A 43,617-nucleotide genomic window follows, 5' to 3' on the forward strand; every position below is an offset into this window, starting at 1 on the left:
CGACTCCCCGTCCGGCCGGCTCTTCGAGGTGACGAAGGACGGCTACCTGTGCTGGGAGTACGTCGTCCCGCACTTCGCCGGATACCGGGAGGACGAGGTCCGCGGCCTCTTCCCGTCCGAACCCAACGCCGTCTTCCGCGCCTACCGCTACGCGGCCGCCGACATCCCGTGGCTGGGGGCCGGCTCGTGACCCCGACCACCGCCCCCGCACCGGCCGCCGCGTCCGGCACCGCCCCGGTCGACGCCCGCGTCCCGGCCCGCAGACTCCTGCCGCTCGCCGCGCAACACGTCCTCGCGATGATCGCCGCGCCCGTCTCCACCGTCTTCCTCACCGCCGGCACCCTGGGCCTCGCACCCGGCACGACGGCCTCGCTGCTCAGCGCCGTCCTCATCCTGTGCGGGGCGGGCGCGCTGCTCCAGTCCCTGGGCGTGTGGCGGATCGGCGCCCGGCTGCCGTTCGTCATGCTGCCCGGCGGCGCCGCCACCGCGCTCTTCCTCCAGATCGCCCAGGACCACGGCACGCCCACCGCCGCCGGCTCCGTCCTCCTCGCGGCGGCGCTGCTCATCGCCGTGCTCCCGCTCTACGCGCGCGTGGTCCGGCTCTTCCCGCCGCTCGTCATGGGCGTCACCGTGCTCCTCATCGGCATTGCGATGATCCGGGTCGCCGCCCGGCTCGTCACCGGACCCGACGGCGAGGGAGAACCCCGCGCCGTCCTCCTCGCGGGCCTCACCGTCGCCGCCACCGTCGGCGCGTACGTCCTGCTGCGCGGGGTCTGGCGGCAGACCGCGATCCTCACCGGCATGGCGGCCGGCGTCCTGCTCGCCGTCGCCACCGGCCTCGGCGCCTTCACGCCCGCGCCCGGCAGCGGCTTCTCGCTGCCCGCCCTCCTCCCGTACGGCACACCGCGGTTCGACGTCCTGGCCGCGCTGCCGCTGCTCGTCTTCAGCCTCACCACCCTGGCCGAGATCACCGGCCAGACCGTGCTGAACAGCGAGACCGTCGGCCGGACCCCCGACCCCGGCAGGGACGTCCCCCGCGTCGCCCGCGCCGACGCCCTCGTCTCCCTCGTGGGCGGCCTCTTCGGCACGTCCCTGATGGTGACCAGCGCCGAGAACATCGGCATCGGCCGGCTCACCGGGGTCCGCAGCCGCTTCGTCACCGCCGCGGCCGGGGCGCTCCTGATCGGCGTCGGCCTGGCGACCCCCGTCTCCCGCGCCCTCGCCGGCATCCCGGAGGCGGTCGTGGGCGGCTCCTCGCTCGTCGTCTACGCGGTGATCGCCGTGATGGGCGTCGAGATGCTCCGCCGCGCCGATCTCTCCGGCACGGGCTCCATGGCCGCCGCCCTGGCCCTCGCGGCCGGCCTGCTGCCGCTCCTGACCCCCGGCCTGTACGACGGCTTCCCCGGCTGGGCCCGCACGGTCCTGGGCAGCGGCGTCGTCGCCGGCACGCTGACCGCCGTCCTGCTGACCGCGCTCCTCGGCCGGTCCGGCCGACGGGACGGGGACCCGGAACCGGACGGCGCGAGGACCGGGGCCCCGGGGCCGCGCGCCCCCGGGTGACGGGAGGGCCCGCGCGCGGCCGGCGTCCGTCCCGTGGTCGCCCGGCCCGGGCGGTACGCCTCCCGCGCGGGATCATCCGTCGACGGCCGCCCGCTGCCGCTTGCCGAGCTCGTACATCAGCTGCTCGTTCGTCCTGACCTTGAAGCGGGTGCGCAGGGCAGCCACGTAGGTCGTGTAGGTGCGCGGGCTGATCTCCAGCGTCCGGGCGATGGCCTCGCGGGTGCCGCCCTCGGAGAGCATCCGGAGGATGTCGCGCTCGATCAGCTCGCGGTCGCTGGGGCCGTCCGCCGGCGCCGGGAACCAGGGGTCCGCCGCCTCCCAGTGCAGCTCGTACTCCTCCCGCAGCCACGCGAGCAGCGCCGGGTCCCGGACGGCGATGGCGGGTTCGTCCTTCCCCTCGCCCGCCCGGCGGTCCGAGATCAGCGCCACCGTGTCGGTGATGACCATGCGGGGGAACCTGCGCGAGGAGGTCCTGCTCTCGGCGGCTCCGGTCCCGGCCGTCCTCCGGGCGTACTCGGTCTCGGGAGCCCGGGTCCGGGCGCTCGTCGGGTAGAGGCTGCGGTAGCGGACGCCTCCCCGCTCCAGGAGGGTGACGTCGCGGACGGTCGACGTCGCCAGCCGCTCCGGGTGCCTCGGCCGCGTCTGGGACGACCAGACGGCGGTGGAGGCCTCGATCGCGTTGTGGAGGAGGTGGTGGACGGCCGTCGGGCCCTCGACGATCTCGATCGCGTCGGTGTCGGGCCGGACTTCGGCGCCCGCCCGGTCCAGCGCGCCCAGGACCGACGGGATCCGCCGGATGCGCCGGATGCGGCGTTCGACTTCGTCAAGTTCCCGGCGGATCAGCTCCCGTTCGACGTGGGGGAGCGGCCTCGTGCTGGGCCGGTCGGTGAGGGGCTCGGTGAAGACGACCCCGGCCCTCCGCAGGTTCGCCAGTCGCGGATCGTCCGCCTCCAGGCCGTCGTCCCCGCGCCGGAGCTGCCGGTAAAGCCGCACGTCGTCCTCGGAAAGGCCGAAGCCGTCGGCCTCGTGGGCCGCTTCGCCGCGTTCGTCCACAGTCTCCCCCTGCCCATCCGCGCAATGCGCCGATGGGCATCCTCGATTCCTTGCGAGCGCCGAACCGGTAAGGAAGCCTAACTCTCCGTGAGTTGACCGGGCGCGCGGGAAGAACCCGCGGAGCAGCGCGGGAAACCCCGCTTCGCGCACGAGGAGAGACCCGGGATGCCCCTGAAGGAGCCGCGCCGTCCGGACGCGCACGGGCGGCGGGCGGCCGACAGGTGGACCGCCCTGCGCGAGCAGGTGCACCTGTGGGCGGCGACGCGCCGGGCCGGACGCCTCATCAACCGCGATCTGGGCCTCGTGGGCGCCGGCGACATGGAGGCGGTGATCAGGGCGGTCGAGGAGAAGCGGGGCAAGAGGATCACCATGGTCCGGGTCCCGCTCCCCCCGGAGGTGTCCGCCTTCTGCGTCCGCGGCCACGACCGGGAGTACGTCGTCGTCGACTCGCGGGCCGGTGAGCTGACCCGGGCGCACGCCACCCTGCACGAGCTCTTCCACCTCTGGGAGGAGCACCCCGCCGAGGACGGCGGCCACGACCTGGAGATGGACGAGTCCACGGTCCGCCTGCTCCTGCCCGGCATCAGGCCCGAGGCCGCACTGAGGATCCTGACCAGGTCCCACTACACCAAGAAGGCCGAACTGGGCGCGGAGACGTTCGCGACGCTCATGCTGCAACGGCTGCACCTCTCCGGGGCGCGCGGCGACGAACCGGTCTCGTCGACCCTCGCGCACAGGAGCGCCGGTGTCTGAGGGGACGACCACGGCGGTCTACTTCTGCGTGGCGGCGATCAACCTGCTCATCAGCGCGGGGAAGGGCATGGCCCTCCTGCGGGAGCGGACGGCCACCCTGGCCCTGATCACCCTCAGCTTCTCCGTGTCGGTCCCGGTGTACGCGGCGGCCAGCCCGGCCGGCTACCGCGTCCTCGGCGAGCTCACCGGGCGCCCCAGCGCCGCGACCCTCCCGGTCTACGCGGGAATCGTCGTCTGCTACGCGATCACGCACGTCCTCACGGTGCTCTGGACCGTGACCTCCTCGCCCGGCGAGCGCGCCGGGGTGAACCGGCGCGCGCGGGCGTGGGCCGGAGCGTACGCGGGCGTGATCGCGGCCATGGTGGTCACCTTCCGGGCGGCCGACCTGGACGGGCGCCCGGCGGACCCCCTGCGCTTCAACACCGACTTCGCCGAGGGGCAGCCGTTCGTCCTCGCCTTCCTCGCCCTGTTCCTGAGCGCGCTGTCCTGCGCCACGCTCGGCACCGCCCGGCTGGCCCGGCGCACGGTCCCGCGAGACCCGGAGCTCCGGCACGCGGTCCGGTACTTCAGCGTGTCGATGGTGATCTGCTTCGGGTACGTGGTGTGCAACGTCCCGGCCGTCCTCCTCGCGAGCCTGGGCGGTCACGCCCTCGACGAGGTGGGCGTCCTGGGATCGCTCTTCGGCACCGTCGGGGCGCTCCTCACGAGCTACGGGATGACCGGGGCCGCCGTGAGCGCGTGGCTGCGGGAACGGCGGGACGTCAAGACCCTCGAACCGCTGTGGCGGCTCGCGGTGAAGGACGTGGACGAAAGGCTCGCGCTCGACCCGCGCGGCACCGGCCTGCGCCTCACCCACGTGCGCTTCACGCTGCACCGCCGGGTGGTCGAGATCCTCGACGGGATGCGCGTGCTGCGGGCCTGGTCGTCGGCCGACGCGGCCGGGACCGCCGAACGGCACGTGGAAGCGGGGGACCCGTCCCTCCCCGCGGCGGAGCGGCAGGCCGTCGTGACGGCGGTCGTCCTGCTCGACGCCGCCCTGCGCCTCCGCGAGGCACGGCTCCGCGCGGCCCGTTCGGGGCAGGCCCGCCCGGTCCCGCCGGACGCCCCGGCCGCTCCGCTTCCCGGAGAGGACACGGCCGCGTCCGACGAGCGGCGCCGACTCCTGCTCGTCGCCGCCCACTTGGACCACCCCCTCGCCGTCGCGGCGCTGCGGGAGCTGCGCGCCGGGGACGCCGACCCGCGGGGGGCCTCCGGTGACCGCGCGGTAATGTCCTGACCGGCCGGTGCGGAGCACGCCGTCGCGGACGGCGTTCGACACCGGCCCGTACGGAACACGGTGTCGCCGACGGGGCTCGACACCGGCCGGTACGGAGCACGGCGTCACCTACAGCGTTCGATCACCCGGCCGTCGGGCCGGGACGGGGGGTTCATGTGAAGCGGGCCGTCGTCATGGGCGGAAGCTACGCCGGGCTTTTCGCCGCCCGCGTGCTGAGCGACCACGCCGAGGACGTCGTGGTGGTGGAACCCGACGTCATGGGCCCCGACGGCCTCGGGCGGCGGGTCCCGCAGCGGCACCAGCTCCACGCCCTGCTGTCCATGGGGCACACGCAGCTGGAGCGCTGGTTCCCCGGGATCACCGACGACCTGGTGAAGGGCGGCGCGCTCCTGGGCGAGGGCGAGGACGTGCGGTTCTACCTGGACGGGCGCCTGAAGGCCCCGGTGCCCGGGGCGCGCATGCTCGGCGCCACCCGGCCGTTCCTGGAGAACCACCTGCGCCGCCGGGTCGAAGGGCTCGCGCACGTGCGGTTCGTCCGGGCGCGGGCCACCGACCTCGTGCTCCGGAACGGCCGCGTGGCCGGAGTGACCACCGCGGCGCCCGAGAGCGGCGACGCGGCCGGCGACGGCTCCGGCGACGGGTCCGGGGAGACGATCGACGCCGACTTCGCGGTCGACGCGATGGGCCGCAACAGCCCCCTGGAGGACTGGCTCGTCCGGCACGGCTGGGACAGGGCGCCCGTCGACAGCATGAGGATCGACCTCGGATACGCCACCGCCCTGTTCCACCGCGGGGACGAGCTGGGCGGTACGGTCGTCGCCCACTCCAGCCCGGGGCCCGCGAGCGGCTACCTGCCCACGGTGACGGAGCCCGGCGCCCTGGCCGCGGTGGAGGGCGACCGCTGGTCGGTCGTCCTGGCCGGCTACGCCGACCACCGCCCCGGGCCCGACCCCGAGGAGTTCCTCCGGCGGATGCGCCGCTGCGTCGACCCGATCCGGACGGTGGCGGACGCCTCCACGATGATCGGCGGGGTCAGGACGTACCGCTTCGTCGAGAGCCGCCGCCGCACGCACTCCCGCCTCGACCGGTTCCCCGGCGGACTCGTCGTCGTGGGAGACGCGCTGGCCAGCGTCAACCCGGTCTACGGCCAGGGCCTGACGCTGTCGGCCCTCGCGGCCAACGCCCTCGGCGCCCACCTGCGTTCGACTCCCTCCCCGCAGCTCCCGGCCCGGAACTACTTCCGCCTCGCCGAAGCCGTCGTGGAGGGGGCCTGGCAGCTCTCCACGGCGGCCGACCTCGCGCAGCCCCACGTCACCGGCCCGTACCCCCGGGGCCACCGCGCGCGCAAGTGGGTCGCCGACAGGCTCACCGAGGCGTCCGTGCTCGATTCCGCCGTGAACGCGCGGTACATGGGAGTCGTGAACATGGAGCTGCCGCCGAAGGCCCTGACCGACGTCCGGTTCCTCGCGCGCGCCGCCCGCGTGCTGATCAGCGGCTGACGGGAGGGAAGCGGACATGTGGGAACGCGTCCTCGACCGCGCGGGCATCCGGGAGCCGGAGGCCCGCCGGGGATACACGGCACAGCGCCGGGCGGTGCGCCGGTTCGCACCGGCCGAGTACACGGCGGCCCGGCTGCTGCTGCCGGCGCCGCTCCAGCCCGACGTCGTCGTCCTGGTCGCCTTCATGCACGAGACCGACGACCGGATCGACCGCGGCGACCTGCCCGAGCGGGAAGGGGCGCTCCGGCGGTGGCGGGCGCTCACGGACGAGGCCCTGGCCACCGGCGCGTCCCCGCACCCGGTCCTCCAGGCCCTCGCCCGGGCGGTCGACCGGCATCCGGTGCTGCGCGCCCGCGTGCGGGCGTTCCTCGACGGGGCCGCCCTGGAGGTGGCCTGGGAGCGGTTCGGCACGGAGGCCGAGGTCGAGCGGTACGTCGAGGGGTACTCGCTGCCCGCCCTGATGCTCTCCATGGGCCTGCTCGTGCCCGACGGCGAGGCCGCGTCGGCCGGGTTCGAGCGCGCCTGCCTGGCGCTCATCACGGCCATGCAGCGGCTCGACTTCCTGGAGGACCTCGCGCAGGACGTCCGGGAGGGGAGGGTCGGCGTCTCTGACCAGGCCCTCGCCCGGCACGGCCTGACGGTCCGGGACCTCCACGCGGAGGCGGCGCGCACGGACCGGGTCGCGGAGCTCGTCGCCGGTCAGACGGACGTCGCCGTCGCCTTCCTGGCGGCGGCACGGCCGCTCGTCGGCCTCGCGGCCGGGGCCCACCGCCCCTTCCTGCGGGCCGTCCTGGGGGTGCAGGAACTGCGCGCGGCGGCGGTGCGGAAGGCCGGGGCGTCGCTCGTGGTCCGCCCGAGCGGGCCCTCGCCGCTCGGGTGCGGTGCCGTACTGCTTCGGGAGCTGGTGCGCCGGGGTCCTCTTCCGGCCGTGGTCCGGCGCGGGCCGCGCGGCTGAGACCCGGCCGTCACGGCTGCCGCAGCAGTCCCCGGATCTTGCCCATGAGGCGGGTGCGGGAGGGCGGGGCGAGGGCGCGGACCTGGTCGGCGATCTCCCGGAGCTCCCGCTCCTCCGGGTCGGTCGCGGGTTCCGGCAAAGAGGACCGTTCCCACAGGGGCTGTTCCTGCGGGGCCCGTTCGGACGGGTCCTGTTCCGGCGGGTCCTGTTCCGACCGGTCCTGTTCCGGCGGGTCCTGTTCCGGCGGCGCGGGCGTGAGGACCGCCGCGAGGGCCTCCTGGAGCCGGCCGGCGAGCCTGATGTCCGCGACGTCGATGCTGCTGCGCATCGCGAGGTGGCTGACGCGCTCCCCGCGGAGGGTGCTCAGCGTGAGGAGGCTCGCGCAGACCGGGCGCAGCGCCCGCGCGAGGGCCCGCCGGCCGTTGGTGCTCAGGAACCCCGGGTCCACGTCGAAGAACTCCTCCAGCGAGGCCGTCACGGCCCTGCCGGCCTCCCGGCTGCCCGAGAGGAGGGCGGAGACCATGCCCCGGGACAGGCCGAGCGCGTCCGCGATGTGGATCTGCTTGTAGGGCTTCCCGTCCGGCGCGCGCCGGGTGTCGAGGAGGAAGGCCAGCCGGTCCGTGAAGCCCGGGTTCAGCGCCTCGTCCGGCACCGGCTCGCCCCGCAGGAGGGCGAGGACGACCTCCTCCGGGATGCCGGTCCGGTGGGCGACCGAGTCCAGCTCCAGGTCCTCGTGGGTCATCGCCATGGCGGGGAGCAGATCGTTGATCGCCGTGATCAGCGCCGCGAGGTCGTCCGGCGGTGGTTCGACGGCGTTCATACGGGGCGGTCTCCGGTCTCCGGTCTTCGGTGGGAGGAGGTGGTGGTGCGAGGTGGTGGTGCGGAGGGGCGGGTGCGGGCGGGTGCAGGTTAACCGTCCGTCGCCGCCCGCGTCACGGTCGCCCGCCGTCCGGGGGGCCGGCTTCGGCCATGAAGTTCACAATTGTTGACACGGTGGGTCGGGTGCAGCAAGATCGGTGAACGTGCCGGTCCCCCGGGGGAATTCGGCGGGCCGACCGCGTACGGCGGTGCGCGAGCCGGCACGCGGAACCCCCGGGGGGACGGGTACGAGGAGGGCCGTCCGCACGGGGACGCGGCGCCGCCGCTCCACGGTCGTCGCGACCGGCCGGACCACCGGCACGGAAACCAACCCGAACCGCAGGGGGTGCTTCGAGGCGGGCGCGTCGCGACCGCGCCGGCCTCGGGAACGGCTCTCGGCCGCAGCCTCGGACGGCGGTGCTCCCGATCGTGGCCCGGTCCGCCCGGCTCCCCCGCCCGCCAGAGGGAGCTCTGCCATGTCTCGCGCACCGGACGCCCCCTCCGCCCGTCGGCCGGACCCCGGCACCGTCGCCGTCGTCGCGCCGCACGGCGACGACGACGGCCACCTCCGCGAGTACTCCCGTCTCGGCTGGGACTGCGTCGCCGTGGTACTGCCGGACCACGAGCGCCCCGCCGCCCACCGCGACCACGTCCTGGACGTCCCCGGATACTCCGTCACCGTCGCGCACAACGGAATGCGGCACACGGTGAAGAGGCTCGCGGGCAGGGACGTCGACCTGGTGGTCGCCGGGAGCGGCTCGGGAGTGGGGCTCGCCGACCGCCTCTCCCGCCTCCTCGGCCTCCCCGGGAACGACCCCGGCACGACGTTCGTCAGGACCAACCGGGCGATCCAGGCGGCCGCGCTGGGTGATTCGGGGATCGCGTCGGCCGCGTCGATGTACTCCACCGACGTGCGGGACGCCCTGCGGTGGACCGACATGGTCCGCTTACCGTCCTACGTCGTCGCGGCGGCCGACAGCTCGGTGACGGCACGGCCCGTCGTCTGCGCCACGCCGGACGAGGTCGCCGCCGCCTGGCACCGGGTGGGCCGGGCCGCCCTGCACCAGGCCGGGTCGGGCGAGGTGATGGTCCAGCAGCGCGTCCCCGGCCCGCAGTACCTCGTCCAGACCATCAGCGGCCCCACGCCCGGTGAGCACCTGGTGTCCGCCGTCTGGGCCGAGATCCGGACGGACGCGCGCGTGCACGACCGCTCCGAACTCCTGGACCACCGCGGGCCGCTCTTCCGCGCGCTGTCGCTCCACGCCCTGCGGGTCCTGCCCGTGCTCGGCATCGCCCACGGCGCCGCCCGGCTCCGGGTGGCGTGGTGCGAACGGCGCGGTCCGGTCCTGCTGTCGGCGCGCGCCTTCGCCCAGCCGTCCCCGGCCGACGACTACTCCCCTTCGGTCAGCCACATCGCCGCGGCGGCCCGCGCGGCGACGACCGACGGCCTGGGCAGGGCGTCGGCGAGCCGGGAACGGGCCGTGATGCGGGTCTCCCTCGCGGCCCCCGCCGACGGCTGCGTGCTCGACGCCGCCCTGCTGCGGACCATCTCGACCCTGCCCACCCTGGCCCACATCATCCGGTTCGCGCGGCCCGGCAGCCCCCTGCGCAAGACCCTCGACCGGGCCTCGTCCCCGGGCGAACTCGTGCTGACCGGCGCCGCTCGCGCGGTCGAGGAGGACTACCGGCTGATCCGCTCCATCGAGCGGGTCGGCCTCTACGCGGGGCGGTGCGGGTGAGGGGAGGGGCGCCGACACCGGCGCCGGGTCCGCCCGGGAGGAGGAAGGCGCCCCTCCTGACCCCGGAGCGGAAGACCCCTCCCGCCCCCGGAGCGGAAGACCCCTCCCGCCCCCGGAGCGGAAGACCCCTCCCGCCCCCGGGATACACTGCCCCGCTCCACCCCCGACCGGAGGTCGCCCGAGTGTTTCCCGGACGGATGTCCGCCGCTGTCCTGTCGGTTCCGGTGCTTCTCGCCCTGTCCGGCTGCTCTTCCTGGATCTGCACCGACACGACCGCGCCGCGCGGCGAGGCCGCTGCCAAGGTGCGGGTCCGGGACGTGTACGGCCAGTCCTCCGGCGTCACCGCCGAAGTCGTCGACTGGCGCCTCGAACCCCACCCGCAGGTGCCCCACGAAGGCGACCGGGTCCGCTTCCGCTTCCGCTTCGACGGCGCCGACGAGTACTCGGGCCCCGCGCTGGACGTCTGCGCGGTGGACGAGGACCGCGTGGTCCTCGGATGCCAGGAGGTCCACTCGTACCAGGCGTTCGGGCCGGGCCGCGTCCCCGTGGGGGACGACTGGCTCGCCGTCGAACACCCCGAGCGGGTCACCGAAGTGCTCCTGATCCCCAACGACCGGTCCCACACCGGCCGCAGCTGCGAGCACGACCCCAAGGACGGCGGCGGGACGCACCCCCCGGAGTCGCCCCGCCGGGGCGACCGGCTCTGACCTCCGCCCGGCCGCTCGTCCCGGCGGCCCCCCTCAGGACGTGCGGTCCGCGGCCAGCGCTGCCGCGAGCCCCGGGATGCCGAGCGCCTTCTCCTGCGCGGGCGTGGCCTGGTGGAGGCTGTTGCTCAGCTGGTAGGGGTCCGCGTCCAGGTCGTAGTACTCGCGGAACTTGACCCGGCCCGTCCCGCTGACGTTGCCCGCGGCGTCCGTGTGGAGCTCGTAGTACTCCGTGTACTGGCGGTCCTTGGCGACGTACGACGACCAGGTGTTCTGCCCCTCCGTGCCCGTGCCCTGCTTCCACCACTCGATCAGCAGGTGGTCGCGGGAGTACCCGCCGAGCAGCGAGCGCCCGTCGTGCGGCGTGTCCGGCGTGATCCCGGCCGCGTCGAGCACGGTCGGCGCGATGTCGATGTTCGCCACGATCCGGTTGTCGGTCGTGCCCCCGCCGAGGCCGCCACCGGGCCAGGAGAGGTAGAACGGCACCTCGTGGGCGGGCCGGTACGGCACGCCCTTGCCCCCGAGCCCGTGGTCGGCCCAGTTGAAGCCGTTGTCGCCGATGTAGATCACCAGCGTGTTGTCCAACTGGCCCAGCGCCGCCAGCTTGTCGCGGAACGCCCCCACCGCGTCGTCCACCGAGCGCAGCGTCCGCAGCTGCTTCGCCCGCGTCAGCCGGCCGTCCGCGAGCGTCTGCGTCGCGTTGCGCACGTACGCCGGCTTGTCGCTGCGGTCCGCCTCGGGCACGGACGGACGCCCGTCCCAGGCCGGCACGTCGGTGCCGGCGTACTTGGGCTCGGGGGTGTTGGGCCCGTGGGAGGCGTACGGGGTGACGTACGCGAACCAGGGCCGGTCGTCCGTGCGGGATTTGTCGATGAACGCCAGCGTGCGGTTCTTCACCACGGTGGTCGTGTAGCCGGGCACGGTCTGCACGGTTCCGTCCACGTTGAACGTCCCGTCCACGTACGACGGCCTGAGCAGTGCGAACTCCTCGAAGTGCGGCGGAGCCTCGGACAGGTCCCAGGAGTTGAGGTACTTGCCGAACAGCCCCGTCCGGTATCCCGCCTGCTTCAAGTACCGCTGCAGCGTCGTGTGCTGGTCCAGCGAACGCGAGGCTCCGTTGTTCCGCACCCCGTGGTTGTGCGCGTACCGCCCGGAGAACACCGACGAGCGCGACGGTGCGCACAGCGGCGTGGTGGCGTGCCCGTTGGTGAACCGCACCCCCTGCCCCGCCAGCCAGGCGACGGTCTTCGGCGTCGCCCACTCGGTCTGCTTGGGCTGGTCGTCGGTGACGATCAGCAGCACGTTGGGCCGCGCGGCGGCGGCCCGGGCGGGTGCGGCGGCGAACACGGGAACGGTGGCGCCGGCGGCGACGGCCGCGGCGCCGGCCAGCACCCCCCGACGACTGGGACCGGACGCATTGGTCGTGGCCATGACAATATCCTCTCGGCTGTGTGCGGAGCGGCGAAGGCAGCGGACAGGACGCTACGGCCGCGCCCGCCCGCGATCCATGCACGCGAAACCAAGAGTTCGTTGCCGCGTTGTTGCCGAAGTGCTTCGCCCCGTGCCGTCGGGACCGGTGCCGGACGTGATCCCGGCGACACTCACCCGCCGACGCGTACGGCGCCACGTCCCGCTGCCACACTCGGGACGACCCACCCGATGATCACGTGCCACGCGGCCCGGCCCCGACAAGGTGGACATGCTCCCGTCCGAAGCGCCCATGCGCCAGGAACCCCCTCCGCGAGCCGGACGGCGGCGCGCACGCGCCGTCCCGGGAACCGCGCTCGCCTTGTTCCTCTCCCTCACCGGCATCACACTGAGCGCGACCCGAAGACGGGGAAGTGCGGGGGCGTCGCCACCGGCATCGCGCAGACCCAGGAGAACCACGGCTTCAGCGCGAAGACCCTCACCACCCAGTACCGCGCCGGCATCCGCGGTCCTCGACTCCTGCCTCGACGGCCGGACCCGCACCGGCGACGGCGACGGGACCACACCGTCCACCGCCTGGCGCGACCTGTTCTGGGCGCCCTCGGTCACCGGCGGCGGCCAGGCGCGCACCGTCCCCACCCTCGGCGAGGCCCGCGGCAAGGTGGTCCTGATGGGCTTCCGGGCGCCCAGGGGCGGCATCTACGACGGCTACGGCACCGCGCAGCCCTTCCCGGCCGGCGGCTCCAGCGAGGAGTACGTCCAGGACGCGTACGAGGTGCCCACCATCAGCGACACCGCCGGCAAGTGGGAGAAGGTCCGCGCGCACCTGCGCCGGACCAACGGCACCTGGGACTCCTCCCGCCCCGGCGAGAACGGCCGGTCCACCGCCGACGAGTACGTCGTCGAGGGGACGAGCCACGGGATCGCGTTCCTGTTCCCCGGGGTGTGGAACTTCGAGTTCTGCGTGACCGCCGTCAACGGCGCGCTGGAATCGGGGAAGTCCTCCTGCGTCGTCGCCCGCGGCCCGCGGGCAGCTGACCTCCTGCCGCCGGGCCGGGGTCCGGTCGACGAGCAGACCGGTCACAGCGGCGACGTGGGCACGGGGGGCGGCACGAGCCCGAAATGGGTCCACGCGGCGGGCGTCGCGACCCGCCCCCGGGGCGTCCGGGCCAGCAGCCCCTCCCGGACCAGGAACGGCTCGGCGACCTCCTCCACCGTGTTCCGCTCCTCCCCCACGGCGACCGCGAGGGTGGCCAGGCCCACCGGTCCGCCGCCGAACAGCTTCAGCAGGGCGCGCAGCACGGCCCGGTCCAAGCGGTCCAGGCCACGGCCGTCGACCTCGTAGAGCCCCAGGGCCGCGGACGCGATCTCACCGGTGACCACGCCGTCCGCGGTGACCTGGGCGTAGTCCCGCACCCGGCGCAGCAGCCGGTTGGCGATGCGGGGGGTCCCGCGGGAGCGACCGGCGATCTCGGCGGCGCCCGCGGGCTCGATCTCCACCTCGAGCAGCCGGGCGGAGCGGTGGACGACGCGCTCCAGTTCGGACGGGTCGTAGAACTCCATGTGGGCGGTGAAGCCGAAGCGGTCGCGCAGCGGCGGGACCAGCAGGCCGGCCCGGACGGTGGCGCCGACGAGGGTGAACGGCGGCAGTTCGAGGGGCATGGCGGTCGCTTCGTGGCCGGTGCCGACGACGATGTCGACGCGGAAGTCCTCCATCGCCAGGTAGAGCATCTCCTCGGCGGGCCGGGACATGCGGTGGATCTCGTCGAGGAAGAGGACCTCGCCCCCGGTGAGCGAGGCCAGGACCGCCGCCAGGGCCCCGGGGTGCTGGATGGCGGGGCCGGAGGTGAGGCGCAGCGGGGCATCCATCTCCGCGGCGATGATCATCGCCAGGGTGGTCTTGCCGAGCCCCGGGGCACCGGAGAACAGCACGTGTTCGGCGGTGGCGCTCCGCTGCCGCGCGGCCCGGAGGAGGAGGTCGAGCTGCTCGCGGACCCGTTCCTGACCGATGAACCCGTCCAGGGCCTTGGGGCGCAACGCCGCCTCGGTGGCCCGGTCCTCGCCGTCGGCGGGGGCCGCGACCAACTGCTGGACCGGCTCTGCCGCAGCGGGCCGGCCGGCGGCGGTCCCGCCCGGGGCCGGCGTCCCGTCCCGGAGCGCGGCGCCGCCGGGGAGCAGGGCGCCGTCCCGGGACACCGGCGCTCGCCCCGCTCCGGGATGAGGGGGCGGCAGGCTGGTCTTCACGGCCCGGCCGGGGTGCCGTCGAGGAGGACACGGGGGACCGGAGCGCTCGGGGCCGACGAGGCCGGCCCGGTGGAGCGCCGACCGGCCGCGGCCGAGCCGAACGGCACGGTGTCGGGTGGGGCCGCTCGGTTCGCCGTATCGGTCCGGGGCTCCGCCGCCGGGGCCTCCGGCTTCGCCACGATGTCCAGTTTCTCCCTGATCTTCTCCTCGATCTCGTCGGCCGGGCCGGGGTGGTCCTTCAGGAAGGTGCGGGCGTTCTCCTTGCCCTGGCCGAGCCGGTCGCCCTCGTAGGTGTACCAGGCACCGGACTTGTGCACGAAGCCGTGCTGCACGCCCATGTCGATCAGCTCGCCCTCGCGGCTGATGCCCCGGCCGTAGAGGATGTCGAACTCCGCCTGCCTGAACGGCGGGGCGACCTTGTTCTTGACGACCTTGACGCGGGTGCGGTTGCCGACCGCGTCCGTGCCGTCCTTGAGGGTCTCGATGCGGCGGATGTCGAGGCGCACCGAGGCGTAGAACTTCAGGGCGCGGCCACCGGTCGTGGTCTCCGGCGAGCCGAACATCACGCCGATCTTCTCGCGGAGCTGGTTGATGAAGACCATCGTGGTTCCGGAGTGGCCCAGCGCGCCGGCGATCTTCCGGAGCGCCTGGCTCATCAGACGGGCCTGGAGACCCACGTGCGGGTCGCCCATCTCGCCCTCGATCTCCGCGCGCGGGACGAGCGCGGCGACGGAGTCGATGACGATGAGGCCCAGGGCGCCGGAGTGGATGAGGGTGTCGGCGATCTGCAGGGCCTGTTCGCCGTTGTCGGGCTGGCAGACCAGCAGGGCATCGGTGTCGACGCCGAGCCGCCCGGCGTACTCGAGGTCGAAGCCGTACTCGGCGTCGATGAACGCCGCGGTCCCGCCCGCCTTCTGCGCGTTGGCCATGGCGTGCAGGGCCAGGGTCGTCTTGCCGGAGGACTCCGGGCCGTAGATCTCCACCACGCGGCCGCGCGGCAGGCCGCCGACGCCGAGGGCGAGATCCAGGGCGATCGAGCCGGTGGGGACGACCTCGGTCGGGGCCCCCGGCTCATCACCCAGGCGCATCACCGAGCCCGCGCCGAACCGTTTTTCGATCTGGGCGAGGGCGAGTTCGAGCGCTTCCTCGCGGTCCTGTTCCTTCATGGGGTCCGCCTCGGGTGGGTGCGGTTTGCGGTGTGTGGTGTGCGGTCGCGGCCGGCGCACGGGTGCGTCGGCCCGTCAGAAGGGATCCGCCTCCTCGCGGGGGGCATGTCGTCCGGCCTCGGCGGGGACCGGCCGCTCGCCGTCGGGCCGGGGGAACGGGTCCCCGGCGGGAGAACGGGGGCCGCTGCGGGAACCGGCGGGGACGCCGGTGTGCGGGGGCCTGGTGATCGTCGCGGCGGTGAACCGCAGCGACGGGCCGATCTCGTCGGCCTCCAGCTCGACGACGGTCCGCCTCTCGCCCTCCCGGGTCTCGTACGTCCGCTGGCGCAGTCGCCCCTGGACGATGACGCGGGTGCCGCGGGTCAGGGACTCGGCGGCGTGCTCCGCCTCCTGCCGCCAGACCGAGCAGCGCAGGAACAGCGTCTCGGCGTCCCGCCATTCGTTGCTCTGCCGGTCGAAGGTGCGGGGCGTGGACGCGACGGTGAAGTGTGCGACCGCGTCGCCGGACGGGGTGAGGCGCAGCTCGGGGTCGTCGGTCAGGTTGCCGACGACGGTGATGACGGTTTCACCGGCCATGGCAGTTCTCCTCTCGTGCGACGGGTGATTCCTCACCCGTACCTGTTCGAGTTCGGCGGGCGGTCTCATACCGGTGGTGGCGGTGCCCGGAGGGGAGGCCGCGCCGCTCCGGCCGGGTGCGAGGGGCGAGCTGGGCGGCGCGGACCTCCAGGGGGCGCGGTGGCGAGAGGCAGCAGGGGGGCGCGGTGGCGAGGGGGCAGGGCGCCGGTACGGCGGCCTTTTCCCGAGACGGGGCGATCACCGGGTTCACCTCGCCTCGCTCTCCTGCCCCGGCCCGGGCTCGGCGAGCCCGGCCGCGAGGAGCCGTGCCTGGTGGGCAGGGGCCCTCCTCAGCGGGATCCCGAGCCGGGGGACGGTGCAGGGACGGCCCGCGGCGGCCCCGCACCAGGGGCAGGGCACGCGGAGGGAGCGGACGCGAGGGTCGCGCTTCGAGCCGGTGAGGCGGGAGGGCGGACCGCCCGGGACGGCGGGTGTGCGCCGGACCCGCCGTCCTGAGGCGATCGCGGTCACCAGCTCGAGGAGTTCCGCGCGATAACGGCGAGGATCGTCGGGGTCGCTGTCCGGGAGGGGCAGCGGGTTGCGGGCGAGCCGCTCCTCCCGGATCGTGCGCACTTCGGCGCGGATGTCGGAGGCGGCGATACGGGACTGCTGCATGCCCAGCCGGGACACGGCCGCCCGCACATCGGCGACGTCCAGGTCGGCGAGCAGCAGGTGCCAGGCGTCCGTCGTGGTGTCCTCCAGGTGCATCGACGGGCACATCGCCGCTACCAGGGCGACGAGTTGGGCCGTCTCGGCCGGCAGCATTCGCTCTTCCCTTTCGTGGAGGGACGTGCCGGCTGACGCCGGTGCGCCGCTTCCCGCGGTGTCCACCGGCCGCCGGTACACGTACAGGACGGCCCCGCAGGCGCACCGCAGCCGCTCGCCGTCCTCGAACGTCCAGCGGCCGCAGTCGAGGTGACCGGCTCGGGAGACCAGGAACCACACCGTGCCGAGCGCGTCCCGGCCGGGGTGGGCGACGACGGCGGTCACGGATCCTCGCCACCCTCGAGGGGGAGCAGACGGTGCAGGTCGAGCGTGCCGGTGTGCAAGGCGCGGGAGATCCGTTCCCGTCCGCCGGGCAGGGGGTGCAGGCTGAACGACCGCGGTTCGGAGGCCGACAGCACGCCCAGCCCCGGGATCGCCTCGCCGGTGGACGGGTCGACGACCGGATCGAGGCAGGTCAGCCGCGCGAGGAACTGCCGCTGCCAGCTGGAGCGCACCCGGACCAGCGTCTCCACCTCGCCGGGGTGGTTGTCGGCCACCCAGGCGGTGAAGGCCTCTTCGTCGGCGACCACGACCGCCGGCCTGGGGTCGACGAGGGTGAGCGTGGCGACCGGTGTGTCGTCCGGCAGGGTCACCCGGACCGACTTCAGGTTCAGCTCGGCGCGGGCCGCGCGCAGCCCGTCGAGGACCTCGTGGCGCTCGGTCCGGTACTCGGCGTCGACGGCGTCGAGCAGCACCCGGAGCACGGCGACCCGGGTGGCGTGCTCCTTGAGGTTCATGCGGACCCGCCCTTCCGCCCGGCCCCGGCCCCGGCCCCGGCACCGGCCCCGGACTCGATGTCCTCGGCGACCCTGTTCCTCGCCGCCGCGGTGCCGTGGCGCACTATCAGCTGGCCGAGCGTGCGGGTCTCCCCGGTGTCGTCCAGGACGGCGGCGCCGAGCAGGTTGTGCCGGCGGACCTCCTCGTACAGGGCGCGCAGCTCCTCGTGGTCGGCGCCCGGCGCGGTGGCCGCCGTGACGTAGTCGGAGACGGAGACGGCGGGCTTGCCGGACTCGAGCCAGCCGAGGACGGCCTCGGCGAACTCCGGGCCCGGCTTGTGGAGCACCGTCCCGGACAGCGGCTTCGCCCGGGACTTGGAGATCACCAGGGTGTTCTCGTGGTCGAGATCGCCGACGATGTCGAATTCGTACTCGATGCCCTCCCGCTGCTCGGGCTTGAGCCCGATCTTGCGCGGCACCTTGCGGCCGCGCTCGTCGGCCTCCACGACGTACTCGGTCTTGGTGCGCATGGTGACGACGAGGTGACCGGGATAGGCGAGCAGGGCGTCGATCATCGCCCGCTCCTGGGGGCGGGCCTCCTTCCAGCCGGCGAAGCTGCCGCCCGCCCCCAGGCGCTTGGCCGCGTTGTCGACCTGCTCCAGCATCCCGCCGGTGCCGGACCAGAAGTGACTCAGGGAATCGACGATCATGACGTCGTAGCCCTCGTGGGCGGCCACCGCGAGCGCTTCGACGAGGGTGGTGGGCTGGAACGTCGTGAGCGGGAGGGTGTCGAAGGCGAACTCGTCGGCGTACTTGGCGGCGCTGCCGTGCTCGGTGTCGATCAGGGCGACCCGCTCGCCGAGCCCGGCGGCGATGACCAGGGCGGTGTAGGTCTTGCCCGACCCGGTGGGGCCGGCGAGCGCGATGCGGGCCTTGGCCTGTTCCTTGGTGGCGGTGGTGAAGGTGAGGTTCACGCCGTACTCCTGGCGTCCGCGACGACGGTTCCGGGTGGGCCCGGCGGACAGGGGACGCGGTCCTCGTCCGGCAGGACGTGCGCCCGCACGGCCGTCGCTCTTATCGAATGTGTATTCGAATTACTGTCTGCGTCCACGCTAAACGCGCAGGAGGGAAGAATCCACCCTTTTCCGCAGGGAAAATACTGGACAAAGTGAAATGTCAGAAAAGAGGCGTATAATCACTCCCCGCATGTGCGCGGGTGTCGGACGTCTCCGGTGTCGGCGGCCGGGCGCGGAGCATGTCGAAGGCGCCCGGGCCTCGTTGCGTGCGATCGGCCGCACCGCGAGGTGGGAGTCCACGCCGGCTTCGGCCGGGAGGTCCGCGGCGGCCACGGCCGGCGCGCGGAACGGTTCCGGTCCCGGGCGTTCGTGATCCTTGACGGCACCCTGCCGCCGAGCGACCGGATCGCCGCCGACACCCCGCACCGCTCGGGCGAACGCAGAGCGCCACGGCATGAACGTCCGAGTCCTGACCGCCGCCGGCAACCGCGGCACCAACCGCATCACGGCGATCGTCCGGACCTCCTCGTCCTTCACCGCGCGTCGGCGTGAGGTCGGAGAAGGCTCACTCATCCCCGGCGATCACCCTGAGTTACTATGCTCACTTCATGCCGGAGGCCGGCGGCAAGGGGCGCGGTGCCATCGACGGACTGCTCGGGGAGTGGGGGAGGGCGGCGTGCCGGTCGGAACTCCCCGGATTCTCCCCAGTGTCGCCGACGGCGATTCCCCCCGTTGCGCCCTCACGAAGATGCCCGTGGATTGCAAGGATGAAGAGATGGGTGGCCTGGGAAAGTGTTGGAAGAGGTCGTAGCGACCCGCTATGTCACACCCCTGCGTGAGGGAGGCTCGCTCCCCGGGATCGTCGAGGCCGACGACCTCGGCACGTACGTCATGAAGTTCACCGGCGCGGGACAGGGCCGCAAGACCCTGGTCGCCGAGGTGATCTGCGGGCAGCTCGCCCGCCGGCTCGGGCTGCGGGTGCCCGAGCTCGTCACGATCCAGCTCGACCCGGTCATCGGGCTCTCCGAACCCGACCAGGAGGTGCAGGAGCTGCTCAAGGCGAGCGGCGGGCTCAACCTGGGCATGGACTTCCTGCCGGGGTCGCTGGGCTTCGACCCGCTGGCGTACGAGGTGGACCCGGCCGAGGCGGGCCGGGTCGTCTGGTTCGACGCGGTGATCAACAACGTCGACCGGTCCTGGCGCAACCCGAACATGCTCGTCTGGCACGGCGACCTGTGGCTCATCGACCACGGCGCCACCATGATCTGGCACCACAACTGGCCGGGGGCCGCAGCCTCCGCCGCCAAGCCGTACGACGCCTCCGACCACGCGCTCGCCCCCTTCGCGCCCGACGTCGCCGCCGCGGCCGCCGAGCTCGCGCCGCTCGTCACCCGCGAACTCCTCGACGAGGTCGCCGCCGACGTGCCCGACGAGTGGCTCGTCGACGAGCCCGGCTTCGCGGGCCCGGACGAGGTGCGGGCCGCCTACGTCGAGGCGCTGCTGCCCCGCGCCGCCACCATCCACGAGCGGATCACGCTCGGACCGCGCACCGAGAACCGGCCCCAGCAGCCGCCCGGCTGGCTCGCCGAACGCCTCGCGCCCCGAACGCGCCCCACCGGGAAGCCCGCCGACCAGGCCGCCGGCCAAGCCACCGAGAAGCCCATCGAGAAGGACAGCACCACGTGAGCGACCGCGACGTCTTCGAGTACGCGCTGCTGCGCGTGGTGCCGCGGGTCGAGCGCGGCGAGTGCTTCAACGCGGGCGTGGTCGTCTACTGCCGCGCCCGCTCCTTCGTGGCCGCCCGCACGCACCTGGACGAGGCCAAGCTGGCGGTGCTCGACCCGGCGGCCGACGTGACCGGCGTACGGGCGGCCCTGCGCGCCGTCGAAGGGGTCTGCCTCGGCGGGGACGCGGCCGGACAGGCCGCCCGCGACGACGCCGGGCGCCGCTTCCGCTGGCTGATCGCGCCGCGCTCCACGGTCGTGCAGCCGGGGCCCGTGCACACGGGCCTCACCGCCGATCCCGAGGCCGAGGTGGAGCGGCTGCTCGAACTCCTCGTGCGCTGAGCGCCCGCGCCCGGACGCAGGGTGACCAGGTGCACCCGGTGGGCCGTTGACACCGGGTGCCAGGGCTTCTAGCGTCTCGTCTGCGGACGATACTAAGCGGTCGCTCATGTGCGGGACGCAGGAGCGGACGCCGGTCCGGCCGCCACCAGGGACGATCCAAGGGCGAGGAGAACCAAGCATGTCCACCACCGAGCAGCGCGTAGCCGTCGTCACGGGTGCCGCACGGGGCATCGGCGCGGCCACCGCGCTCCGCCTCGCGGCCGAGGGCCGCGCCGTCGCCGTACTCGACCTCGACGAGGCGGCCTGCAAGGACACCGTCGAGAAGATCACCGCCGCGGGCGGCACCGCCCTCGCGGTCGGCTGCGACGTCTCCGACGGCGCCCAGGTGGAGGCCGCCGTCGCGCGCGTCGCCGCCGAGCTCGGGGCGCCGACGATCCTCGTCAACAACGCGGGCGTGCTCCGCGACAACCTGCTCTTCAAGATGTCCGAGTCGGACTGGGACCTCGTCATGAACGTGCACCTCAAGGGTGCCTTCCTGATGGCGAAGGCCTGTCAGAAGCACATGGTGGACGCGGGCTTCGGCCGGATCGTCTCCCTCTCCTCCTCGTCGGCGCTCGGCAACCGCGGCCAGGCCAACTACTCCGCGGTCAAGGCCGGCCTGCAGGGCCTCACCAAGACCCTCGCCAAGGAGCTCGGCAAGTTCGGCGTCACCGCCAACGCCGTCGCCCCGGGCTTCATCGTCACCGAGATGACCGCGCAGACCGCCGAGCGCGTCGGCATGGGCTTCGAGGAGTTCCAGGCCGCCGCCGCCTCCATGATCCCGGTGCAGCGGGTCGGCCGCCCCGAGGACGTCGCCAACGCGATCGCCTTCTTCACGGGCGACGACGCCGGCTTCGTCTCCGGCCAGGTCATGTACGTGGCCGGCGGCCCGCTCAACTGACGACCGGCAGCGGCAGAGACAGGAGGAGACGGACATGAGCACGCAGGAACCGCCGGAGCTGTCCGGCAGGGTCGCCCTGGTCACCGGGGCGAGCCGCGGCATCGGCTACGGCATCGCCGAGGCGCTGGTCGCCCGCGGCGACCGGGTCGTCATCACCGGGCGCGGCGAGGAGGCCCTCAAGGAGGCCGTGGAGCGGCTCGGCGCGGACCGGGCGATCGGCGTCCCCGGCAAGGCCCACGACGAGGCCCACCAGGCCGCCGCCGTCGAGGCGGCGATGGACGGCTTCGGCCGGGTGGACTTCCTGGTCAACAACGCCGGGACGAATCCGGTCTTCGGCGCCATCGCGGACCTGGACCTCAATGTGGCCCGCAAGGTCTTCGAGACCAATGTGATCTCCGCGCTCGGTTTCGCACAGCGGACCTGGCACGCCTGGCAGAAGGAGAACGGCGGGGCGATCGTGAACATCGCCTCGATCGCCGGCGTATCCGCCTCGCCCTTCATTGGGGCGTACGGAATGAGCAAGGCCGCGATGGTCAATCTGACCCTTCAGCTGGCGCATGAATTCGCGCCGGTCGTGCGAGTGAACGCAATCGCCCCGGCCGTTGTCAAGACGAAATTCGCGCAGGCTCTCTACGAGGGCCGCGAGGCGGAGGCCGCCGCCTCCTATCCGCTCGGCCGGCTCGGCGTTCCGGCGGACATCGGCGGCGCGGCCGCCTTCCTCACCTCCTCCCAGTCGGAGTGGATCACCGGCCAGACGCTCGTCGTCGACGGCGGGATTTTCCTGAACGCCGGAGTCGGGTGACCGATAACCGGACACTTTCCGGAATTCGTGTCCGGATTGAGCCCGGTTCTGCATCGAATGCCTCAAGTGCCCCGTCGGGCTCGAACATTGACCTGACGGGGTGCTGCGGTATCGTCGGCCGACCCATGGCTGAACGAGGAGCGTGCACGTGTTCAACCGGACCAGTCTGCAGGCGGCTGCAGCCCTTGTGTCCATATCCCTGGTGACCGGATGCGGTGTCTTTTCGGACAGTGAATCCACCGGGGACCAGAGGCTCGTGGTCGGCACGACGAGTTCTCCCTCCACGCTTGATCCGGCCGCGTCCTGGGACAATGCCTGGGAGCTCTTCAGGAATGTCTTCCAGACCCTGGTGAGTTTCCCGACGGGCAGCACGACCCCGCAGTCGGACGCCGCGGACTGCAAGTTCACGGACACCGCCAGCCGGGTCTTCGAGTGCAAGCTCATCGACGGCCTCACGTTCTCCAACGGGCACAAGCTGGACGCCAAGGCCGTGCAGTACTCGATCGAGCGCATCCGCACGATCAACCACAAGGGCGGCCCCAACGGCATGCTCGGCTCCCTCGACAAGATCGAGACCGTCGGCGACCGCACGGTCGTCTTCCGGCTCAACAGGTCGGACGCCACCTTCCCGTTCGTCCTCGCCACCCCCGCCATGTCCATCGTGGACCCGGCCGACTACCCGGCCGACCGGCTCCGCTCCAAGGACGGCAAGGTCAGCGGCTCGGGTCCGTACACCCTGGACGCGTACACCGAGGGCGGATCGGCCGAGCTGACGAAGAACCCCACGTACAAGGGCTTCGCCACCCTCAAGAACGGGGGGGTGACCATCAAGTACTTCAAGGAGTCCGAGGCGATGGTCGCGGCGCTCCGCAAGAAGGAGATCGACGCCACCTACCGCGGCCTCACCGCCGAGGAGGTCGTCTCCCTCCAGGACGACAAGCCCGAGAACCAGGGTCTCCAGCTCGTCGAGTCGACCGGCACCGACATCCGCTACCTCGTCTTCAACGCCCAGGACCCCTCGGTCGCCAAGCTCCCCGTCCGCAAGGCCATCGCCCAGCTCGTCGACCGCGAAGAACTGGTCAGCAGGGTCTACCAGGGCACCGCCGAACCCCTGTACTCCATGGTGCCCAAGGGCATCGCGGCCCACACCACCAAGTTCTTCGACCGCTTCGGCACGCCCAGCGTCGAGAAGGCCACCGAGATCCTCCGCGAGGCCGGCATCGACAAGCCCGTCAAGCTGACCTTCTGGTACACCACGGACCGCTACGGCTCCTCGACGGCCGCCGAGTTCGCCGAGCTCAAGCGGCAGCTGGAGGAGTCCGGGCTCTTCGAGGTCACCCTGAACGGCAAGCCCTGGGCGGAGTTCCAGGCGGCCTACCAGAAGGGCGAGTACCCGGTCTTCGGCCGCGGCTGGTTCCCCGACTTCCCGGACCCGGACAACTTCGTCGCGCCCTTCGTGGGCAAGGAGAACGTCCTCGGCACGCCCTACCTGAGCCCCCGGATCACCAACGAGCTCCTCCCGAAGTCCCGCCGCCAGAGCGACCGCGGGACCGTCACGGACGAGTTCGTGGCGGCCCAGGAGATCCTGGTCCAGGACGTCCGCCTGCTGCCCCTGTGGCAGGGCAAGCTCTACATCGCGGCCCGCGAGGACATCGGCGGCGGCGAGCGCGCCCTCGACCCGCAGACCGTCATGCAGATGTGGGAGCTGCACCGCCGGGCCAGCTGGTAGGCGGACGCCGGCGAGGACCTGCGGGGGCCGCTGTCAGTGGCCCCCGGTAGGTTCTGGGACGTAGACAGGAACGTCCACCGGAGGTTGTTGACCGTGACCGACACCAGCATGCTGCCCGAGTCCTGGCGGGGTGTTCTCGGCGAGGAGCTGCAGAAGCCGTACTTCGCCCAGCTCACCGAGTTCGTCGAGGAGGAGCGCGCCAAGGGACCGGTCTTCCCCCCGAAGGACGAGGTGTTCGCCGCCCTCGACGCCACCCCGTACGACAAGGTGAAGGTCCTGATCCTCGGTCAGGACCCCTACCACGGCGAGGGCCAGGGCCACGGCCTCTGCTTCTCGGTCCGCCCCGGCGTGAAGACCCCGCCCTCCCTGCGGAACATCTACAAGGAGATGAACGCCGAGCTCGGCCTGCCGATCCCGGACAACGGCTACCTGATGCCGTGGGCTGAGCAGGGCGTCCTCCTGCTCAACGCCGTGCTGACCGTCCGCTCCGGCGAGGCGAACTCGCACAAGGGCAAGGGCTGGGAGAAGTTCACGGACGCGGTGATCACCGCGGTCGCCTCGCGCCCCGACCCGGCCGTCTTCGTCCTGTGGGGCAACTACGCGCAGAAGAAGCTGCCCCTCATCGACGAGGAGCGGCACGTGGTGGTGAAGGGCGCCCACCCCTCGCCCCTGTCGGCGAAGAAGTTCTTCGGGTCGCACCCCTTCACCCAGATCGACGAGGCCGTGGCGGCGCAGGGCCACGAGCCGATCGACTGGCGCATCCCGGACCTCGGCTGAGCCTCGGCCCGATCGGGGCCGGGTGCGGCTAGCGTCGGCCCTCCCAGTGGTGATCTTGTGGAGGTCGCGGTGACCGAGCAGCAGCAGGTGTCGGACGACGGGGTCATGACCAGGATCGGGCAGGCCCTGATGCTGCTCCACGGCGGCGACCGCGAGGAGGCCCGCAACCGCTTCGGACTGCTCTGGCAGCAGATCGGCCCGGACGGGGACCCCCTGCACCGCTGCACCCTCGCGCACTACATGGCGGACACCCAGGACGACCCCGACACCGAGCTGGCCTGGGACCTGCGGGCGCTGAGCGCGGCCGAGGACCTCACGGACGAGCGGCTCGCCGCGCACGACGCCTCGGCCGCGGTCCGCGCCCTGTACCCCTCGCTCCACCTCAACCTGGCCGCCGACTACGCCAAGCTCCACCGGCCCGACGCCGCGCGCGCCCACCTGGACCGGGCCCGCGCGGCGTCGGAGCACCTCGACGACGACGGCTACGGGAACGGGGTGCGGGCCGCGATCGAGCGCCTGGAGCTGCGGCTGCGGGCGGAGTGACGGCCCGCCGGCCGTCCACGGGCGGCCCCCTCGCCCCCGTGTCCCCGGCTCACCGGCCGTACGGAGCGGGACAGATCTCCGGCCGGCCGCCGCCGGGGCCCAGGGCCCCGTACCGCTCGCCCAGCGCGCAGACGTCGGACGGGGAGAGCGGGGGCCTCACCGGCGGCTCCACCGCCCGGGGCGGCCCGGTCGGGCCGGTCGAGGCGGCCGGTCCGGGCCGGTCCGGCCGGACCGGCGGACGCGGGTCTTCGCGCCGGGGCGGTACGACGCCGGGGCGCGGCGCCTCCGGGAGCGCCGGGGCCGCCGACCGCCGCTGCCGCTCGGCCGCGGGGGTCGCGCGGGGCGCGGCGGACGGCGGGGGAGCGGGGAGCGCCGCTTCGAGGGCCTCGCGGGCCGGGCCGTCGACGATCTGCGGCGCGACGTCCTTCCCGGTGCGTACGGGCTCCGCCGCGGGAGCGGGGACGGGGGCGGGCGCCGTCGGCGCGTCCACCGAGACGCAGCCGGTCAGGGCGGCCATCGCCGCCCCTAACAGGATCTTCGCTGTGGTTCGGGTTCCATGCACCCGCGTCACTCTGCTGCTCCGGCGGCGGTCTCCGCGCCCCTACCGGCGGGGAATGCCCCGCACGGGTGAGCCGTCGCGCACCCGGCCTTGACCCCGCCGGCCGGACGGACGGCGGGACGACGGGGCGGCAGGGCGGGGGCGGACGCCGGTCGAGCCGCCCGGGTCGGCCGCCGGCCGCGCGGTCCGGGTCAGTCGCCGGTCGCGCCGTCGATCCGCTCCCGGAGCAGGTCCGCGTGGCCGTTGTGGCGGGCGTACTCCTCGATCATGTGGAGGTAGATCCAGCGGAGGTTGAACTCCTCCCCGCTGCGGCGCTTGCCGACGCCCAGGTCGTCCAGGCCGCGGGTCGCCGCCAGGGTGCGGGCATGGGCGATCTCGGCCTGCCAGGTGGCGTAGGCCTCCTCGTAGGTGTCCCCCTCCTCGGCGTGGATGTCCCGGTCGAGGTCCTCCTCCGTCGAGTAGATCCAGGGGGCCTCCTCACCGGCCAGGGTGTGGCGGAACCAGCCGCGCTCGACCTCGGCCATGTGCCGGACGAGACCGAGCAGGTTGAGGTCCGACGGCGGAGCGGAAGGGGTGCGCAGCTGGGCGTCGTCGAGCCCCTCGCACTTCCTCGCGAGGGTCGCGCGGTGGAAGTCGAGCCACTGCTCCAGCGCTTCGCGCTCGCCCGAGGTGGTGGACGGCGGGACGCGCGGGACTGTTTCGGTCTGTTCGGTCGTCATGCCGGCATCGTTCCCCATGATCGCAGGACGACGCCAGCGAATTCACGCCCGCGCGGACCGGGGCCGGTCCCCGGGCGTGCCGCGCGGCAACTCGTCGATCCCGGTCCGCAGTTCCACGAGGTCCGGCACGGCCGAGTGGAAGGAGCCTGCCGCGCCGTCGTCGTCGGGGCCGGCATCGGGGGGCTCACCGCCGCCGTCGCCCTGCGCCCGGCCCTCGTTGGCGCGGCCTCCCGCCTCGGACCCGGGTTCCGCCTGCGGGGCTTCGACGGCGTCACCGACCGGCGGCCCCGGCCGTCCCGCGTAAGCTGACCGGCGCGAACGGCCCGTACGAGCGGGGCCGGCGAACGACGACAAGGGAGACCCCCGTGAAGGTTGGCTGCATCGGACTCGGCGACATCGCGCAGAAGGCCTACCTTCCCGTCCTCGCCACCCTCCCCGGGGTCGAACTGCACCTGCAGACCCGCACCCCCGCCACCCTGGAGCGGGTCGCCGACACCCTGCACCTGCCCGCCGGCCGGCGCCACACCGACCTCGACGGGCTGCTCTCCGCCGGACTCGACGCCGCCTTCGTGCACGCCTCGACCGCCGCGCACGCCGAGATCGCCGAGCGGCTCCTCGACGCCGGCGTCCCCACGTACGTCGACAAGCCCCTCGCCTACGAGTACGCCGACTCCGAGCGGATCGTGGAGCTCGCGGAGAAGCGCGCGGTCTCCCTCGCCGTCGGCTTCAACCGGCGCCTCGCCCCGGGCTACGCCCAGTGCCTGGAGCACCCGCGCGACCTGATCCTGCTCCAGAAGAACCGGATCGGCCTGCCCGAGGACCCCCGCACGCTGGTCCTCGACGACTTCATCCACGTCGTCGACACCCTGCGCTTCCTGCTGCCCGGCGAGATCGAGCACGTCGACGTGCGGGCCCGGGTCCGCGACGGCCTGATGCACCACGTGGTGCTCCAGCTCTCCGGCGACGGGTTCACCGCCATCGGCATGATGAACCGGATGAACGGCTCCACCGAGGAGGTCCTGGAGGTCTCGGGCCAGGACACCAAGCGCCAGGTCCTCAACCTCTCCGACGTCGTCGACCACAAGGGCCAGCCGACCGTCCGCCGGCGCGGCGACTGGGTGCCCGTGGCCCGGCAGCGCGGCATCGAGCAGGCGGTGCTCGCCTTCCTCGACGCGGTGCGCGAGGGCCGGGTGCTCAGCGCCCGCGACGCCCTGCTGACCCACGAGCTGTGCGAGCGCGTCGTACGGGAGTCCCTGGCGCAGGCGTCCTGACGGCCTGCCCTCCCGGGGGGCGTCGTCAGCCGGCGGACTCGCCCGCGTGCGGACTCAGGACGTCCGTGCCCACCAGGACGAACAGCAGGATGCCGAGCAGGATCCGGTAGATCACGAAGGGCATGAAGCTCTTGGTGGTGATGAACTTCATGAACCATGCGATGACGGCGTATCCCACCACGAAAGCGACGATCGTCGCGAAGATGGTCGGCCCCCAGGAGACGTGACCCTCGCCCGCGTCCTTCAGTTCGTACGCGCCCGAGGCGAGGACCGCCGGGATCGCGAGGAGGAAGGAGTAACGGGCCGCCGCCTCGCGGGTGTAGCCCATGAGCAGGCCGCCGGAGATCGTCGCGCCCGAGCGGGAGACGCCGGGGATCAGGGCCATCGCCTGGCAGACGCCGTAGATCAGGCCGTCCCGCACCCCGAGGTCCTTGAGCGTCTTGCGCTCGCGGATCGCCCGGTGGCGGCCGCCGATCTCGTCCCGGGCGGCCAGCCGGTCCGCGACGCCCAGGACGACGCCCATGACGATCAGGGTGGTGGCGATGAGCCGCAGGTCCCGGAAGGGGCCCTCGATCTGGTCCTTGAGCGTGATGCCGAGGACGCCGATCGGGATCGAGCCGACGATCACCAGCCAGCCCATCTGGGCGTCGTGGTCGGACCGCATCGACTTGTCGGTGAGGGAGCGGAACCAGGCCGAGACGATCCGCGCGATGTCCTTGCGGAAGTAGATCAGGACCGCCGTCTCCGTGCCGATCTGGGTGATCGCGGTGAACGCCGCACCCGGGTCGTGCCAGCCGGCGAACGCCGCCGTGAGGCGCAGGTGCGCGCTGGAGGAGATGGGGAGGAACTCCGTCAGCCCCTGGACGAGTCCCAGGATGAACGATTCGAACCAACTCATGGGGCCAGGGCCGTCCCGTTTTGTACGTGTGTGGTCAGAAGGTCGTGCGCAGCGTACCGTCCCGAGGTGAAGAATCCCCCGACAGAGGATGTACGCGAGGTAGCGCCCGCCGTATCTCCCGGGAGGCCTCCGGCAAACCTCAGCGGGCGCTGCCCGCCAGTTCCGGTTCGGGCGTGTCGTCCCGCGCGGGGGCCGGTGCCCGCAGGCCGTGCCGCTTGCGCCAGGCCACCACCGCGCCGCCGATCCCCGACAGGACGATGAAGCCCGCGGAGAAGAGGAAGGCCGGCGAGTCCGGCGAACCCGCCTGGGCGCCCGCCACCACGTACGCCGCCGTGTTCGGGATGGTGCCGATCCCCGTCGCGAGGAGGAACGGCACGTACTTCATCCGGGAGACCGCCGCGCAGTAGTTGGCCGCCGCGAACGGCACCCCGGGGAACAGCCGGATCGCCAGCATCGAACGGAACCCGTGCCGGCTCAACTGCCCGTCCGCCGCCGTAAGGAGGCGGCCCCGCAGCAGCGGCCGCAGGGCGTCCTGGCCCAGGTAGCGGCCGAGGGTGAACGAGATCCCGGCGCCGAGCACCGTCCCCGCGACCGCCCCCGTCAGACCGGCGGCCGAGCCGAACAGCGCGCCCGCCGCCAGGTTCAGGACCGGGCGCGGCACGAAGGCCGCCGTGCACACCCCGTACGCCAGGGCGAACAGCAGCACCGCGCCCGCGCCGCTCGTCCGTGGTGGCCAGCCCGAGGCCAGCAGGCGCTGCGGTTCGTAGAGCACCACGAGGGTGGCCGCCGTGAGCAGCAGCAGCGCGAGCAGCGAGAGCCGCGAGCGGGGAGCGAGGAGGGCCCGGGAACAGCGGACGGCGAGGGAGCCCGGCGGCCGGGGGACGGGAGCGAGCATTCGGGGAGAGTAACGGACGGGTGCGTAGGAGCGCCGTAATGTGCGTCATGTCCGTCCGGACCGGATTCCGGAGCACGCCACGACCGAGGGGCCCCTCATGACGACCGAACCCGTGTCCGGGGGAGCGCCGGCCGAGAGGTCCCCGAGGACCGGTCCCGTGCCCGGGGGAGTCCGGGCCGAGGGACCCCCGGCGACCGGTCCCGCGTCTGGGGGAGCGCCGATCCGGAGGCCCCCGGCGACCGGATCCGTATCCGGGGAAGCCCCGGCCCGGAAGCTTCCGGCGACCGGTCCCGCGCCCGGTGAAGTCCCCGACAGCGCCCTCGCCGACAACGTTCTCGAACGGCTCACCGCCGTCTACCCGGCCGCCGGGAACCCCTTCCGGGCGCAGGAGATGGTCGCGTACATGAAGGGCGTCGCGCCCTTCCTCGGGGTGCGGACGCCCGAGCGCCGGGCCCTGTCCCGGACCGTCCTCGACGGCACCCCGCGCCCCGACGAGGACGACTGCGCGGCGATCGCCCTGCGCTGCTTCGCGCTGCCCGAGCGCGAGTACCACTACTTCGCCGTCGACTACCTCCGCCGCCACGTGCGGCGCTGCTCCTCCGGCTTCCTGCCCGTCGCCCGCCGCCTCGTCACCACCGTCTCCTGGTGGGACACGGTCGACCACCTCGCCGCCCACGTCGTCGGCGGCCTGGTCGCGGCCGACCCCGCCCTCGCCCCCGAGATGGACGCGTGGATCGACGACGAGGACCTGTGGGTCGCGCGCACCGCCCTCCTCCACCAGCTCCGTTTCAAGGGGGACACCGACGCGGACCGCCTCTTCGACCACTGCCTGCGCCGCGCCGACCACCCCGACTTCTTCATCCGCAAGGCGATCGGCTGGAGCCTGCGCGAGTACGCCAGGACCGCCCCCGCCGAGGTCCGCGCCTTCGTCACCGCCCACGGCGCCCGGCTCTCGCCCCTCTCCGTCCGCGAGGCCCTCAAGAACCTCACCCCGCCCGCCGGCCTCCCCAACCACCCTCCCAGAATGGGGACATGACACGGGAGACGGAGAAGCGGACGGCACTGGTACTGGGCGCGGGCGGCATGGTCGGGGCCGCCTGGGAGACCGGAGTGCTGCGGGGACTCCTCGACGCCGGTCTCGACGTCACCGGGGCCGACCTCGTCGTCGGCAGCTCCGCCGGCGCGGTCGTCGGGGCGAGGCTCGGCGCGCTCGGCCCCGACGCGCTGTACGAGCGGGAGCTCGGCGACGAGGACGTGGAACCGGCCGCACGGCTCGGGATCCCCGTGCTCCTCCGGTACGCCGTCGCCGTCCTGCGGTCCCGCACCCCGGAGGAGTACGGACGCAGGATCGGCCGGCTGGCCCTCGGGGCCCGCACGGTGGACGGGGCGGTCCGCCGCGAGACCGTGGTCCGGCGGCTCGGACCGGCCGTGGAGTGGCCCGGCCGCCCGCTGCTCGTCACCGCCGTCGACGCCACCACCGGCGAACTCGTCGCGTACGGCGCGGACGCGGGCGTCCCGCTGGCCGACGCCGTCACCGCGAGCTGCGCCGTCCCCGGCCTCTGGCCCCCGGCCACCGTCGGCGGACGCCGTCTGATCGACGGCGGCATCCACTCCACGGCCAACGCCCACCTCGCCGCCGGGTACGAGAGGGTCGTGGTCGTCGCCCCCGACGGACGCGGCAGCAAGGTGATCCCCTCGCCGGACCGGCAGGGCGCCGACCTCGCCGCCGCGGGGGCCCGCGTCGAGGTGATCACCCCCGACGCCGCGTCCCGCGCGGCCTTCGGACGCAATGCGCTCGACCCCGCACACCGGGCCGCCGCGGCCCGCGCCGGACGCGCCCAGGCCGCCCGCCACGCGGAGGCCGTCGCCGCCGTCTGGAACGGCTGACCCGGGCTCCCCCCTCACAGAGCGGCCGGCACCCGGACCGGTCGGCACCCGCGCCAGTGGGCCGGCCCCGCCCCCGTCACAATGGGACCGTGAACGAGCACATCCCCGTCGTCCGCGAGGTCGACCAGGGCACCGCGCGCCTCATGCCCGACGTGGACCGGGAGCGGGCCTGGCTCCTGACGGTCGACGGCGCGCCCCAGTCGTACGTCGACCTCGACGACCCGGCGTACCTGGAGTTCGAGTACGCACGCCGGCTCGCCCACGTCGTCGACGGCGCGGCCGGCGAGGGCGAGCCGCTGGACGTCCTGCACCTGGGCGGCGGGGCGCTCTCGCTGCCCCGGTACGTCGCCGCCACCCGGCCCGGCTCGCGCCAGGACGTCGTGGAGGCCGACCGCGGTCTGCTCGCCCTGGTCGCGGAACACCTGCCGCTGCCCGAGGGGTCCGGGACCACCGTGCACGGCGCGGACGCCCGGCGCTGGCTGGAGGCGGCCCCCGCCGCCTCGGCCGACCTGATCGTCGGCGACGTCTTCGGCGGCTCGCGGGTGCCCGCCCACCTCACCTCCGTCGAGTACGCGCGCGAGGTCCGGCGCGTCCTGCGGCCCGGCGGCGTCTACGCCGCCAACCTGGCCGACGGCGCCCCCTTCGCCTTCCTCCGCTCCCAGCTCGCCACCTTCGCCGCCGTCCTCCCCGAACTCGCGCTCGTCGCCGAACCGTCCGTCCTGCGCGGCCGCCGCTTCGGCAACGCCGTCCTGGTCGCCTCCGACCGCGCGCTCGACACAGCCCGCCTCGCGCGCCGGGCCGCGGCGGACGCCTTCCCCGCGCGCGTGGAGCACGGGGACGCGCTCGCCCGGTTCACCGGGGACGCGGAGCCGGTCGTGGACGCCGGGGCCGTACCGTCACCCGTTCCCCCGGACGGCGCCTTCGGCATCGGCTGAGCGGGGTCCCGGCACGGCCGGGAGCTCCTTCCCGGTGGGCTCGACGGGCGGGTGCGCGGGCGCGTGCGGACGCCTGGTCAGGTTCCGCACGTCCGGCACCAGCAGGACGAGGGCGGTGACGACCACCATCAGCACTGCCGCGCCCCACAGCGCCCCGCTCCGGCCGAACGCGCCCTCCGCCGGGCCCGTGAGCGCCGTCGTCAGCGGCAGCAGGGCCGTCGAGCCGAACCAGTCGTAGGCGGAGACCCGGGACAGCTTCTCCTCCGGGATCTCCTGGTGCATCGCCGTCATCCACGAGACGCCGAAGACCTCCAGCGCCACGCCGCTCACGAACATCGCGACCGCCAGGCCGCTCGCGGACAGCGGCACCGCGAGCGCCGCCGAGGGCAGCGCGATCGGGAAGACGCACAGCGTCCCGACGAACAGCATCCGGCGCGGCTTCCACCGGGTCATCAGGACCGCGCCGACGACCGTCCCCACCCCGTACGCGGCGAGCGCGAAGCCCCAGGGGCGCGCGCCGCCCAGCTCCTCCCGGGCGACCAGCGGTCCGTACACCGCCTCGACCGCTCCGATCAGGCCCACCACCACGGAGAACTGGGCGACGATCGACCACAGCCAGGGCCGGCCGACGAACTCCTGCCAGCCCTCCCGCAGGTCGGAGAAGAGCCCGCCGCCGGGAGCGCGCTCGGGGACACCCCTCACGTCGAGGAAGGCGCGCAGCCCGCCCGCGACGGCGAAGGCGACGGCGTCGACCACCAGCACCCAGCCGGGTCCGACGAAGGCGACGAGCGCGCCGCCGAGCGCGGCGCCGCCGATGGAGGCGCCGTGCATCGCCATCCGGAAGACGGCGAACGCCCGGCTCGCCTGCTCCCCGCTGACGGTGGCCATGAGCATGCCCTCGGCCGCCGGGTTGAAGAAGGCCTGGCCGGTGCCGCAGAGCGCGGTGAGCACCATCATCTGCCAGATGCGGGCCTCGCCGGAGAGGACGAGGGCGGCGAAGACGGCCTGCGACACGCAGTTGAGGACGTTGGCGGCGACCATCACCCGGTGCCGGGGCAGCCGGTCGGCGACGGCGCCGCCGACGAGCAGGAAGAGGACGAGCGGCAGGAAGCGCGCCGTCGCCACGAGGCCCACGTCGCCCGCGTCGCCGCCGGAGTCGAAGACCGCCCAGACGGTGGCGATCAGGGCGCCGTGCGTGCCGAGGTTGGTCACGACCGTGGCGGCGGTCAGCAGGAGGTAGTTGCGCCCGGCCCACTCGGGGCGGCGGGAGCGGGGAGGGGCGGGGGAGGGGGAGACGGGGGAGTCGGCGGGTGATGTCACCCCGGGACTATCCCCGGCGTCCGGCCGAAGTGCCAAACCGATGTGCGGACGGGCCGCGGCGCCGGCCACCGGGACGCCGGGTCCCGGTGGCCGCCGCCGTCACGATTCCCCCGTCGCCGCCGTCACGAGTCCTCGGCGGTCACGATCCCCGCCGTCACGAGCCCCGGGCGTCACGAGTCCTCGGCGAGCCGGACCGTGGAGAGGATCTGCCGGATCGTGGCGTCCGGCAGCTCGTCGGCGACGCCGTCGGCCCCGTTGAGGACCCAGGTCGAGAAGTCGTTCTTCGCGTTCTTGAAGGTGAAGGCGATCGCCTTGCCGTCCGACTCGCACTTGTTGCGCTTCTTGACGCCCGTGGCCGTGGCCGTCGAGACGCTGCCGGTGAGGCCGGACTCCGTCGTGTACGGCACGGCCTTGGTGATCTTGATGGTCTCCCGCGGCATGTGCTGCGCGTAGCCGCCCCACACCCACGTGCCGGCCTCGTTGTACGCGGCCTCCCCGGTGTTCTTGGCGCCCTGGCCGCCCTTGGTGCCGGCCGACGCCAGGCTCCAGGACTCCTCGCTGCCGTTCTTGTCGGTGTCGTAGGTGCACCACTTGCCCTTGAGGTGCGTGGGCCCGGACATCGTGACGAGCGGGCTGCCGTCGCCCTTCTTCTCGTCCTCCAGGAAGCTGATCGTCCCGGGCTTCGACACCTCCCACTCCGGTGGCACGTCGAAGAGGGTGCCGTACTTCGGGTTGTGGACGACCTTCCAGCCGGGGATCGTCGGCTGCCGCGCGGCGTCGTCGCGCGGGTTGTCGAGGCCGGAGGACTGGCTCGGCCCGGGGATCGCCGACGGGTCCGCGGGGGCGGTGGCCGACGCGGACGGCTTCGGGTCGGCGGCGGTCGGCTCCCCGTCGTCCTTGCCGAACACCAGGAAGGCGGTGACGCCGGTCGCGGCGACCACGGCGGTCGCGGCGACGACCGCCACGAGCGCCGTCCTCTTCTTCCCGCCGGGACCGCCGGGGCCGCCCGGGCCGCCGGACTGCCCCGGGACCGCGTACTGCTGCGGCACGGTCGGCTGCTGGTACGGGTTCGGCTGCCCCGGCTGCGGGCCGTACCCCTGCTGCGGGTACCCCGGCGGGACCGGCGGCTGCTGGCCGTACCCCGGCTGCGGCTGCGGATGACCCGGCTGCGTCGGCGGCTGCTGCGGGTACCCGGGCTGGGCCGGCGGCTGCTGGTACGGGTTCGGCTGCTGGTACCCCGGCTGCTGGTACGGGTTCTGACTCTGGTCCTGCGGGTTCTGCTCGCCCCCGGGCGGCTGCTGTCCTGGCCACATGGCCAGTAACCATAGAGGTGCGGGGGCCGTCCGGCCATGCCCGCCCCCGGCGCGGGAGGCCGGGGGAAGACCGCGGGACGCGCGCGGGGGATGGCCAAGGCTGCTACTCACGGGTAACATCACGCTCCATGAGCGCAGACCAGATGACCGTCGGCGAGATGCTCGCCGCGACGGTTCCCATGGCCGGGACCCTGAACCTGGAGTTCCTGGAGACCACCGCCGAGCGCGCCGTCGTGCGCCTGCCGGACCAGCCCGCCTACCACAACCACGTCGGCGGCCCGCACGCCGGAGCGATGTTCACGCTCGCCGAGTCCGCCAGCGGCGCCATCGTGCTCGCCGCCTTCGGCGACCAGCTCAGCCGCGCGGTCCCGCTCGCCGTCAAGGCCGAGATCGGCTACAAGAAGCTGGCCATGGGCGTCGTCACGGCCACCGCCACCCTGGGCCGCCCCGCCGCCGAGGTCGTCGCCGAGCTCGACGCCGGACAGCGCCCGGAGTTCCCGGTGCGGATCGACATCACCCGCGAGGACGGCGCCGTGACCGGCGAGATGACCGTCGTCTGGACCCTGCGCCCGAACGCCTGAGCCGGCCCGGGACACCGCGCCTCCGCCCCCGCACCCCTTCCGGTGCGGGGGCGGACGCGTTCCCGGGACCGGGGCCGTTGCCGGAACCGTTCCCGGCACCGGGCAAGGGCCGGGACGGAACCGGCGCCCGGGACCGGCGTCCGGAACCGGACCCGGCCCGTCCTCGGCGTCGAGGTCCGTCCGCCCCGACCGGGTAGGCTTCCCCGGCGTGCCCGCCGAGGCGCACGACGGCGCCACGGCCCCCGACCACGGGCCGGGCGCGACAGGGGAGCCGAAACGGGAGGAAGCCGCGTTGCACGTCCAGGAGTGGCTGGAGACGATCCCACCGATCGCCGTGTACACCCTCGTGGGGGTGGTGATCGGCCTGGAGAGCCTGGGCATCCCGCTGCCCGGCGAGATCGTCCTCGTGAGCTCCGCGCTGCTCGCCTCGCAGCACGGCGACATCAACCCGTACGTGCTCGGCGCCTGCGCCACCGCCGGCGCGATCATCGGGGACTCGATCGGCTACGCCATCGGCCGCAAGGGCGGCAGACCGCTGCTCGCCCGGCTGGAGAGGAAGTTCCCCAAGCACTTCAGCGAGGCCAACATCGCCCTCGCGGAGAGCTCCTTCCAGAAGTGGGGCATGTGGGCGGTCTTCTTCGGCCGCTTCGTCGCCCTCCTGCGCATCTTCGCCGGACCGCTCGCGGGCGTGCTGCACATGCCGTACTGGAAGTTCCTCGTCGCCAACGTCTTCGGCGGCATCCTGTGGGCCGGCGGCACCACGGCCGTCATCTACTCGGTCGGGATCGTCGCCGAGGCCTGGCTGAAGCGCTTCTCCTGGCTCGGGCTCGTCCTCGCCGTCCTGATCGGCCTCACCTCGATGCTCGTCCTCAAGAACCGCGCCAAGAAGGCGGCCGCGGAGCGGGCCGCCGCCGAGCCGAAGCCGGAACCGGTGACGGTCCCGGCTGCGGACTGAGCGCCTCCCGTACGGCGCGGAGGGCGGCACCCCGACCGGGTGCCGCCCTCCGTCCGTTCCCGCGCACGGGGGACGGGCTCACTCCTCGAAGGCCTCCGCGTGGCCCTTGGCCAGGTGCAGGTACATCTCGGCGTTGAGCCGGATGCCCGCCAGCTCCTCCGCGGTCAGCGGGCGGCGCACCTTCGCCGGGACGCCCGCGACCAGCGAGCCCGGCGGGACCTCCATGCCCTGCGGGACGAGCGCCTGGGCGGCGACGAGCGACCCGGCGCCGATCCGGGCCCCGTTGAGGACCGTGGCGCCCATGCCGACGAGCACGTCGTCCTCGATGACGCAGCCGTGCACGGTGGCGTTGTGGCCGACGGTCACCCGGGCCCCGATCGAGACGGGGAAGCCGGGGTCGACGTGGACCGTGCAGTTGTCCTGGACGTTGGAGTCCTCGCCGATCTCGATCGGGCCGCAGTCCGCCCGCAGCACCGCGTGGTACCAGACGCTCGCGCGGGCGCCGAGGGTCACCTCGCCGAGGACCACCGAGGTCGGGGCGGTGAAGGCCGTCGGGTCGATCCGCGGCTCCTTGCCGCCCACGCCCTTGATCAACGCCTCTGTCATGGTTCTTCGCTCCTGATCGTCAGCCGTCGTGTCGCGCCCGGGGGTGCCCCCGCGCCGCAGCCTATGCCGCGCCCATGACGGACATCACAGCGCACGGCGGTGATCGGGCGCGACGGCGCCGACTACCGTGGCCGGGTGCCCAGGAACAGAAACACGTTCTCATCCCTCGCCGCCTGGCGGCGCAGGGTCGTCGCGCACGCACTCCAGGGCGGCTGGCGCTGGGCGCAGCAGGCCGGCGCCGTCACCGCCGAGCACCAGGGGAGGCTGCGCTTCCGCCGGCTCGGCGAGGGCACCCGGCTCGCCTTCCCGCAGGGCACGGTCTTCGGCGAGCGGTGGATCGAGATCGGCGCGTGCTGCATCATCGCCGAGCAGGTCACGCTGACGGCCGGGATGCTGCCGGGCCTCGACCTCGGGACGGAGACGGTCCTGACCCTCGGCGACGGGGTCGTCCTCGGCCGGGGCAGCCACGTGATAGCCGACGCGGAGGTCACGATCGGCTCGGACACGTACTGCGGCCCGTACGTCTACATCACCTCGACGAACCACAGCTACGACGACCCGGACGAGCCGGTCGGCCGCCAGTGGCCCCGCTCGGCACCGGTCTCCATCGGCCCCGGCTGCTGGCTCGGCACGGGCGCGGTGGTCCTGCCCGGCGCGCGCCTCGGCCGCAACGTGGTCGTCGCGGCCGGCGCGGTGGTGCGCGGCGAGGTCCCGGACCACTCGGTCGTGGCCGGCGCCCCGGCGAAGGTGGTCCGCAGCTGGGACCCGGAGAACGGCTGGCAGCCCCCGCTCCGCACCCCCGCCCCCGTCCCGATCCCGGAGGACGTCACCCCGGAGCAGCTCGCGGCGCTTGCGCAGTGGGAGGTCGAGCAGGCGGGCACGGCGGCGTCCTGACGGGCCTGTTCGTACGCCCCCGCCCGTACTCCGAGCGCCCGTACTCCGAGACGACGCCCCGTCCGCCCGGCGCCGGTTGTTAGCGTGACGCACATGCGCGCACCCATCGGAGACTTCACCGACGCCCGGCCCGCCCCGGACAGCCTCGACCTCCTGACCGGCCCCGTCGCCGACGCCGTCCGCGCCTGGGCGGGCTCCGTCCCGGCCGACCAGGTGCTCTACGTCGACACCGACCCGGCCGTCGCCGACACCGCCGTCTTCGTCGAGCACCACGGCGCCGACCTCCTCGACGCCTCCGCGAACTGCGTGGTCGTGGCGGCCAGGCGGGGCGGCGACACGACCCTCGCCGCCTGCGTCGTCGGCTCCGCCACCCGCGTCGACGTCAACGGGGTGGTGCGCCGTCACCTCGGCGCCCGCAAGGCCTCGTTCGCCCCGATGGACACGGCCACCGGCGAGAGCGGCATGGAGTACGGCGGCATCACCCCCGTCGGCCTCCCCGCCGCCTGGCCGCTCCTCGTGGACGCCGCCGTCGTCGACATGCCCTGGGTCCTCGTCGGCAGCGGCCGCCGCCGGGGCAAGCTCATCCTGCCGGGCAAGGCCCTCGGCCAACTGCCCGGCGCGGTCGTCCTGGAGGGCCTCGGCGTCCCCGCCGCCTGATCCCCGGCTCAGCCCAGGCGCGGGATCTCGATCGCGGGGCAGCGGTCCATCACCATGTCGAGGCCCGCCTCCCGGACGCGGGCGAAGGCGGCCTCGTCGATCACGTCGAGCTGGAACCAGACCGCCTTGGCGCCGATCGCCACGGCCTCGTCGGCGACCCCGCCCGCCAGCTCGCCGTTGACGAAGACGTCGACGACGTCGACCGGGAACGGGACGTCGGCGAGGGACGCGTAGCCCGGCTCGCCGTGGACCGTCTCCGCCTTCGGATGGACCGGGACGATCCGCTTCCCGAAGCGCTGGAGGACGGCCGCGACCCCGTAGGCCGCCCGCGCCCGGTTGTTCGAGAGGCCCACCACCGCCCAGGTGTCGCCCGTGGACGTCAGGATCCGCCGTACCGCCTCCGGGGCGGAGTACCCGGCGGTACCGGCGGTGGTGGTGCTGTCGGCGCTCATCGTCTCTGCTGCCTCTCCTCGGCGCGGTCCGTCTCCCGGGAGAACGAGCGGCGCCGGGCCGTGATTCCCACCGGGCCCCGACCGGCCGCCCGGGAGCGCCGGGCCGGCGGACCGTAGGCTGGTCGGATGCAGGAGCAGTACCGCACCCCGGCCCGCGAGGGCGTGCACGAGACCGAGATCAACCGCTCGCGCTTCCTCTGCGCGCTCGCGCCCGTCGCCGACGAGCGGGAGGCGCAGGAGTTCGTCGCCCGCGTCCGCAGGGAGCACCCGACCGCCACCCACAACTGCTTCGCCTACGTCCTCGGCGCCGACGCCTCCGTGCAGAAGGCCAGCGACGACGGCGAACCGGGCGGCACGGCCGGCGTCCCCATGCTCCAGATGCTGCTGCGCCGCGAGATGCGGTACGTCGTCGCCGTCGTCACCCGCTACTACGGCGGCGTGAAGCTCGGCGCGGGCGGTCTGATCCGGGCGTACGGAGGGGTGGTCGGCGAGGCCCTCGACGCGCTCGGCACCGTGACCCGGCAGCGTTTCCGGCTCGCCACCGTCACCGTCGACCACCAGCGGGCGGGCAAACTGGAGAACGACCTGCGGGCGACCGGCCGGGCCGTCCTGGACGTGCGGTACGCCGACGCCGTCACGATCGGGATCGGCCTCCCGGACGCCGACGTCGACGCCTTCCGCGCCTGGCTCGCCGACGCCACGGCGGGCACGGCCGACCTCGTCCTCGGCGGCGAGGCGTACGGCGACGTGTGAGGTCTGCCCCCGGGCCCGCCCCTCCGGCCCCGGCCGTGCGGCCCCGGCCGTGCGACTGCCGGACACGCGCTCCGGACGCGCTCCGGGCACGCGCTCCCGGTGCTCCCGCACCCGGACGGACGTCCCCACGTCCCCGCTCGGGATAGCGTGGTGGGCGGACACGAACGGAACCGGTGCGGACACCGGTGGGGGAGGAACGGCGCACATGCGGGGTGGGACGGCATCGTGAGGCTCCTGCACACCTCGGACTGGCACCTCGGCCGGTCCTTCCACCGCGTCGGGCTCCTCGGCGCCCAGGCCGCGTTCCTCGACCACCTCGTGGCCACCGTCCGCGAGCACCGGGTCGACGCCGTCCTCGTCGCCGGCGACGTCTACGACCGGGCCGTGCCCCCGCTGCCCGCCGTCGAGCTCTTCGACACCGCCCTGCACCGGCTCGCCGAGGCCGGGGTCCCCACCCTCATGATCTCCGGCAACCACGACTCGGCCCGCCGCCTCGGCGTCGGCGCCGGACTCATCGAACGGGCCGGCATCCACCTCCGCACCGACCCCGACGGCGTCGGCACCCCCGTCGTCCTCGCCGACGCCCACGGCGACGTCGCCCTCTACGGCCTGCCCTACCTCGAACCCGCCCTCGTCCGCGAGCGGCTCGGCGCCGGGAAGGCCGGCCACGAGGCCGTGCTCGCCGCCGCCATGGACCGGGTCCGCGCCGACCTCGCCGGACGGCCCCCCGGCACCCGCTCCGTCGTCGTCGCCCACGCCTTTGTCGCCGGCGGCGCGCCCAGCGACAGCGAGCGGGACATCACCGTCGGCGGCGTCTCCGCCGTCCCCGCCGGGATCTTCGACGGCGTCGACTACGTCGCCCTCGGCCACCTCCACGGCAGCCAGGCCCTCACCCCCCGCGTCCGCTACTCCGGCTCCCCCCTCGCGTACTCCTTCTCCGAGGCCGACCACCGCAAGACCATGTGGCTCGTCGACCTCGGCCCGGCGGGACCCGGCGGAGCGGACCTCGACGCCGAGCGCCTCGACTGCCCCGTCCCGCGCCCCCTCGCCCGGCTCCGGGGCCGGCTCGACGCCCTCCTCGCCGACCCCGCGCTCGCGCCCCACGAAGGGTCCTGGGTGGAGGCCACCCTCACCGACCCCGTACGGCCCGCCGACCCCATGAACCGGCTCGCCGAACGCTTCCCGCACACCCTCAACCTGGTCTTCGACCCCGAGCGCACCGAGGGCGACTCCGGGGCCTCCTACGCCCAGCGGCTCCGGGACCGCAGCGACCAGCAGATCGCGGAGGACTTCGTGGCCCACGTGCGCGGCGGCGCGGCGCTCGACGGAGCGGAACGGGCCGTCCTGTACGGCGCCTTCGACGACGTACGGGTCGACACGGCCGAGCGCGAGGTGGGCCGGTGAGGCTGCACCGCCTGGAGATCACCGCGTTCGGCCCCTTCGGCGCCCCGCAGACCGTCGACTTCGACGCCCTGTCCTCCGCCGGCCTCTTCCTGCTCCACGGGCCGACCGGCGCGGGCAAGACCTCCGTCCTGGACGCCGTCTGCTTCGCCCTGTACGGAAGCGTGCCCGGCGTCCGCCAGACGCCCGGCGCCTCCCTGCGCAGCGACCACGCCCCCGTCGGCACGTACACCGAGGTCCTCCTCGAACTGACCGTGGGGGAGCGGCGGCTGGAGATCACCCGCCGCCCGGCCCAGCAGCGGCCCAAGAAGCGCGGCGGCGGCTTCACCACCGAGAAGGCCCAGACCTGGCTGCGCGAGTACGACCCGGCCACCGGCGCCTGGAACGGACTCAGCCGCTCCCACCAGGAGATCGGCGAGGAGATCACCCAGCTCCTCGGCATGAGCCGCGAGCAGTTCTGCCAGGTCGTCCTCCTCCCGCAGGGCGACTTCGCCCGCTTCCTGCGCGCCGACGCCGAGGCCCGGGGCAGGCTCCTCGGCCGCCTCTTCGACACCCGCCGCTTCGCCGCCGTCGAGGAACGCCTGGCCGATCTGCGGCGCGTGGCCGAACAGCGGGTGCGGGAGGGGGACGAGCGGCTGCTCGCCCTCGCCCACCGCACGGCCCAGGCCGCCGGCGGACTCGACGCGGCCCGCACCCCGGTCGAGGGCAGGCCCGGCGAGCCCGGACTCGCCGCGTCCGTCCTCACCTGGGCCGCCGTCGCCCGCACCGAGGCGTACGAGGCCCTCGACATCGCGGACGTGCGGCTCGCCGCCGCCGAGCGCCGCCGGGCGCACGCGCGCGCCGCCCTCGACGCCGAGCACGACCTCGCCGCCCGCCAGGCCCGCCACGCCGACGCCCTCCTGCGCCGCGAGCGGATCGCCGAGCGGGCCCCCGAGCGCGACCGCCTCCGGGCCGTCCTCGACCGGAGCCTCCGGGCCGACCGGGTCGCCCCCGCCCTGGCCCTGCGCCGGGACGCCGAGCGCGAGCACGCCACCGCCCTGTCCGCCCTCACCCGCTCCCGCGCCCCGCTGCCGCCCGACCTCGCCGACGCCGGGACCGAGCAGCTCGCCGCCCTGGAGAACCGGCTGCGCGAGGAGCTCGGCGGACTCGACGCGGCCCGCCGCGCCGAGCACCGCGCCGCCGCCGTCACCGGAGAGCGGGCCGTACTGGAACGGGAGGCGCGCGCCGACGAGGACGCCCTGCGGGACGCGGCCGACTGGCTCGCCGGCTGGGAGCCGCGCCGCGCCCTGCTCACCGGGCGCGCCGAGGCCGCCCGGGACGCCGTCGCCCGCGCCGAGCACCTCGCCGGACGCCTGGAGCCCGCCCGCCGCCGGCTCTCCGCCGCCCGCCGCCGCGACGCCCTCGCCCGGGGCGCCGAGGCGGCCGAGAGCCGCCTCGCGGAGGCCCGCGAACGGCGGAACGACGCCCACGAGACCTGGCTCGACGTCAAGTCCCGGCGCCTGGAGGGCATCGCCGCCGAACTCGCGGCCGGCCTGGAGGCGGGCGCCCCCTGCCAGGTCTGCGGCTCCGCCGACCACCCGGCCCTCGCCCGCACCACCGCAGGGCACGTCGACCGCGCCGCCGAGGACGCCGCCTACGCGGCCTACGCCGCCGCGGAGGAGACCCGTACGGCCGTCGAACGCGAACTGGCCGTCACCCGCGAGTCCTGGACCGCGGCCCGCGCGGAGGTCCGCACCGGACAGGACGACGACACGGCCGACGCCGACCCCGCCGTCGAAGAACTCACCGGTCAGGTCGAGGAGTTGGCCCGGCTGCACGCCGAGGCCCACGCGCTCGCCGGACAGGCGCACGCCGCGCGCCAGGCCCTCGCGGCGGCCGAGCGCGAGCACGAGGAACGGATGGCGGCACAGCGGGAGGCCGAGCGGCGGGTCGCCGCCCGGACCTCGCGCCGCGAGGCCCTCGACCGGGAGCGGGCCGCACTCGACGAGGAGATCGCCCGGGGGCGCGGCGCGTTCGCCACCGTGGCCGAACACGCCGACCGCCTGGAGCGGCGGATCGTCCTCCTGTCCGACGCCGCCGGCACCGTGCGCTCCGCCGAACTCGCCGCCCGGCGCCTCAAGGAGGCCGACGACCGGCTCGCCGACGCCGCCTACAAGGAGGGCTTCGCCACCCCCGACGAGGCCGCCGCCGCGCTCCTGGGCGAGAGGGAGCGCCACGGCCTCCAGGAGCGCCTCGACGCCTGGCAGGCCGAGGAGGCCGTCGTCGCGGACCGGCTCGCCGAGCCGGGCACCGCGGCAGCCGCGGCGCTCGCGCCCGC

The 43,617-nt window shown here is 74.1% G+C and carries 45 protein-coding genes (1 of these 45 only partly in view); 27 read left to right on the top strand and 18 right to left on the bottom strand.

Features of this window, described 5'->3' with window-relative positions:
* On the top strand, positions 1 to 190 hold the 3' end of the coding sequence (locus tag ACWGSR_RS28085) for an aryl-sulfate sulfotransferase (protein WP_453570215.1). The gene continues 449 nt to the left of window position 1, outside the view; only the last 190 of its 639 coding nucleotides appear in the window; the start codon falls outside the window, past its left edge; the stop codon is at positions 188 to 190.
* Entirely contained in the window at positions 187 to 1,560 is a 1,374-nt protein-coding gene (locus tag ACWGSR_RS28090; protein WP_376235713.1) for a uracil-xanthine permease family protein, read from the top strand. Before ACWGSR_RS28085 ends, ACWGSR_RS28090 begins: the two co-directional genes overlap by 4 nt.
* Before the next feature lie 72 nt (positions 1,561 to 1,632).
* Here ACWGSR_RS28090 and ACWGSR_RS28095 read toward each other — a convergent pair whose 3' ends face one another.
* Positions 1,633 to 2,613: a LuxR C-terminal-related transcriptional regulator gene (locus ACWGSR_RS28095; protein WP_376235715.1), complete on the bottom strand. Its 981-nt coding sequence runs from the start codon at positions 2,611 to 2,613 to the stop codon at positions 1,633 to 1,635.
* Positions 2,614 to 2,778: 165 nt separating this feature from the next.
* Between ACWGSR_RS28095 and ACWGSR_RS28100 the strand changes: the two genes are divergently transcribed.
* The 4 genes from ACWGSR_RS28100 (at position 2,779) to ACWGSR_RS28115 (ending at position 7,096) form a co-directional block, all read left to right on the top strand.
* Positions 2,779 to 3,366, top strand: a complete 588-nt coding sequence (locus tag ACWGSR_RS28100; protein WP_376235718.1) for a hypothetical protein — start codon at positions 2,779 to 2,781, stop codon at positions 3,364 to 3,366.
* Positions 3,359 to 4,642, top strand: coding sequence for an MAB_1171c family putative transporter (locus ACWGSR_RS28105; RefSeq protein ID WP_376235721.1), 1,284 nt, complete (start codon positions 3,359 to 3,361; stop codon positions 4,640 to 4,642). Before ACWGSR_RS28100 ends, ACWGSR_RS28105 begins: the two co-directional genes overlap by 8 nt.
* 155 nt (positions 4,643 to 4,797) lie before the next feature.
* A complete protein-coding gene (locus ACWGSR_RS28110) occupies positions 4,798 to 6,141 on the top strand; it encodes an NAD(P)/FAD-dependent oxidoreductase (protein WP_453570153.1) in 1,344 nt (447 codons plus the stop codon).
* 16 nt (positions 6,142 to 6,157) lie between these two features.
* Positions 6,158 to 7,096 (top strand): phytoene/squalene synthase family protein, encoded by a 939-nt coding sequence (locus ACWGSR_RS28115; protein ID WP_453570156.1) that lies wholly within the window; start codon positions 6,158 to 6,160, stop codon positions 7,094 to 7,096.
* Between the two features lie 10 nt (positions 7,097 to 7,106).
* Here the strand turns inward: ACWGSR_RS28115 and ACWGSR_RS28120 are convergent, their stop codons facing one another.
* Positions 7,107 to 7,916 carry a hypothetical protein gene (locus tag ACWGSR_RS28120; protein ID WP_453570159.1) on the bottom strand — a complete coding sequence of 270 codons (810 nt, stop codon included), beginning with the start codon at positions 7,914 to 7,916 and terminating at the stop codon, positions 7,107 to 7,109.
* Between the two features lie 514 nt (positions 7,917 to 8,430).
* Here ACWGSR_RS28120 and ACWGSR_RS28125 point away from each other — a divergent pair.
* Positions 8,431 to 9,693 carry a hypothetical protein gene (locus tag ACWGSR_RS28125; RefSeq protein ID WP_453570161.1) on the top strand — a complete coding sequence of 421 codons (1,263 nt, stop codon included), beginning with the start codon at positions 8,431 to 8,433 and terminating at the stop codon, positions 9,691 to 9,693.
* A 197-nt stretch (positions 9,694 to 9,890) separates the two neighbouring features.
* Positions 9,891 to 10,400, top strand: a complete 510-nt coding sequence (locus ACWGSR_RS28130) for a hypothetical protein (protein WP_453570164.1) — start codon at positions 9,891 to 9,893, stop codon at positions 10,398 to 10,400.
* A gap of 33 nt (positions 10,401 to 10,433) precedes the next feature.
* Here the strand turns inward: ACWGSR_RS28130 and ACWGSR_RS28135 are convergent, their stop codons facing one another.
* From ACWGSR_RS28135 to ACWGSR_RS28170, 8 genes are all read right to left on the bottom strand, one after another.
* Entirely contained in the window at positions 10,434 to 11,828 is a 1,395-nt protein-coding gene (locus ACWGSR_RS28135) for a sulfatase family protein (RefSeq protein WP_376235736.1), read from the bottom strand.
* Positions 11,829 to 12,533: 705 nt separating this feature from the next.
* Positions 12,534 to 12,803 (bottom strand): hypothetical protein, encoded by a 270-nt coding sequence (locus ACWGSR_RS28140; RefSeq protein WP_453570168.1) that lies wholly within the window; start codon positions 12,801 to 12,803, stop codon positions 12,534 to 12,536.
* A 102-nt stretch (positions 12,804 to 12,905) separates the two neighbouring features.
* Positions 12,906 to 13,910, bottom strand: a complete 1,005-nt coding sequence (ruvB, locus tag ACWGSR_RS28145) for a Holliday junction branch migration DNA helicase RuvB (protein ID WP_376235797.1) — start codon at positions 13,908 to 13,910, stop codon at positions 12,906 to 12,908.
* Between the two features lie 155 nt (positions 13,911 to 14,065).
* Positions 14,066 to 15,235 carry a recombinase RecA gene (gene recA, locus ACWGSR_RS28150; protein ID WP_453570171.1) on the bottom strand — a complete coding sequence of 390 codons (1,170 nt, stop codon included), beginning with the start codon at positions 15,233 to 15,235 and terminating at the stop codon, positions 14,066 to 14,068.
* Positions 15,236 to 15,310: 75 nt separating this feature from the next.
* Positions 15,311 to 15,811 carry a single-stranded DNA-binding protein gene (locus ACWGSR_RS28155; protein ID WP_376235744.1) on the bottom strand — a complete coding sequence of 167 codons (501 nt, stop codon included), beginning with the start codon at positions 15,809 to 15,811 and terminating at the stop codon, positions 15,311 to 15,313.
* Between the two features lie 246 nt (positions 15,812 to 16,057).
* A complete protein-coding gene (locus ACWGSR_RS28160) occupies positions 16,058 to 16,840 on the bottom strand; it encodes a zinc finger domain-containing protein (protein ID WP_453570174.1) in 783 nt (260 codons plus the stop codon).
* Entirely contained in the window at positions 16,837 to 17,352 is a 516-nt protein-coding gene (locus tag ACWGSR_RS28165; RefSeq protein WP_376235749.1) for a hypothetical protein, read from the bottom strand. Before ACWGSR_RS28165 ends, ACWGSR_RS28160 begins: the two co-directional genes overlap by 4 nt.
* Complete coding sequence (locus ACWGSR_RS28170; protein WP_453570177.1) at positions 17,349 to 18,305, bottom strand: ATP-binding protein; 957 nt, start codon at positions 18,303 to 18,305, stop codon at positions 17,349 to 17,351. Before ACWGSR_RS28170 ends, ACWGSR_RS28165 begins: the two co-directional genes overlap by 4 nt.
* 834 nt (positions 18,306 to 19,139) lie before the next feature.
* Here ACWGSR_RS28170 and ACWGSR_RS28175 point away from each other — a divergent pair.
* The 7 genes from ACWGSR_RS28175 to ACWGSR_RS28205 all read left to right on the top strand — a co-directional run bounded on the left by ACWGSR_RS28175 (position 19,140) and on the right by ACWGSR_RS28205 (position 25,204).
* Positions 19,140 to 20,033 carry a HipA family kinase gene (locus tag ACWGSR_RS28175; protein ID WP_453570180.1) on the top strand — a complete coding sequence of 298 codons (894 nt, stop codon included), beginning with the start codon at positions 19,140 to 19,142 and terminating at the stop codon, positions 20,031 to 20,033.
* The gene (locus tag ACWGSR_RS28180) at positions 20,030 to 20,413 is read left to right on the top strand and encodes a DUF3037 domain-containing protein (RefSeq protein ID WP_453570183.1); all 384 of its coding nucleotides are present in this window, start codon (positions 20,030 to 20,032) and stop codon (positions 20,411 to 20,413) included. Before ACWGSR_RS28175 ends, ACWGSR_RS28180 begins: the two co-directional genes overlap by 4 nt.
* Before the next feature lie 178 nt (positions 20,414 to 20,591).
* Positions 20,592 to 21,353 (top strand): 3-oxoacyl-ACP reductase FabG, encoded by a 762-nt coding sequence (gene fabG, locus ACWGSR_RS28185; RefSeq protein ID WP_376235758.1) that lies wholly within the window; start codon positions 20,592 to 20,594, stop codon positions 21,351 to 21,353.
* Between the two features lie 34 nt (positions 21,354 to 21,387).
* Positions 21,388 to 22,155, top strand: a complete 768-nt coding sequence (locus ACWGSR_RS28190) for an SDR family oxidoreductase (RefSeq protein ID WP_376235760.1) — start codon at positions 21,388 to 21,390, stop codon at positions 22,153 to 22,155.
* Positions 22,156 to 22,303: 148 nt separating this feature from the next.
* Positions 22,304 to 23,884: an ABC transporter substrate-binding protein gene (locus ACWGSR_RS28195; protein WP_376235762.1), complete on the top strand. Its 1,581-nt coding sequence runs from the start codon at positions 22,304 to 22,306 to the stop codon at positions 23,882 to 23,884.
* Between the two features lie 93 nt (positions 23,885 to 23,977).
* Complete coding sequence (ung, locus tag ACWGSR_RS28200) at positions 23,978 to 24,661, top strand: uracil-DNA glycosylase (RefSeq protein WP_376235765.1); 684 nt, start codon at positions 23,978 to 23,980, stop codon at positions 24,659 to 24,661.
* 69 nt (positions 24,662 to 24,730) lie between these two features.
* A complete protein-coding gene (locus ACWGSR_RS28205) occupies positions 24,731 to 25,204 on the top strand; it encodes a hypothetical protein (protein WP_376235767.1) in 474 nt (157 codons plus the stop codon).
* A 49-nt stretch (positions 25,205 to 25,253) separates the two neighbouring features.
* On the opposite strand, the gene ACWGSR_RS28210 is transcribed toward ACWGSR_RS28205, so the two are convergent.
* The gene (locus tag ACWGSR_RS28210) at positions 25,254 to 25,721 is read right to left on the bottom strand and encodes a hypothetical protein (RefSeq protein ID WP_453570189.1); all 468 of its coding nucleotides are present in this window, start codon (positions 25,719 to 25,721) and stop codon (positions 25,254 to 25,256) included.
* 233 nt (positions 25,722 to 25,954) lie between these two features.
* The gene (locus ACWGSR_RS28215; RefSeq protein WP_453570192.1) at positions 25,955 to 26,482 is read right to left on the bottom strand and encodes a DinB family protein; all 528 of its coding nucleotides are present in this window, start codon (positions 26,480 to 26,482) and stop codon (positions 25,955 to 25,957) included.
* 135 nt (positions 26,483 to 26,617) lie between these two features.
* Here ACWGSR_RS28215 and ACWGSR_RS28220 point away from each other — a divergent pair, with 135 nt between their 5' ends.
* The gene (locus ACWGSR_RS28220) at positions 26,618 to 26,791 is read left to right on the top strand and encodes a hypothetical protein (RefSeq protein ID WP_453570195.1); all 174 of its coding nucleotides are present in this window, start codon (positions 26,618 to 26,620) and stop codon (positions 26,789 to 26,791) included.
* Positions 26,792 to 26,847: 56 nt separating this feature from the next.
* Entirely contained in the window at positions 26,848 to 27,753 is a 906-nt protein-coding gene (locus tag ACWGSR_RS28225; RefSeq protein WP_376235778.1) for a Gfo/Idh/MocA family protein, read from the top strand.
* A gap of 25 nt (positions 27,754 to 27,778) precedes the next feature.
* On the opposite strand, the gene ACWGSR_RS28230 is transcribed toward ACWGSR_RS28225, so the two are convergent.
* On the bottom strand, positions 27,779 to 28,651 hold the full coding sequence (locus ACWGSR_RS28230; RefSeq protein ID WP_376235780.1) for an undecaprenyl-diphosphate phosphatase: 873 nt from the start codon (positions 28,649 to 28,651) through the stop codon (positions 27,779 to 27,781).
* Positions 28,652 to 28,790: 139 nt separating this feature from the next.
* On the bottom strand, positions 28,791 to 29,546 hold the full coding sequence (locus ACWGSR_RS28235) for a TVP38/TMEM64 family protein (RefSeq protein ID WP_376235783.1): 756 nt from the start codon (positions 29,544 to 29,546) through the stop codon (positions 28,791 to 28,793).
* Between the two features lie 220 nt (positions 29,547 to 29,766).
* Here ACWGSR_RS28235 and ACWGSR_RS28240 point away from each other — a divergent pair, with 220 nt between their 5' ends.
* From ACWGSR_RS28240 to ACWGSR_RS28250, 3 genes are all read left to right on the top strand, one after another.
* Positions 29,767 to 30,582, top strand: coding sequence for a DNA alkylation repair protein (locus ACWGSR_RS28240; protein ID WP_453570218.1), 816 nt, complete (start codon positions 29,767 to 29,769; stop codon positions 30,580 to 30,582).
* A complete protein-coding gene (locus tag ACWGSR_RS28245; RefSeq protein WP_453570199.1) occupies positions 30,579 to 31,433 on the top strand; it encodes a patatin-like phospholipase family protein in 855 nt (284 codons plus the stop codon). Before ACWGSR_RS28240 ends, ACWGSR_RS28245 begins: the two co-directional genes overlap by 4 nt.
* A gap of 89 nt (positions 31,434 to 31,522) precedes the next feature.
* The gene (locus ACWGSR_RS28250) at positions 31,523 to 32,368 is read left to right on the top strand and encodes a spermidine synthase (RefSeq protein WP_376235788.1); all 846 of its coding nucleotides are present in this window, start codon (positions 31,523 to 31,525) and stop codon (positions 32,366 to 32,368) included.
* On the opposite strand, the gene ACWGSR_RS28255 is transcribed toward ACWGSR_RS28250, so the two are convergent.
* Both ACWGSR_RS28255 and ACWGSR_RS28260 read right to left on the bottom strand, forming a co-directional pair.
* The gene (locus ACWGSR_RS28255; protein ID WP_376328895.1) at positions 32,330 to 33,688 is read right to left on the bottom strand and encodes an MFS transporter; all 1,359 of its coding nucleotides are present in this window, start codon (positions 33,686 to 33,688) and stop codon (positions 32,330 to 32,332) included. The genes ACWGSR_RS28250 and ACWGSR_RS28255 overlap by 39 nt on opposite strands.
* 170 nt (positions 33,689 to 33,858) lie before the next feature.
* Positions 33,859 to 35,001 (bottom strand): chromosomal replication initiator protein DnaA, encoded by a 1,143-nt coding sequence (locus ACWGSR_RS28260; protein WP_376243615.1) that lies wholly within the window; start codon positions 34,999 to 35,001, stop codon positions 33,859 to 33,861.
* Positions 35,002 to 35,144: 143 nt separating this feature from the next.
* Here ACWGSR_RS28260 and ACWGSR_RS28265 point away from each other — a divergent pair, with 143 nt between their 5' ends.
* Both ACWGSR_RS28265 and ACWGSR_RS28270 read left to right on the top strand, forming a co-directional pair.
* Entirely contained in the window at positions 35,145 to 35,582 is a 438-nt protein-coding gene (locus tag ACWGSR_RS28265; protein ID WP_030214413.1) for a DUF4442 domain-containing protein, read from the top strand.
* A 292-nt stretch (positions 35,583 to 35,874) separates the two neighbouring features.
* Entirely contained in the window at positions 35,875 to 36,537 is a 663-nt protein-coding gene (locus ACWGSR_RS28270; protein ID WP_376243621.1) for a DedA family protein, read from the top strand.
* A gap of 78 nt (positions 36,538 to 36,615) precedes the next feature.
* On the opposite strand, the gene ACWGSR_RS28275 is transcribed toward ACWGSR_RS28270, so the two are convergent.
* Positions 36,616 to 37,143 carry a gamma carbonic anhydrase family protein gene (locus ACWGSR_RS28275; RefSeq protein WP_376243612.1) on the bottom strand — a complete coding sequence of 176 codons (528 nt, stop codon included), beginning with the start codon at positions 37,141 to 37,143 and terminating at the stop codon, positions 36,616 to 36,618.
* Positions 37,144 to 37,278: 135 nt separating this feature from the next.
* On the opposite strand from ACWGSR_RS28275, the gene ACWGSR_RS28280 reads away from it, so the two are divergent.
* Both ACWGSR_RS28280 and ACWGSR_RS28285 read left to right on the top strand, forming a co-directional pair.
* Positions 37,279 to 38,037 carry an acyltransferase gene (locus tag ACWGSR_RS28280; protein ID WP_376243610.1) on the top strand — a complete coding sequence of 253 codons (759 nt, stop codon included), beginning with the start codon at positions 37,279 to 37,281 and terminating at the stop codon, positions 38,035 to 38,037.
* 93 nt (positions 38,038 to 38,130) lie between these two features.
* Entirely contained in the window at positions 38,131 to 38,694 is a 564-nt protein-coding gene (locus tag ACWGSR_RS28285) for a YbaK/EbsC family protein (RefSeq protein WP_376243607.1), read from the top strand.
* An 8-nt stretch (positions 38,695 to 38,702) separates the two neighbouring features.
* On the opposite strand, the gene ACWGSR_RS28290 is transcribed toward ACWGSR_RS28285, so the two are convergent.
* Positions 38,703 to 39,146 carry a CoA-binding protein gene (locus ACWGSR_RS28290; protein WP_376243604.1) on the bottom strand — a complete coding sequence of 148 codons (444 nt, stop codon included), beginning with the start codon at positions 39,144 to 39,146 and terminating at the stop codon, positions 38,703 to 38,705.
* A gap of 126 nt (positions 39,147 to 39,272) precedes the next feature.
* On the opposite strand from ACWGSR_RS28290, the gene ACWGSR_RS28295 reads away from it, so the two are divergent.
* The 3 genes from ACWGSR_RS28295 to ACWGSR_RS28305 all read left to right on the top strand — a co-directional run.
* Complete coding sequence (locus ACWGSR_RS28295; RefSeq protein WP_376243601.1) at positions 39,273 to 39,899, top strand: YigZ family protein; 627 nt, start codon at positions 39,273 to 39,275, stop codon at positions 39,897 to 39,899.
* A 225-nt stretch (positions 39,900 to 40,124) separates the two neighbouring features.
* Positions 40,125 to 41,303, top strand: a complete 1,179-nt coding sequence (locus tag ACWGSR_RS28300; RefSeq protein WP_453570206.1) for an exonuclease SbcCD subunit D — start codon at positions 40,125 to 40,127, stop codon at positions 41,301 to 41,303.
* Positions 41,300 to 43,617: AAA family ATPase (locus tag ACWGSR_RS28305; RefSeq protein ID WP_453570208.1), on the top strand; the 2,318-nt coding region annotated here is incomplete at its 3' end. The genes ACWGSR_RS28300 and ACWGSR_RS28305, both read left to right, overlap by 4 nt.

This window comes from Streptomyces sp. NPDC055632 (assembly GCF_053618675.1).

Coding starts and splice junctions, on each gene's coding strand:
- ACWGSR_RS28120 (WP_453570159.1), bottom strand. CDS start 7,916: ATGAACGCCGTCGAACCACCGCCGGACGACCTCGCGGCGCTGATCACG.
- ACWGSR_RS28290 (WP_376243604.1), bottom strand. CDS start 39,146: ATGAGCGCCGACAGCACCACCACCGCCGGTACCGCCGGGTACTCCGCC.
- ACWGSR_RS28165 (WP_376235749.1), bottom strand. CDS start 17,352: ATGAACCTCAAGGAGCACGCCACCCGGGTCGCCGTGCTCCGGGTGCTG.
- ACWGSR_RS28215 (WP_453570192.1), bottom strand. CDS start 26,482: ATGACGACCGAACAGACCGAAACAGTCCCGCGCGTCCCGCCGTCCACC.
- ACWGSR_RS28295 (WP_376243601.1), top strand. CDS start 39,273: ATGCAGGAGCAGTACCGCACCCCGGCCCGCGAGGGCGTGCACGAGACC.
- recA (WP_453570171.1), bottom strand. CDS start 15,235: ATGAAGGAACAGGACCGCGAGGAAGCGCTCGAACTCGCCCTCGCCCAG.
- ACWGSR_RS28265 (WP_030214413.1), top strand. CDS start 35,145: ATGACCGTCGGCGAGATGCTCGCCGCGACGGTTCCCATGGCCGGGACC.
- ACWGSR_RS28210 (WP_453570189.1), bottom strand. CDS start 25,721: ATGGCCGCCCTGACCGGCTGCGTCTCGGTGGACGCGCCGACGGCGCCC.
- ACWGSR_RS28235 (WP_376235783.1), bottom strand. CDS start 29,546: ATGCTCGCTCCCGTCCCCCGGCCGCCGGGCTCCCTCGCCGTCCGCTGT.
- ACWGSR_RS28230 (WP_376235780.1), bottom strand. CDS start 28,651: ATGAGTTGGTTCGAATCGTTCATCCTGGGACTCGTCCAGGGGCTGACG.
- ACWGSR_RS28190 (WP_376235760.1), top strand. CDS start 21,388: ATGAGCACGCAGGAACCGCCGGAGCTGTCCGGCAGGGTCGCCCTGGTC.
- ACWGSR_RS28285 (WP_376243607.1), top strand. CDS start 38,131: ATGCGCGCACCCATCGGAGACTTCACCGACGCCCGGCCCGCCCCGGAC.
- ACWGSR_RS28275 (WP_376243612.1), bottom strand. CDS start 37,143: ATGACAGAGGCGTTGATCAAGGGCGTGGGCGGCAAGGAGCCGCGGATC.
- ACWGSR_RS28100 (WP_376235718.1), top strand. CDS start 2,779: ATGCCCCTGAAGGAGCCGCGCCGTCCGGACGCGCACGGGCGGCGGGCG.
- ACWGSR_RS28260 (WP_376243615.1), bottom strand. CDS start 35,001: ATGTGGCCAGGACAGCAGCCGCCCGGGGGCGAGCAGAACCCGCAGGAC.
- ACWGSR_RS28135 (WP_376235736.1), bottom strand. CDS start 11,828: ATGGCCACGACCAATGCGTCCGGTCCCAGTCGTCGGGGGGTGCTGGCC.
- ACWGSR_RS28115 (WP_453570156.1), top strand. CDS start 6,158: ATGTGGGAACGCGTCCTCGACCGCGCGGGCATCCGGGAGCCGGAGGCC.
- ACWGSR_RS28125 (WP_453570161.1), top strand. CDS start 8,431: ATGTCTCGCGCACCGGACGCCCCCTCCGCCCGTCGGCCGGACCCCGGC.
- ACWGSR_RS28130 (WP_453570164.1), top strand. CDS start 9,891: ATGTCCGCCGCTGTCCTGTCGGTTCCGGTGCTTCTCGCCCTGTCCGGC.
- fabG (WP_376235758.1), top strand. CDS start 20,592: ATGTCCACCACCGAGCAGCGCGTAGCCGTCGTCACGGGTGCCGCACGG.
- ACWGSR_RS28155 (WP_376235744.1), bottom strand. CDS start 15,811: ATGGCCGGTGAAACCGTCATCACCGTCGTCGGCAACCTGACCGACGAC.
- ACWGSR_RS28245 (WP_453570199.1), top strand. CDS start 30,579: ATGACACGGGAGACGGAGAAGCGGACGGCACTGGTACTGGGCGCGGGC.